General features: G+C 25.6%; 49 protein-coding genes and 1 CRISPR repeat array (1 of these 50 running past the window's edge). Of the genes, 23 read left to right on the top strand and 26 right to left on the bottom strand.

Features of this window, described 5'->3' with window-relative positions; translation table 11 throughout:
- Positions 1–252 precede the first annotated feature (252 nt).
- From cas2 (T364_RS10730) to cas1, 3 genes are read right to left on the bottom strand one after another with little or no spacing between them, the layout of a single operon-like run.
- Positions 253–537: a CRISPR-associated endonuclease Cas2 gene (cas2, locus tag T364_RS10730; protein ID WP_035945567.1), complete on the bottom strand. Its 285-nt coding sequence runs from the start codon at positions 535–537 to the stop codon at positions 253–255.
- Between the two features lie 8 nt (positions 538–545).
- A complete protein-coding gene (gene cas2, locus T364_RS10725) occupies positions 546–836 on the bottom strand; it encodes a CRISPR-associated endonuclease Cas2 (RefSeq protein WP_051532694.1) in 291 nt (96 codons plus the stop codon).
- The gene (gene cas1, locus T364_RS0107665; protein ID WP_027129056.1) at positions 814–1,788 is read right to left on the bottom strand and encodes a CRISPR-associated endonuclease Cas1; all 975 of its coding nucleotides are present in this window, start codon (positions 1,786–1,788) and stop codon (positions 814–816) included. The genes cas2 (T364_RS10725) and cas1 overlap by 23 nt, the downstream gene beginning before the upstream one ends.
- 133 nt (positions 1,789–1,921) lie before the next feature.
- On the opposite strand from cas1, the gene T364_RS0107660 reads away from it, so the two are divergent.
- The gene (locus T364_RS0107660) at positions 1,922–2,758 is read left to right on the top strand and encodes a hypothetical protein (RefSeq protein WP_027129055.1); all 837 of its coding nucleotides are present in this window, start codon (positions 1,922–1,924) and stop codon (positions 2,756–2,758) included.
- A gap of 34 nt (positions 2,759–2,792) precedes the next feature.
- Here T364_RS0107660 and csx20 read toward each other — a convergent pair whose 3' ends face one another.
- Both csx20 and csx2 read right to left on the bottom strand, forming a co-directional pair.
- Positions 2,793–3,155, bottom strand: coding sequence for a CRISPR-associated protein Csx20 (gene csx20, locus T364_RS0107655; RefSeq protein WP_027129054.1), 363 nt, complete (start codon positions 3,153–3,155; stop codon positions 2,793–2,795).
- Between the two features lie 165 nt (positions 3,156–3,320).
- Positions 3,321–4,898: direct repeats of the CRISPR family, unit length 37 nt; unit sequence GTTTCAATCCTTGTTTTTACTGGAATATAAATTTTAC.
- 328 nt (positions 4,899–5,226) lie between these two features.
- A complete protein-coding gene (gene csx2 / locus T364_RS0107650) occupies positions 5,227–6,603 on the bottom strand; it encodes a TIGR02221 family CRISPR-associated protein (RefSeq protein ID WP_027129053.1) in 1,377 nt (458 codons plus the stop codon).
- Between the two features lie 266 nt (positions 6,604–6,869).
- Here csx2 and T364_RS0107645 point away from each other — a divergent pair, with 266 nt between their 5' ends.
- Positions 6,870–7,508: a CRISPR-associated endonuclease Cas6 gene (locus tag T364_RS0107645; RefSeq protein ID WP_027129052.1), complete on the top strand. Its 639-nt coding sequence runs from the start codon at positions 6,870–6,872 to the stop codon at positions 7,506–7,508.
- Between the two features lie 159 nt (positions 7,509–7,667).
- Here T364_RS0107645 and T364_RS0107640 read toward each other — a convergent pair whose 3' ends face one another.
- The 3 genes from T364_RS0107640 to T364_RS0107630 are packed head-to-tail and all read right to left on the bottom strand — an operon-like array spanning position 7,668 to position 11,229.
- Complete coding sequence (locus T364_RS0107640; protein ID WP_027129051.1) at positions 7,668–8,528, bottom strand: ROK family protein; 861 nt, start codon at positions 8,526–8,528, stop codon at positions 7,668–7,670.
- Between the two features lie 11 nt (positions 8,529–8,539).
- Positions 8,540–9,886: a glycoside hydrolase family 32 protein gene (locus tag T364_RS10720; RefSeq protein WP_051532693.1), complete on the bottom strand. Its 1,347-nt coding sequence runs from the start codon at positions 9,884–9,886 to the stop codon at positions 8,540–8,542.
- Between the two features lie 2 nt (positions 9,887–9,888).
- Positions 9,889–11,229: a PTS transporter subunit EIIC gene (locus tag T364_RS0107630; protein ID WP_027129050.1), complete on the bottom strand. Its 1,341-nt coding sequence runs from the start codon at positions 11,227–11,229 to the stop codon at positions 9,889–9,891.
- 231 nt (positions 11,230–11,460) lie between these two features.
- Here T364_RS0107630 and T364_RS0107625 point away from each other — a divergent pair, with 231 nt between their 5' ends.
- The 7 genes from T364_RS0107625 (at position 11,461) to T364_RS0107595 (ending at position 18,003) form a co-directional block, all read left to right on the top strand.
- Complete coding sequence (locus T364_RS0107625) at positions 11,461–12,447, top strand: LacI family DNA-binding transcriptional regulator (protein WP_027129049.1); 987 nt, start codon at positions 11,461–11,463, stop codon at positions 12,445–12,447.
- A 12-nt stretch (positions 12,448–12,459) separates the two neighbouring features.
- Positions 12,460–13,542, top strand: coding sequence for a chorismate synthase (gene aroC / locus T364_RS0107620; protein ID WP_027129048.1), 1,083 nt, complete (start codon positions 12,460–12,462; stop codon positions 13,540–13,542).
- Between the two features lie 12 nt (positions 13,543–13,554).
- The gene (aroE, locus tag T364_RS0107615; RefSeq protein WP_027129047.1) at positions 13,555–14,376 is read left to right on the top strand and encodes a shikimate dehydrogenase; all 822 of its coding nucleotides are present in this window, start codon (positions 13,555–13,557) and stop codon (positions 14,374–14,376) included.
- Between the two features lie 9 nt (positions 14,377–14,385).
- The gene (gene aroQ / locus T364_RS0107610) at positions 14,386–14,814 is read left to right on the top strand and encodes a type II 3-dehydroquinate dehydratase (protein ID WP_027129046.1); all 429 of its coding nucleotides are present in this window, start codon (positions 14,386–14,388) and stop codon (positions 14,812–14,814) included.
- Between the two features lie 318 nt (positions 14,815–15,132).
- Complete coding sequence (locus T364_RS0107605; protein ID WP_245596661.1) at positions 15,133–16,074, top strand: ABC transporter substrate-binding protein; 942 nt, start codon at positions 15,133–15,135, stop codon at positions 16,072–16,074.
- Positions 16,075–16,364: 290 nt separating this feature from the next.
- Positions 16,365–17,219 (top strand): ABC transporter permease, encoded by an 855-nt coding sequence (locus T364_RS0107600; RefSeq protein ID WP_027129044.1) that lies wholly within the window; start codon positions 16,365–16,367, stop codon positions 17,217–17,219.
- Positions 17,212–18,003 (top strand): ABC transporter ATP-binding protein, encoded by a 792-nt coding sequence (locus tag T364_RS0107595; RefSeq protein WP_027129043.1) that lies wholly within the window; start codon positions 17,212–17,214, stop codon positions 18,001–18,003. The genes T364_RS0107600 and T364_RS0107595 overlap by 8 nt, the downstream gene beginning before the upstream one ends.
- A gap of 290 nt (positions 18,004–18,293) precedes the next feature.
- Here T364_RS0107595 and T364_RS0107590 read toward each other — a convergent pair whose 3' ends face one another.
- Positions 18,294–19,637 carry a TldD/PmbA family protein gene (locus T364_RS0107590; protein ID WP_027129042.1) on the bottom strand — a complete coding sequence of 448 codons (1,344 nt, stop codon included), beginning with the start codon at positions 19,635–19,637 and terminating at the stop codon, positions 18,294–18,296.
- Between the two features lie 310 nt (positions 19,638–19,947).
- Between T364_RS0107590 and T364_RS0107585 the strand changes: the two genes are divergently transcribed.
- Positions 19,948–21,891 carry a [FeFe] hydrogenase, group A gene (locus T364_RS0107585; RefSeq protein ID WP_035945563.1) on the top strand — a complete coding sequence of 648 codons (1,944 nt, stop codon included), beginning with the start codon at positions 19,948–19,950 and terminating at the stop codon, positions 21,889–21,891.
- Between the two features lie 60 nt (positions 21,892–21,951).
- Here T364_RS0107585 and T364_RS10715 read toward each other — a convergent pair whose 3' ends face one another.
- The 7 genes from T364_RS10715 to T364_RS0107550 all read right to left on the bottom strand — a co-directional run bounded on the left by T364_RS10715 (position 21,952) and on the right by T364_RS0107550 (position 28,314).
- Complete coding sequence (locus tag T364_RS10715) at positions 21,952–22,509, bottom strand: peptidylprolyl isomerase (RefSeq protein WP_035945655.1); 558 nt, start codon at positions 22,507–22,509, stop codon at positions 21,952–21,954.
- 120 nt (positions 22,510–22,629) lie between these two features.
- Entirely contained in the window at positions 22,630–23,271 is a 642-nt protein-coding gene (locus tag T364_RS0107575) for a hypothetical protein (RefSeq protein ID WP_027129040.1), read from the bottom strand.
- Between the two features lie 8 nt (positions 23,272–23,279).
- Positions 23,280–24,425 carry a THUMP domain-containing class I SAM-dependent RNA methyltransferase gene (locus tag T364_RS0107570; protein ID WP_027129039.1) on the bottom strand — a complete coding sequence of 382 codons (1,146 nt, stop codon included), beginning with the start codon at positions 24,423–24,425 and terminating at the stop codon, positions 23,280–23,282.
- A complete protein-coding gene (locus tag T364_RS10710) occupies positions 24,425–25,573 on the bottom strand; it encodes an AI-2E family transporter (RefSeq protein ID WP_051532692.1) in 1,149 nt (382 codons plus the stop codon). Before T364_RS10710 ends, T364_RS0107570 begins: the two co-directional genes overlap by 1 nt.
- Before the next feature lie 14 nt (positions 25,574–25,587).
- Positions 25,588–25,980: a NusG domain II-containing protein gene (locus T364_RS0107560; RefSeq protein ID WP_027129038.1), complete on the bottom strand. Its 393-nt coding sequence runs from the start codon at positions 25,978–25,980 to the stop codon at positions 25,588–25,590.
- Positions 25,977–26,897, bottom strand: coding sequence for a phosphatidylserine decarboxylase (locus T364_RS0107555; protein WP_027129037.1), 921 nt, complete (start codon positions 26,895–26,897; stop codon positions 25,977–25,979). The genes T364_RS0107560 and T364_RS0107555 overlap by 4 nt, the downstream gene beginning before the upstream one ends.
- A gap of 91 nt (positions 26,898–26,988) precedes the next feature.
- Complete coding sequence (locus T364_RS0107550) at positions 26,989–28,314, bottom strand: Na+/H+ antiporter NhaC family protein (protein WP_027129036.1); 1,326 nt, start codon at positions 28,312–28,314, stop codon at positions 26,989–26,991.
- A gap of 186 nt (positions 28,315–28,500) precedes the next feature.
- Here T364_RS0107550 and ald point away from each other — a divergent pair, with 186 nt between their 5' ends.
- Positions 28,501–29,607, top strand: coding sequence for an alanine dehydrogenase (ald, locus tag T364_RS0107545; RefSeq protein WP_027129035.1), 1,107 nt, complete (start codon positions 28,501–28,503; stop codon positions 29,605–29,607).
- Complete coding sequence (locus T364_RS0107540; protein ID WP_027129034.1) at positions 29,608–29,886, top strand: HU family DNA-binding protein; 279 nt, start codon at positions 29,608–29,610, stop codon at positions 29,884–29,886. It begins immediately after the preceding gene.
- 40 nt (positions 29,887–29,926) lie between these two features.
- Here the strand turns inward: T364_RS0107540 and T364_RS0107535 are convergent, their stop codons facing one another.
- Together T364_RS0107535 and T364_RS0107530 are read right to left on the bottom strand one after the other, a co-directional pair.
- Positions 29,927–30,721: a peptidylprolyl isomerase gene (locus tag T364_RS0107535; RefSeq protein WP_027129033.1), complete on the bottom strand. Its 795-nt coding sequence runs from the start codon at positions 30,719–30,721 to the stop codon at positions 29,927–29,929.
- Positions 30,722–30,864: 143 nt separating this feature from the next.
- Complete coding sequence (locus tag T364_RS0107530; protein WP_027129032.1) at positions 30,865–31,368, bottom strand: GNAT family N-acetyltransferase; 504 nt, start codon at positions 31,366–31,368, stop codon at positions 30,865–30,867.
- A gap of 252 nt (positions 31,369–31,620) precedes the next feature.
- On the opposite strand from T364_RS0107530, the gene pnp reads away from it, so the two are divergent.
- From pnp to rlmD, 7 genes are all read left to right on the top strand, one after another.
- A complete protein-coding gene (gene pnp, locus T364_RS0107525; RefSeq protein WP_027129031.1) occupies positions 31,621–33,744 on the top strand; it encodes a polyribonucleotide nucleotidyltransferase in 2,124 nt (707 codons plus the stop codon).
- Positions 33,745–33,760: 16 nt separating this feature from the next.
- Positions 33,761–35,095 (top strand): 30S ribosomal protein S12 methylthiotransferase RimO, encoded by a 1,335-nt coding sequence (gene rimO, locus T364_RS0107520; protein ID WP_027129030.1) that lies wholly within the window; start codon positions 33,761–33,763, stop codon positions 35,093–35,095.
- Positions 35,096–35,104: 9 nt separating this feature from the next.
- Positions 35,105–35,653 carry a CDP-diacylglycerol--glycerol-3-phosphate 3-phosphatidyltransferase gene (gene pgsA / locus T364_RS0107515; RefSeq protein ID WP_027129029.1) on the top strand — a complete coding sequence of 183 codons (549 nt, stop codon included), beginning with the start codon at positions 35,105–35,107 and terminating at the stop codon, positions 35,651–35,653.
- A 20-nt stretch (positions 35,654–35,673) separates the two neighbouring features.
- Complete coding sequence (locus T364_RS0107510) at positions 35,674–35,934, top strand: YggT family protein (protein ID WP_027129028.1); 261 nt, start codon at positions 35,674–35,676, stop codon at positions 35,932–35,934.
- A gap of 97 nt (positions 35,935–36,031) precedes the next feature.
- On the top strand, positions 36,032–36,979 hold the full coding sequence (gene rsmH / locus T364_RS0107505) for a 16S rRNA (cytosine(1402)-N(4))-methyltransferase RsmH (RefSeq protein ID WP_027129027.1): 948 nt from the start codon (positions 36,032–36,034) through the stop codon (positions 36,977–36,979).
- A gap of 14 nt (positions 36,980–36,993) precedes the next feature.
- The gene (locus T364_RS0107500; RefSeq protein ID WP_027129026.1) at positions 36,994–37,257 is read left to right on the top strand and encodes a hypothetical protein; all 264 of its coding nucleotides are present in this window, start codon (positions 36,994–36,996) and stop codon (positions 37,255–37,257) included.
- Complete coding sequence (gene rlmD / locus T364_RS0107495; RefSeq protein ID WP_027129025.1) at positions 37,257–38,627, top strand: 23S rRNA (uracil(1939)-C(5))-methyltransferase RlmD; 1,371 nt, start codon at positions 37,257–37,259, stop codon at positions 38,625–38,627. Before T364_RS0107500 ends, rlmD begins: the two co-directional genes overlap by 1 nt.
- Before the next feature lie 67 nt (positions 38,628–38,694).
- On the opposite strand, the gene T364_RS0107490 is transcribed toward rlmD, so the two are convergent.
- The 8 genes from T364_RS0107490 to T364_RS0107455 all read right to left on the bottom strand — a co-directional run bounded on the left by T364_RS0107490 (position 38,695) and on the right by T364_RS0107455 (position 49,431).
- The gene (locus T364_RS0107490; protein WP_027129024.1) at positions 38,695–39,444 is read right to left on the bottom strand and encodes a phosphate ABC transporter ATP-binding protein; all 750 of its coding nucleotides are present in this window, start codon (positions 39,442–39,444) and stop codon (positions 38,695–38,697) included.
- Positions 39,445–39,447: 3 nt separating this feature from the next.
- Positions 39,448–40,269, bottom strand: coding sequence for a PstA family ABC transporter permease (locus T364_RS0107485; protein ID WP_027129023.1), 822 nt, complete (start codon positions 40,267–40,269; stop codon positions 39,448–39,450).
- A complete protein-coding gene (pstC, locus tag T364_RS0107480) occupies positions 40,266–41,129 on the bottom strand; it encodes a phosphate ABC transporter permease subunit PstC (protein WP_027129022.1) in 864 nt (287 codons plus the stop codon). Before pstC ends, T364_RS0107485 begins: the two co-directional genes overlap by 4 nt.
- A gap of 49 nt (positions 41,130–41,178) precedes the next feature.
- On the bottom strand, positions 41,179–42,057 hold the full coding sequence (locus tag T364_RS0107475) for a phosphate ABC transporter substrate-binding protein (RefSeq protein ID WP_027129021.1): 879 nt from the start codon (positions 42,055–42,057) through the stop codon (positions 41,179–41,181).
- A 209-nt stretch (positions 42,058–42,266) separates the two neighbouring features.
- Positions 42,267–43,508 (bottom strand): Fic family protein, encoded by a 1,242-nt coding sequence (locus T364_RS0107470; protein WP_027129020.1) that lies wholly within the window; start codon positions 43,506–43,508, stop codon positions 42,267–42,269.
- Between the two features lie 100 nt (positions 43,509–43,608).
- Positions 43,609–45,972 carry an HsdM family class I SAM-dependent methyltransferase gene (locus T364_RS0107465; RefSeq protein ID WP_027129019.1) on the bottom strand — a complete coding sequence of 788 codons (2,364 nt, stop codon included), beginning with the start codon at positions 45,970–45,972 and terminating at the stop codon, positions 43,609–43,611.
- 561 nt (positions 45,973–46,533) lie between these two features.
- Entirely contained in the window at positions 46,534–46,677 is a 144-nt protein-coding gene (locus tag T364_RS11150) for a hypothetical protein (RefSeq protein ID WP_158413630.1), read from the bottom strand.
- A gap of 399 nt (positions 46,678–47,076) precedes the next feature.
- On the bottom strand, positions 47,077–49,431 hold the full coding sequence (locus T364_RS0107455; protein ID WP_035945560.1) for a toprim domain-containing protein: 2,355 nt from the start codon (positions 49,429–49,431) through the stop codon (positions 47,077–47,079).
- Positions 49,432–49,734: 303 nt separating this feature from the next.
- Here T364_RS0107455 and plsY point away from each other — a divergent pair, with 303 nt between their 5' ends.
- The 4 genes in view from plsY to dnaN are tightly spaced (at most 36 nt apart) and all read left to right on the top strand, a layout consistent with a single transcriptional unit that may run on beyond the window.
- The gene (plsY, locus tag T364_RS0107450; protein WP_027129017.1) at positions 49,735–50,340 is read left to right on the top strand and encodes a glycerol-3-phosphate 1-O-acyltransferase PlsY; all 606 of its coding nucleotides are present in this window, start codon (positions 49,735–49,737) and stop codon (positions 50,338–50,340) included.
- Between the two features lie 36 nt (positions 50,341–50,376).
- A complete protein-coding gene (locus T364_RS0107445; RefSeq protein ID WP_027129016.1) occupies positions 50,377–51,375 on the top strand; it encodes an NAD(P)H-dependent glycerol-3-phosphate dehydrogenase in 999 nt (332 codons plus the stop codon).
- 15 nt (positions 51,376–51,390) lie between these two features.
- Entirely contained in the window at positions 51,391–52,215 is an 825-nt protein-coding gene (locus T364_RS0107440; protein ID WP_027129015.1) for a sigma-70 family RNA polymerase sigma factor, read from the top strand.
- 15 nt (positions 52,216–52,230) lie between these two features.
- Positions 52,231–52,527: the 5' portion of a DNA polymerase III subunit beta gene (dnaN, locus tag T364_RS0107435; RefSeq protein ID WP_027129014.1), read on the top strand. It continues 822 nt past the right edge of the window; only the first 297 of its 1,119 coding nucleotides appear in the window; the start codon lies at positions 52,231–52,233; its stop codon lies off the right edge, out of view.

Here is a 52,527-nt window from a genome sequence, read left to right as displayed (position 1 = left end):
ATTTTTTATTTTATTTTTTTATAATTAGCCGTTTTATAAATAAAAATTTGTCGTAAAACTTATCTATAAAACGGCATTTTTTCCTCTTTCTTTCCTTTGTTTCTCTTATTTTTTATTTAATTTCCAAGGTTCTCCGTAAATTTTTCTTTTGTATTTTAAGATAGTTACATCAATTTTTTAGAAAAAATCAATTTTCCGTAAATTATCTTTTAATCAATTATACCACATCTTTTTACATTTTCAATCTTTCATTTAAAAATATAATATATCACAATCTATATATTTTTTATTAATAGCTTTTCCTAAAAATATTCCTCTTTTAAAATCTTCCTCACATAATGAGAAAAAATACAAAGAATCTTCTTTTTTATTTATTATTTTTTCTGATGAATTTACCAATTTTCTAAATTTTTTACTATTTATTTCCCCTAAAAATATAGAATATTGCAACCTTTCAAAACCAAAATTAAATAATTCATCTATCAATCTATTTCTAATTTTTGTGTCTATTATGTCATAGGTTACCAATATTTTCATAATCCACCTCAATAAAAAATAAAATTTTTAAATTTGTCTAAATCTTCCATATCAAAAGTGATACCTATAAAAAATGATTTTTCTAAATCTTCTATGCAAATAGGACAAATAAAAATAGAATCTTTTTTATCTTCTACAAATTCATTACAATTTTTCATTATTCTATCTACTTCATTTGAAGAAATATTACCTAAAAAAACTGATTTTTGTATTCTTATAAATCTTTCACTTAATAAATAATCACTTAATTCTTTTCTATATTTACTTTTAGAAATATCATAAGCTATTATATATTTCATTTTCTAAAAGTTCCTCTCTCAACTTATAGACTTTCTTTTTTATTAACTCATTATAAGAATACTTTTCTCCGTTCCTCTCTTCAATTTTATTTAACTTTTTAAACATCTCTTCAAGAATAACTCTTCTTCCATCTATTGTTAGTATTCTAGTTTCTTCATCTAAATAATTTTTATTAAAAATCTTTTTCGTAAATATACTAAAAACAACTTCCCAACAAATAAATCTAAACTGTTCTATAAAATCATATAATAAAGAATCTTTCCCTGTAATATCAGTATGGAAAATTCCTATTTTGGTATCAAGTCCAGCAACTGTCAACAAATGATTTACCCTTGTATATAAAATTCCAAACGAATAATTTAAAACTACATTATATATGTCACTTGCCCCCTGATTTATTCTTTTGGTAAATCCTACATTTTCTGGTAACATTTTAGCAATTAATGAATAATACAAATGACTTCCATTTCCCTCATGACCCATTATTATATTTGAAAAATTTTCCTTTTCTATATCTAATTGTTTTACGGAGTTTATAATATTATCAAATAAAATAACTTCATTTGTATAATCTTTATTTCTTCTTTTATAAATTTTCATTATATGTTTCTTTTGGCTTTCTAATTTTAATATTATCCATTCTTTTCCTATACTATTTCCATATTTTGAATTAAATACTTTAAGTTGTTTTAATCTCACTAAGCTATTTTTTCCAAAATGTTGTTTCCATAATTTTCCATATATATTCCCTATTCCGTCAGATAAAAAAATAGGAATATCATTATCTATTGCAAGTTTTATGGCATTTGTACTTATAATAGAATTATCCTCTATTATAATATTTGTAATTTTTTCTGGTGAAATATGATTTGTTTTTCCTTTACTTTCAATTATAAAATGTTCTTTTTCTCTTCTTAAACTACTTCCCTTTTCTTGAATATATACTTCCATAAAATCACCTTCCTTTGAAAAACATTCTACTATTTGTAAATTACATTTTTTTATAGAAAATTACTTTTTTGGTAATTCAATCTTTTTTTTGGTAATTTTTATGTGATAAACTCAATTTAAGTAGGTGATAATTATGACAGAAACTTTAAAAGAATTGAGAAAACTTTATATAATTTATGAAAATTTATATTCTTTGGAAAATAAAATAAATTTAATTTTTAAAATAGATGAATTAGAAAATAAGATTTTTAATTTTCCAAATCATAATTTTATAGCTGATGACATTTTATATTCTTTAGATAAGAAATATATTTTTAACTTTTCACAACAAATTTATATTTTATCTAAATTAGAATTAAATAACTTTTTACAATCAAAAGTGGAAAAATTATTTTTAAATCTAATTATAGAAAACCTTTCAACAAAAAGAAAAATCCCTTATATTAGCCATTGCTTAAAGGGATTCAAATTATTATCTGAAAGTAATTCTGCTTTTTTTAGAAGTTTATTCGAGAATAAAGATTTTCTTTCTCTATATTCACGAGAAATTATAATTGCCTATTCTAAAGTTTCTTCAAAGGAAGAAGATTTTATATTTCTATTTTCACTTTTAAAAAAATTTCCTTTCTTAAAAGAGGAAATTTATTGGGGAATTGGTTCTCTTGCCTCTCCAATAAAAAATATACATCTAAAAAGAATTATAATTGATGAATATATAAAATATACTCTAAAATATCTAAAAAAATATCCTTGTGATAATATGATTTTAGAAAATATTTTTTATTCGTTACTAGAAATTTCTCTTATTCAATCAAGAATAAGTGGTAATATTTTTAATCAAACAATTTCAACTTTAATTAAGTACAAGACTACTAATATATTTCAAGTTATGTTACTTAAAAGTTTAAATAATACTCCCTTATCTCAAGAAGAAATTTTTATTCTTAATAAAAAAAGAAATATATATTAAAAATCCGAGATTTTACTCTCGGATTTTTTATAGTTTAATATTTTTCAAATTTTATATGCTCAAAATAGGAAATCTTTTTTATTTTTTCTCCATCTTTTTCTTCAATAGCCTCTCTTTTAGTTTTTGCATAAATAGGATTTACTCCTATCTCTTTTGCAAAATTTATCATTTTATATGTTAAACCCCACTCTCCTTGAATTAAAGCATAGTCATCATTTTGAGATTTTTCTTTTAGGAAATTACTTATCTTATCAAAAGAATCATCTTCGACATTACTCCATTTATATTGTAAATCTTTTGGTAAATATATTATCTCATCACATTTCAAATCATTTCTTATCTCTTGAGTTTGTTTTTCTGTTAATTGATGAGAAAAAAATATAAAACATCTTTTCATTTTTCCTCCTAGTAAAATTTTTCTTTTATTTTACCTTTTTATAATTACAAAATTATTTTATTAATTACTTTTTTAAATATAGTATTATAAATTTTTGTTCCTTGTTTTTAGTGGAATCTATTTTTTATCGCCGATTATATTCCTGATTGGGTATTAGACTTATTTGTTTCAATCCTTGTTTTTACTGGAATATAAATTTTATATGAATTTTACTATAACCATAGAAAAATAATCACTATTGTTTCAATCCTTATTTTTACTGGAATATAAATTTTACAAATACCACAACAACAATTTATTTTTTCTATTACATGTTTCAATCCTTGTTTTTACTGGAATATAAATTTTACAAATGTGACGTTGATGAGATGTCAAGATTAATGATGTGTTTCAATCCTTGTTTTTACTGGAATATAAATTTTACCTTAACAATAGTCTTTATATAGGTATAGTATCAAAAGAGTTTCAATCCTTGTTTTTACTGGAATATAAATTTTACATTAAATTTATTAATAAAAGGAAGTGAATAATAAGTTTCAATCCTTGTTTTTACTGGAATATAAATTTTACAAAGGTTGAAGAAGTAAAAGAAGAAGTAAAAGAAGAAGTTTCAATCCTTGTTTTTACTGGAATATAAATTTTACTTTGAAAAAATGAAAAATGAAGAACTAGCTTTTAAAAGTTTCAATCCTTGTTTTTACTGGAATATAAATTTTACAAAAGGAGTTTTACAAAGTAGTATCTTTTTATGATAGTTTCAATCCTTGTTTTTACTGGAATATAAATTTTACAGTTTATGACGACGGAACATACTTTCAAGAATATAGTTTCAATCCTTGTTTTTACTGGAATATAAATTTTACCTTGCTTAAGAGGTAGAGACCATAACAGCCTTTACAGGTTTCAATCCTTGTTTTTACTGGAATATAAATTTTACTAAATCAAATAGAAAATAATAGACAAGTTTTAGGACATGTTTCAATCCTTGTTTTTACTGGAATATAAATTTTACTGCACTTGCAAAGAGTGGGACAACGTAGAAAAAGCCATTGGTTTCAATCCTTGTTTTTACTGGAATATAAATTTTACAACTTTGAAAGATAAAAAAGAAAAGACTAAAATAGGTTTCAATCCTTGTTTTTACTGGAATATAAATTTTACAAAATTTATTATAATAAAAATGGAGATGCTTATTTTAAAGTTTCAATCCTTGTTTTTACTGGAATATAAATTTTACTATGTTGGTTTTAACAAATAATCTTGAATTAATAGGTTTCAATCCTTGTTTTTACTGGAATATAAATTTTACACCATAACAGCCTTTACAGTGCCTTAGATAATGAGTTTCAATCCTTGTTTTTACTGGAATATAAATTTTACAAAAGCATAGGAGGACAATATATGGAATTAAAAAAGTTTCAATCCTTGTTTTTACTGGAATATAAATTTTACGATTATGATAGGTGTATTTGTAATATACTATTCGGTGTTTCAATCCTTGTTTTTACTGGAATATAAATTTTACAAATTACAATTCAGGAGAATATGAAAAATCTTCAAAGTTTCAATCCTTGTTTTTACTGGAATATAAATTTTACGGAAAAACTACTTTTAAAAAATTAGAAGAAGATTATAGTTTCAATCCTTGTTTTTACTGGAATATAAATTTTACTAAAACAATAGATGAGATAATAAATTCAAAAATAGTTTCAATCCTTGTTTTTACTGGAATATAAATTTTACAACATTTTTTATTTTAATTTTTTATAATTAGCCGTTTTATAAATAAAATTTTGTCGTAAAACTTATCTATAAAACGGCATTTTTTCCTCTTTTTTTCTTTTACTTTTCTCTTTTTTTATTTAATTTCCAAGGTTCTTCGTAAATTTTTCTTTTGTAATTTCATATAGTTATATTAATTTTTTTACAAAAATCATTTTTCCGTAAATTATCTTTTAATCAATTATACCACATCTTTTTATATTTTTAATCTCTTATTTTTTATAAATTTCTTAATAAAAAATTATACTATTTTAAAATTACAATTTAAAAGAAAAAATTACTTTTTATTTTAATTTTCATTTTGTTCATAATTAATCATATAATAACTACAAAATTCTTGTAGCAACTTATTTTGTTTAAATATTTTTTCACAAATTAAAATATGGTCCTTTAATCCTCTTATATCATTAGCTACACTTTCTGTTTTTTCTTTCATTATTATATTTTTCTTTACATTTCCAGAATGAGCTATATTATTTCTTGATTGTTTGCATCTTTTATAAGTTTTAAAAAAGGCATTTAATTCATTAAATTTCTTTTGAGTATTATTTCTTAATTTTGCTTCTATTTTTTTTACTGCATAGCTAATTTTTTTATCCAATACAAAGTATTCCTCTTCTTCATCTGAATATATATCTAAAGTTTTTATTATGTAAGATTTTATAGCTTCTATTAAATTTGTATAAACCATTGCATATCTCTCTTCTTTATAATGCCATTTAGCAAGTCTTAATAAAATATCATATTCTTCTTCCGTACCGTTAAAATGTTCTAAAAATTCTCTAACTATTTTAGGAATTATTAATTTCCCTGGACCATCTATTTTATCAATTATTTCTAGGTTTCTTTTAAAATAATTTATATTTTCTTTTATAGAAGATACATAATTTATATTAATTGAATTAGAAAAGTTTTCTAATTTATTTTTTATTTTTTCATTTCCAGATTCATCTAATAACTCTCTTATTAAAGTACTATTTCCAAAGTTTTTAAATGAATATGCACCTTTTATCCATTTTGTTAAATCTAAAAATAATTTTAAATTTACTACTGGTACTACTTCTATTCCCTTTTCATTTTTTTCTTTTGCTTCAAACATTCCATAAGAAATATATTTTATATTAATATTTTTATCAGCTACATCATTTATATAATTCATAACTAAAAATATCCAAAAAGCATTTGACCTAAAAGAATGAGTTATATCTAAATATATCTCATCACTATCTTGTAATTCATCTATAATTTTTAATATTTGATTAAAATTTTCAAAGTTTTCTTTATCATCTAATCCATATCTTGTTAATATCGGATTTATTTTTCCTTTTGATATATCTTTTATTCTATCCAAATTCATAAAATCAAAACTTACATTCTTTTTATTTTCATTGGTCATATCTAAAAAGTCTAACATTTTTAATTCTAATTCACTTTTATAATTTTCATCTATATTTACAGAATTTCCTTTACAGTAATCTATATAAATATTTTCCCACATTGAACCCAAAGTTCCTATATAAAAAATTTTATCCATTTTAAATTCTTTATCTAATGCAGCAGCAATATATTTTTCAGTGTAAATTCTTCCATTGATATTATAATTTCCAATTTTATATTCTCTTTTTTTATCTCCTGCTCCAAGAGAAGCTATTAATATTTTTCTCATTTTTTCCCCTTTTTTTACTTTTTTTATTATTATACTTTAATTTTTTTATTTTTCAAAATTTAATTTCTCTTTTTAGTCAAAAAAAATTAATTTTTTGTTATTTCACCTATTAAAAAATACTGGAAAATATGTACATTTTTATTTTTTTGTGTTTTTTATTAATATTTTTTATTTTTTTTACAAACAAAAAACTATTGACAAAAACTGTTTTTTGTTATATATTTATCTAAATGAATAATTATAAGTAGCAAGGAGAAACAAAATAAATGAAAATAGTAGAAATTTTTTTTAAATCTAACAGAAAATTTAAAGGTAGAGATGCTGAAAAATTAAGGGGATTTATGGGTCATCATTTTAATAATATAATTGAGTTTCATAATCATAAAGATGAACTTTCTTTTAATTACAAATCATCTATCATTCAATATAGAGTTATAAAAGGTGAATTATCTGTTTTAGGAATAGAAAAAGGTGCTGATTTATTATTAGAACATTGTCAAAATCTTACTGAATTAGAAATTAATGGGGAAAAAATTTCTGTAATTCCAGAAACAAAAGTATCTTTTAATAATTTAGAAATATCTGATAAACCAATACACAGATACAAATTTGATTCTTTATGGTTTGCACTTAATAGTGAAAATTATATGAAATTTTTAAATGGAGAATTATCTTTAGAAAAACAACTTACAAATAATATAATTGAGTTTTTCAAAATGTGTGGTGTTTGGGCGGATAAAAAAATAATTGTAGAAGGAGAATTTAATTCTGAACCTCTTATTCAAAAGGATACTCAAATAAATTGTTTTTATGGAGAATTTGTAACAAATGTAAATCTTCCAGATAGTATATCTTTAGGAAAAAGAAAAAGTATAGGACTTGGAAGAATTAAAAAAATAGCATAATTTAGATAACACAAAATATTTTAAAATAAACTACACCCTCAAATAAGAAGGTGTAGTTTTTATTTTCTCATATATTTTCATAGAAAATCATAAATTAAATTTTATATAAATCTAAAATAAAAATAAAAGGATATTGAAATTTCAATATCCTTATTATTTTTATAATGTTAAAGCCATAGCACCTAAAAGTCCTGCATTATCACCAAGTTCTGGGTAAACAATGTATTCATCAATATTTTCTAATATCTCCTTTGTTTGAACATAACCTTTTAACATCTCTACAACTTTTTCTCTAATTTTTGGGAATAGTTGTTGTTGCTTCATAACTCCACCACCTAAAATTATTTTTTCTGGTGATAATATTAATATAAAATTTACAACACCTTGAGCTATATAAAAGGCTTCCATATCCCAAGCTTCATGGTCACTAGGTAATTCATAACCTTTTTTACCCCATCTTTCTTCAATAGCTGGTCCAGCAGCCATTCCCTCTAAACAATCTTTGTGGAAAGGACATTTTCCTTCATATTTATCTTCTGGATGTCTTCTAACCATTATATGTCCCATCTCTGGGTGTAACATTCCATGAACTAATTTTCCAGAAACTAAAGCACCTCCACCAATTCCTGTTCCAATAGTCATATATAGACAATTTTCCAAACCTTTAGCAGCTCCCCAAGTAGCTTCCCCTAAAGCAGCACCATTTACATCTGTATCAAAGTAAATAGGAATATCAAAATATTTTTTTAAATAACCTACCACATCACAATCTGTCCAAGCTAATTTTGGAGTTTTAGTTATATATCCATAAGTTTTAGAATTTGGATTAACATCTATTGGTCCAAAAGAACCAATTCCTAATTTTTCAATATTTTTATTTTTAAAAAATTCTACTACCTTTGCTAAAGTAACTTCAGGTGTTTCAGTAGGAAAACTTACTCTTTCAAGAATCTCTCCATTTTCATTTCCAATTCCACAAACAAATTTTGTTCCACCAGCTTCAATTGCTCCTAATATCATTTTTTCCTCCACTAAATATTATAAAATTCAAGATTAGAAATATCTATATTTAATCCATCTAAAATAATATTATCATCATTTTCTTCAGGATAAATATTTCCTGTAAATACCTCTTCACCACCATTTAAGTATATTTCTAAGCAGGAAGAATCACTAAAAATATGAATTTTTTCTAATTTTTCAAGTTTACATTTTCTAGTCCCTTTGTATCCTCTACCACTATTTTCTCTATCAAATAAGAAAATTTTATTTTCATAATCATATTTTAGTAAAGTATTATTTTTTTCTCCACTTCTAACCTTCAATGCAAAATCAGATTTTACATCTTTTAGACTGATTATTAATTCAAAAGTTTTTCCAGAAATTTCAAAATCTTTTAAATTTAGGCTTCCTTGTACTTTTAAATCAGATAGTATTTTTTCATCTTTTCTTAATCCCATTAGATTTTTATGAGGATTTTGGAAAAGTTTATTATCTTTTACTGTTATAACTCTTGGTAGTGTTAGACAATGTATCCAACCTTCTTCAACTGAAGGGTGTTCTAATTCTTCAGGCATTCCAACCCAACCAAACATAATTCTTTCATTATCTTTTCCTTCAAAAGATTGAGGAGCATAAAATTCAAATCCTCTGTCAAATTCAATGAAAGTATTTTTTTCTATTTCCTCTTTATCTCTTAAAATATATCCAGATTGATACCTGTTATTGTATAATATTCCTTGAGCTTCTAAACCTTGAGGAGAAAAAGCAAGGACTCCTTGATTATCTACTGAATAATAATCAGGACATTCACACATATAACCAAAATCATTTTTTATTAACTCTTTTTCAAAAGTCCAATTAAATAAATCTTCAGATGAATATAATAATATTGTTCCTGTTAAATTTTCTCTTTGTGCTCCAAGAACTAAATAAAATTTTCCATCTTTTCTAAAAACTTTTGGGTCTCTAAAATGTCTAGTATACCCTTTTGGTATATTTTTATCGTGGATAACAGGACCTAGTTTTTCAAAATTTACTCCATCTTCTGATACTGCCAAACATTGATAACTTTCTCTTATTCCATTATTTTTTACATTTCCTGTATAAATAAGATATAGTTTTCCATCTTTTTCAATAGCACTTCCTGAATAACAACCATCTTTATCAAACCAATCAGTAGGAGCTAAAGCAATTGGTAACTCTTCCCAATTAACTAAATCTTTACTTTTTATATGTGCCCAATGTTTAAAAGTATGTTCACAACTTTTTGGATTTAATTGAAAGAACACGTGATATTCATTATTCCAAAATATTAGACCATTAGGGTCATTCACAAGTCCTTTCTTAGCTTGTATATGAAATTTATTTCTATACATTATTATTCACCTTTTCTTACTAAAATTTTTGTTATAACCATTCCAACAACCATTCCAACAGCTATCATAGCAACATAACCTAATAAATTATTTCCTAAATAAGCTGGTATTGCTGGGATAAAAGTTACTCCCATAACAGATGGAGCAACTTTAAATAACATAGCGAAAGCTCCAGCTACAGCTCCTCCAATCATTCCAGATATAAATACTTTTGAGTTTGATAAAGTAACACCAAATAAAAGTGGTTCAGTTATTCCAAAGAAACAAGGAACTATTGAAGAAAATTTCAAAGCTCTTTCATTTTTATCTTTTAAAGTCATTGTATAAGCTATAGCAGCTCCAGCTTGTCCAGCCATAGAAGCTGTAATTAAAGCATTTAATGGATTTATTCCTTCACTAGCTAAATAACTTGTTTCAACTATCATTAATGAGTGGTGTAATCCTGTTACAGTAAGAGCTTGTTGAATTCCTCCAAATATTGCTCCACCAATTCCAAATGGTAATCCTACAATTCCTTGTACCCCGTTCATTACAAGATGTTCAACTATTGTAAATATAGGTCCTATAACTAAAAAGGCTGCTAAAATTCCAATGATTATTGTTAAAAATGGAGTAAATACTAAATCAACAACACTTGGCATCCAAGATTTTACCCATTTTTCTACTTTTGAACCAAAAATTCCAACAATTAAAGCTGGTAATATTGTTCCTTGGAAACCAACTATTTTAAAAATTCCTAATTGTAATGGAGAAGAATTTCCACTAGCCACGTCCCAAGCATTAGGAATCATTGGAGCCACTAACATTAATCCTAAAACCATTCCTATTACTGGAGTTCCACCTAATCTTTTGAAAGCAGACCACACAACTAAAGCTGGTAAAAATATAAATACTGTATCAGTTACTACTTGTGTCATTGTTAAAAATTCAGGAGAAAATTTCATTCCTAATTGTAAAGCAAATCCTCTAAGTCCCATACATAATCCAGTAGCAACAAGAACAGGTATAAGTGGGATAAATACATCAGCTAAAACTCTTAAAACTTTTTGGAAAGGATTTAAGTTAGTGTAAGCCTCTTGTTTTGCCCCTGTGTTTTTGATATCGCCCGTATTTAATATATCAAAAACTTTATTTACTTTTCCTGTTCCTATGATAATTTGATGTTGTCCAGATTGGTAAAAATATCCTCCAATTCCAGGAATTTTTTTCAATCCATCTTTATTTACTTTTTCATTATCCTTTGCAACAATTCTTAATCTAGTAGCACAATGTTCCATGACAGAGATATTCTCTTTTCCACCAATATTTTCTAAAACTTCTTCAGCAACCTTGTTAAAATCCATATATTTTGCATGACAAATTTATTTTGCCATACTCCCTCCTTTTTTAATCTTGTGGTATCGTTCCCATATGTTATAAGAATAATATATTTTTTTAAATTTGTCAATATATTTTTTGATTTTTTTGTTTTATATTTTATTTGATTTAAAACAGTACATATTAAAAAAATGATTTTATTTTTTTTAGATATAATGTATAATAATGTTATAGTATTATGTTAAGGAGAAAAATTAATGAAAAAAAGACTTACAATATTAGATATTGCTAATCTTTCAGGAGTTGGAAAAAGTACAGTATCTAGATTTTTTAACAATGGATATGTGAGTCCTGAAGCTAGAGAAAAAATTCAAAAAGTTATTGACGAAAATAGTTATGCGCCAAATCTTTTTGCTAGAGGAATAAAAGCAAGAAATAATAAATTCATTGGAATTATAGTTCCTTGTTTAGATTCAAATATAACTTCAGATATTCTTATGGTGCTAGATAGTAATTTAAGGGAAGCTGGATATATTCCATTGATTATAAATACAAATCATAATATAGAACTTGAAAAGGCAAACCTTGAAAATCTTTGGAGATTAAATGTAGAGGGAATTGTTGTAATTTCTACAGAAGTTACAGAAGAACACAAGGATTTTATAAAAAGGACCAAAGTACCTACTCTTTTTGTAGGACAAATTTGTAGTAATGGATATTCTATACTTAATCATGAAGAAGCAGCTGGTAAAAAAATCGGAGAATATATTGGAAAATCTGGTAGAAAAAATATTTTATATATTGGTGTTGATGAAAGTGATATAACTGTAGGAGTAAAAAGAAGAGATGCGGTTTTTAAAGCTCTTTCAAAATTTGATGTGAAAATTCAAGAGATAAAAAGTGATTTCTCTTTTGAAACTACTGAAAAACTTATTCTTGAATATTTAAAAGATAAAAGACCTGATTGTATTATCTCTGCAACTGATAATATGGCTTTTGGAGCTATAAAAGCTATAAAACACTATGGATTAACTGTACCTAAAGATATATCAATAGCTTCTTTCGGAGGTTATAAAGTATCTGAAGTTATTAGCCCTAAGTTAACAACAATTAGATTTTATAATGACGAAACAGGAAAAAATGCTGCTAAAACTATTATGCAACTTATAAATGGAGAAAAAATTCCTAAAATCCAAAAGATAGAATTTGATTTTGTAGAAGGTGAAAGTGTCTCAAAAATATAACTAGGAGGAAAGATGAGTAATACTTTTGGAGAAAAAATAAAAGTTACAATTTATGGAGAATCTCATGGAAAATCTATAGGTTGTATTATAGAGGGACTTCCTGCTGGAATTTCTTTAGATTTTGATTTTATAAAAAAAGAGATGGATAGGAGAGCCCCTGGGAAAAATCAATTTTCTACTCAAAGAAAAGAAAAAGATAGCTTTATAATAGAAAGTGGTTATTTTAATCATAGAACTACAGGGACACCTCTTTGTGTAAGAATAGAAAATAATGATACTAAATCAAAAGATTATGAAATTTTAAAAAATCTTATGCGGCCATCACATGGAGATTATCCGGGAAATATAAAATATAGAGGATTTAATGATTATAGAGGTGGTGGGAGTTTTTCTGGAAGAATTACAGCACCATTAGTTTTTGTAGGAGCAGTTTCAAAACTTATATTAAAAAATTATGGAATATATATTGGAGCTCATATTTTAAGTATAAAAGATATTGAGGACAAAAAGTTTAATCCTTTAGGAGAAAGTGAAGTTTTTTTAGAAAATTTATTAAAAAAAGATTTTCCTGTTATAGATGACAGTAAGATTTCATCTATGCAAGATGAAATTTTAAAAGCTAGGGAGGAAAAAAATTCTGTTGGTGGAGTTGTAGAATGTATAGTAAATAATCTTCCTGTTGGTCTTGGTTTACCTTTTTTTGATTCGGTAGAAAGTAGAATTTCTCATGGAATTTTTTCCATTCCAAGTATAAAAGCCATTGAGTTTGGAGAGGGATTTAATATTTCAAAACTTTATGGAAATTGTGCAAATGATGAGTTTTATTATGATGAAAATAAAAAAGTAAAAACTAAAACAAATAATAATGGGGGAATATTAGGAGGACTTACTAACGGAATGCCAATAATTTTTAGGGTAGCAGTAAAACCTACTCCATCTATATCTTTACCACAAAATACTATAGATATTTTGACTAAAGAAAATGAGGTTTTAGAAATTCATGGAAGGCATGACCCTTGTATAGTTCCGAGAGTTCTTCCTGTAATAGAGGGAGTTACAGCTTGGATAATTTTAGATATGATTCTTTCTAACTGATAAAGGAGTTTTATGAAAAAAAAATTAGGATTGATTGGGGAAAAACTACCTCATAGTCTTTCGCCAAAACTTCATAAGGAAATTTTTAAAAATTTAGATATTCAAGGAGATTACTCTCTAATAGAGTTAAAAGAAAATCAATTAGAAAAATTTCTTACAAAAGATATTTACAGCTATTTAGGTGTAAATATAACCATTCCATATAAAATAAAATCTATGGATTTTGTAGAAGTATCTAAAGAGGCTCAAGAGATAGGAGCTATAAATACAATATTGGTAAAAGATGGTAAATTATTTGGCTATAATACAGACTATTTTGGATTTAAAAGAATGTTAGAAGAAAATAATATATTTGTAGATGGAAAAGATACTTTTATTTTAGGGGCTGGTGGAGGAGCTAGAGCTGTTATAAAATATTTTTTAGATAGAGATGTTAAATCTATAACAATAGTTGTAAGAAATATTCAAAAAGCTAAGATTCAATTAGATTCCCTTATAAAAAATAAAGAAAATATAGAGATTATAGATTTTAAAACTTTAGAATATGGGAATTATAATGGATATATTGTTGTAAATTGTACTCCTGTTGGTATGTATCCTAATGTAGAAAATTCTCCTATTACAAAAGAAGTTTCTAAAAACTTTGAAAATTCTGTAGATTTAATTTATAATCCATTAGAAACAAAATTTTTAAAATTTGCTAGGGAAAATAATAAAAATTCTTTAAATGGTATGTATATGTTAATAGCTCAAGGGGTAGCCTCTGAAGAAATATGGAATAATATTAATATATCTAAAGAGGTAATAGAGAAAATAATTAAAAGTTTTGAATAAGGGGGATATATGAAAATTCTTGTAATAAATGGCCCTAATATAAATATGTTGGGGATAAGAGAAAAAAATATATATGGTGATAAAACTTATGAAGACCTTATAAAAAAAATTCAAGAAGAAGCCTCTCTTCTTAATTGCCAAGTTGATTTTAAACAAAGTAATTATGAAGGAGAGATAGTGGAATTTATACAAAAGGCCTATGGAATTTATGATGGGATTATAATAAATCCAGCAGCTTATACCCATTACAGTATAGCCATTCTTGATGCTCTAAAAAGTGTAAATATACCTACTGTAGAGGTTCATATAAGCAATATTTATACAAGAGATGAATTTAGAAAAAAATCTGTAACTTCTGAAGGTTGTATAGGACAAATATCTGGTTTTGGATTTAATAGCTATACTTTAGCCCTTAGAGCTTTAGTAGAAAATAAATAAAATTAATTTAATTACAATAGAGTTGTTGTTAATTTTTTGTAACAAAAAAGTTTCAACAGCTCTTTTTTTATTTTTGTGGATTATTTAAAAATTTGTTTAAAAAATAATGTTTAAATAGAAAAAATATTTAATTTTTACAAAAATATAATTTTTGAATGATAAATACGAACAAAAAAATAAAATAAAAATTTTTTAAAATAAATAAAATATTTAAAATATATTTATATATATAGAACTCTTATTAAAATAAATTGTTCACTTTATTTTTTTTAACATTAGTGATACTATAAGTTATAAAATAAATATTAAGGGGAGGAAATGAAAATGTGTTTAAAAAAAATAGTTAGAAATTTATTTATAGGAAGTTTAATATTGTTGAGTTTTGGTTGTGGAAAAAAAGAAGAGAAAATAGAAATTGGTGTTACTCAAATAATAGAACATGCAGCTCTTGATTCAGCTGTAGAAGGATTTGTAGAAGCTTTAAAAGACAATGGTTTTGATGAAACAAAAGTAAATTTTGAATTTCAAAATGCTCAAGGAGATTTTGGAACTGCCCAAACAATAGCTCAATCATTTACTCAAAGTAAAAAAGATTTGGTTTTAGCTGTATCTACTCCATCATCTCAAGCTATGTATAATTCATCAAAAGATATACCTATATTAATAACAGCAGTTACTGATCCAAAAGCTGTTGGACTTACAGGAAAAAATATATCAGGAACTAATGATATGCCACCACTAGATAAACAAGTTCAATTAATAAAAACATTATTACCAAATGCAAAAAGAATAGGGTTCTTATACAATACTAGTGAAGAAAATTCAAGAGTTTTCTTAGAAAAATTTAGAGCAATAACTGATGTTAATGGATTAGAAATCGTAGAAAAAGGTGTTACTAATGTAAATGAAGTTGGACAAGCTTTAGATATTTTATTAGAGAATGTAGATTTATTATATACTCCTAGTGATAATACTATTACTTCTTCAATTAGCTTAATTTCTGAAAAAGCAAAAAATAAAAATATACCAATGATAACTTCTGATGATGTACAATTTAATGCTGGTGGTCTTGCTACAGAATCTATTGATTTTAAATCATTAGGATATCAAACAGGTCTTATGGCAGTTAGAATTCTAAATGGTGAAAAAATAGAAAATATGCCTATCGAAAGGCCTAAAGATACTAAATTAATGATTAACCAAGAGATTGCTAAAAACTTAAATGTAGAAATACCACAAGAATTATTAGATAGATTATAATTAATTATGTAAGGTTGTTACATTTTTTATAAAATAAAACAAAAATATTTAATGAAATTTGTAACAACCTATTTTTTTAAAAGCTATTCATAAATTAGAAGATTAAAACGAACAAATTATAAAAGTGAATAATTGCTCTTAATCTAGATAAAAATTAAAATTATATAATCTCATCCTTTCTAAAAAGGAACAAATAATAAATTTAATTGTTATCTAGAAAATTAAAAAAAATAATGATATTATTAGTACATAGAATAAAACTAGATTTAAAGAACGGAGAGGATTGAAATATGCTTATGGGAACTATTGAACAAAGTCTGATATTCGCCATTATGGTAATGGGAGTTTACATAACATTTAGGATACTAGATTTTCCAGATATGACTGTTGATGGAAGTTTTCCTATGGGGGCTGCTATTGTAGCTAGTTGTTTAGTAAAAGGTGTTGACCCTGTAATTGCTTTACTTTTAGCAACATTAGGTGGTTGTATAGCTGGGTTTATTACAGGATTTATAAGTGTAAAATTTAAAATTGCTGGACTTTTGGCTGGAATAATAGTTATGACAGGACTTTATAGCATAAATATAAAAATAATGGGAAGGTCAAACTTATCACTATTTAGTGTTAAACATCTTTTCTCAGGTGAAATGAACAGTTTAATAATAATCGTTATAGCAGTTGGAATTTGTAAAATATTTTTAGATTTCTTATTAAAAACAAAATTTGGATTTGTATTAAGAGCTCTAGGAGATAACGAAAATTTAGTAGTTACTTTAGGAGTTGATAAAAATAAATTAAAAATTTATGGACTTATCTTATCAAATGCAATTGTATCTTTATCTGGTGGGTTATATGCTCAATACCAAGGATTTGCAGATGTAGGAATGGGAACAGGAACAATCGTTACAGGACTTGCTTCTATAATAATTGGAGAAAGTATTATAAGAAATAAAAGAGCTTTCTCAATGACAACAGTAGTAATTGTAGGAACAATATTATACAGAATGATTATAACAGTAGCTTTAAAAATAGGATTTAATGCAAGTGATTTGAAACTTATTACAGCAATAATAGTTGTAGGAATATTAGCAATAAAAAATAATGGATTATTGAAAGATAGAAAAGGAGTGAAGAAGCATGCTTAGTTTAAGGTCAATAGAAAAAACATTTTTAACAGAATTAGGAACAGAGAAAAAAGTATTCAGAGGATTAAATCTTGATATAAACAAAGGAGAATTTATAACAGTTATAGGAAGTAACGGAGCTGGAAAATCTACTCTTTTAAATTTAATAATGGGAAGTATAGAACCTGATGCTGGTACTGTTTGTCTTGATGATAAAGATATAACAAGAGATGAATTACATGTTAAAAATACATATATTTCTAAAGTTTACCAAGACCCTTCAATGGGAACAGCTCCTTCAATGACAGTATTTGAAAATCTTTCAATGGCAGATAATAAAGGTAAGAAATTCAATTTCTCATTTGGATTAAATCAAAAAAGAAAAGCTTACTATGAAGAGCTTTTAAGTGAATTAGGTTTAGGAATAGAAAAACAAATGGATACAGAAGTTGGAATGTTATCAGGAGGACAAAGACAATGTCTAGCATTACTTATGGTAACTCTAAACAAACCAAAATTACTTTTATTAGATGAGCATACAGCAGCTCTTGACCCAAAAACTTCAAAAATAATATTAGATAAAACTAACGAAATAGTTAGAAAAAATCAAATAACAACTTTAATGATAACTCATAACTTAGAAGATGCTATAACTTATGGAGATAGAATAATAATGCTTCACGAGGGAGAAATTATACTAAACGTAAGTGGAGAAGAAAAACAAAAACTTACTCCAAAAGCTCTTTTAGAAAAATTCCAAACTGTAAAAGGAAAAATTAACGACAGTGCTATTTTTAATTCATAATTTATAATTAATAATAAGTAAAAAAGATGTTACAGATTATAATTGGTTTGTAACATCTTTTTTTGTTAGAAAAATTTATTGTTGTTATAAAAATAAAATTTCTCTCCATAAAAATATTTTCTATTTATTTTATTCGCTTCACTAAAAATGACAAACTCACTTCGTTCAAACAGTGTCATTTTTTAGCGTTCAGCTCATTTCATAAATCACAAAAATATTTTTAATTTCCGAAAATTTTATTTTTTATTAACATTATAAAGAGTATTTTTATAACTAATTCTATTATATTTTTAGTCTATAGCAATTTTTAATCCTTTTACTATTATTGATGGAGAGCCAATATCTGATAATGAAAATCTTAAATCATTTCCAACTTCCTCTATATCATTTAATAATTGGAAGAAATTTCCAGCAACAGTTATTTGATTAAGAGCATTTTGAATTTTTCCATTTTTAATTAAAAATCCCTCACCAGCTAAAGAAAAATCTCCAGATATACTATTAAGTCCAGAATGAAGTCCAGCAAAATCTGTTATTAAAATCCCCTCTCCAATCTCTTTTACTAATTCATCAAAAGTTTTTTCACCACTTTTTACATATAAATTATATGTAGAAATTCCAATAGTTCCCTTATATCCTCCTTTACTAGCATGTCCTGTAGATTTTACCTTATCTTTATTAGCGGTCTTTAAATTGTAAAGATAAGTGCTTAAGATTCCACCTTTTATAATCTCTGTATATTCAGTTGGAACTCCCTCTGAATCAAAGGAAGCTGAACCAAAACCATTTTCTAAATGAGGGTCATCAATTAAAGTAAATTTAGAAGAAGCAACTTTTTGATTTAATTTATCTTTTAATAAAGATATTCCCTTTTGTACAGCATCAGCTGAAAATATATTGGACATAGCTCCTAATAATGAAGAAAAAGCTAAATTTTCTATAATAACTTTTTCTGGTAAAATATTACTCTTTTGTACATTTAATTTTGCAATAGCCTTTCTAACAGCTCCTTCTGCTATTTTTTGGTAATCAAATTTAGAAAAATCTCTTGATACTATAAATTCTGAATCAGTTTTTATTATATCATTTTCTTTAGCAACAACAGAGATAAAAGTATAAGCAACATTCCCTTGATTACTTAAGTTTAATCCCTTAGAATTTTTTATTATTACTTCTCCACTACCAAGTCCAAAATAACAATAAGAAACTTTTTCTATTCTAGAATCTAAACTTTTAGCATATTTTTCCATTGAGATTAAAAACTCTTCAATATCTTTTGTTTCTAAATTATCTAAAGCTTTTGAATAAGTATTTAATTTTTTATATTGATGTTTTTCTCCATATATAAATTGTTCATCATCACTTTCTATACAATTCCCATTAGAAACTGCTTCATCAATTAGAAAATCAATATCTTCTTCATTTAATGATTCTGAATAAGAATATCCCATTTTTCCATTGACTTTACATCTAAATGAGACACCTTGATTTTGATTATTTGTTAAATTTTCTATTTTTTCTTCATAAACTTTTACCCCTAAACTAAGGTTAGAAAGAAAAAATACTTCATATTCTTCTATCCCTTTAATTTTTGCTCTTTCACATAATTTATCAATAAAAATTTCTTTTTTCATTTGAATCTCCTTGTTTAAAGTATATTTATATTTTACAATTTTATAGTAAAAATAACAAGTAATCTATTTTAATATTTTTTTTAAAATGCTCAAAAATGAATAGTATTTATAAAAAAAATTAAGTTATCCTTTACAAAATTATTTTTTCTTGTTGCAAAAATATATTTTTTTATGTATAATATTAAAACGGTAATAAAAAATTATCCACAGGATAAATTTTTTTTATAAAAAAATATCTATTGAAATAATAGGTATATATATAATAAATAATAGTTAAATATTGTGATTTTTTAGATTTTTAGGAGGAAAAATGGTTGAACAAATTTATGGGAAAGAAATAATTAATTTCTCATCAATCGGGTCAATATTCTCTAATATAGCTGGACCTGAACTAAAAAAAGCTTTAAGCCAAGGAAGAAATGTTGTGGCTATTTCTGGAATGGTAGTAAAACCAGGGGTATATGATATTTTAGAAACAACAACACTTTCTGAATTAATAGAAATGGCAGGAGGAATAACTGGGCACAAAAAATTTAAGGCTGCTCAATTTGGACTTCCATTTAGAAATTTAGTTCAAGAAGATTATTTAGATAAGCCTATTGATTTAGAACTATTTGAAGATGGTTCTACAAGAAATATTATAATTTTATCAGAAGAAGATTGTATGGTTTCTTTTTCTAAATTCTATTTAGAATATCTTTTAGCTAACAAGCAAAGAAGAGGATACTTAGAATATTCAAAAGTTGAAAATGAAATGGAACGTTCTTGGAGAACTTTAGATAGAATTTCTAAAGGAAAAGGAAATATAAGAGATTTATTTTTATTGAGACAACTTTGTGGAGCAATAAAAGACACTTTAGGTAGAAAAAGAAATCTTGTACTTGAATCTTTAGATAAATTTTATCATGAATTTGAAGAACATGTTGAAAATAAAACTTGTCCAGCTGGTCAATGTATTCAATTATTACAATTTAAAATCACTGATAAATGTATAGGATGTACAGCTTGTGCTAGAGCATGTCCTGTTGGATGTATCTCTGGAAGTATTAAGCAAAAACATACTATAGATAATGATAAATGTACTCACTGTGGTCAATGTGTTATAGCATGTCCTGTTGGAGCTATATTTGAAGGTGACCACACAACTCAATTATTAAGAGATATTGCTACTCCTAACAAAATTGTTGTAGCTCAAATAGCTCCTGCTGTAAGAGTGGCTATTGGAGAGGCTTTTGGATATGAAGCTGGAGAAAACGTTGAGAAAAAATTAGTAGCTGCTTTAAAAGCTATTGGAATAGACTATGTATTTGATACAAGCTGGGCTGCTGACTTAACAATAATGGAAGAGGCTAAAGAATTCCAAGAAAGATTAGAAAAATATTATGAGGGAGACCCTAATGTAAAACTTCCAATACTAACTTCTTGTTGTCCAGCATGGATTAAATTCTTTGAACAAAACTATCCAGATATGTTAGATGTTCCTTCAACAGTAAAATCTCCAATGGAAATATTCTCTACTGTTGCAAAAGACATTTGGGCCAAAAACATGGGTGTTACTAGAGAACATGTTTCTGTTGTTGCTATTATGCCTTGTCTTGCTAAAAAATATGAAGCATCAAGAGAGGAATTTTCAAGAGGAAATAACTACGATACAGATTTAGTTATCACTACTAGAGAACTTATAAAATTATTTAAACAATTAAATATAGATTTAAAAAATCTTGAAGATGAAGATTTTGATAATCCATTAGGAGAATATTCTGGAGCTGGAATAATTTTCGGAAGAACAGGTGGAGTTATTGAAGCTGCCACAAGAACAACTTTAGAGTCTATTACTGGTGAAAGATTAGATGAAATCGAATTCCATGAGTTAAGAGGTTGGGAGGGATTCAGAATTGCTGAAATAAAAGTAGGACATATTGAACTTAGAATCGGAATTTCTCATGGACTTGAAGAAACTGGAAAAATGCTTGATAAAATAAGAGCTGGAGAAGAATTTTTCCATGCTATTGAGATAATGGCATGTAAAGGTGGATGCGTTGGTGGTGGAGGACAACCAAAAGCATTGAAAAAATTAGAAGTATTAAAGAAAAGAGCAGAAGGATTAAATAATATTGATAAATCCCTTCCTATCAGAAGATCACATGAAAATGAATCTGTTAAAAAATTATATGAAGATTATTTAGATTATCCATTAAGCCGTAAAGCTCATGAGTTATTACATACTAGATACTTCTCTAAAAAATTTAAATAGAAATAATAAAGGCTGAATAAAATTTATTCAGCCTTTTTCTTTAAAAGAATTATTAAAAAATTATAATTCTATTTCATATTTTAAGTTTTTGAATTTAGATTGAGACATTAAGATTTCGTTGATTTGAGCAACAGTTTCTTTTGCTTCATCACTTTCATAAAGAGCTTTTACATCTCCTGTGATTTCTATAGTTTTTATTACATCATCTTGAGCGATTCTGTTAACTATATCTTGGTCATTAGGTGATACAACTTCTCCAAAGATTGTATGTTTATAGTTTAACCATGGAGTTTCAACATGAGTGATAAAGAATTGAGAACCATTTGTACTTGGTCCAGCATTTGCCATTGCAAGTAATCCTGGTCTATCAAATACCACTTCTTTTTTAAATTCATCATGAAATTGGTATCCAGGTCCACCTGTTCCATTTCCTTCTGGGTCTCCACCTTGAATCATAAATTCTTCAATTACTCTGTGGAATTTTAAGTTGTTATAATATCCTATTCTTGATAAATGAGCAAAGTTAAGTACTGTAAAAGGAGCAACCTCTGGCATTAATTTAATATTGATACTTCCTTTGTTTGTAATAATTTTTGCTCTTAAGTTTTTAACTTCCATTAATTTAACCTCCGTATTTTTTAATTTTTTCATTTTCATATTTCCTACTAATCTAGTAGCTAATAACGCTAATGTAAGTACTCCCAATAGAATAAAAAATTTATTTAACATATTTTCCTCCTAATTTTTATAATCTACATATTTTTCAAGTTCTTTTTGAGTAACAGTTCCATATATTTTATATTTCCATTCTTTTTGAATGTCATCTTCTATTTCAAATATTTTTTCATTTAGAACTTCTAATTTTCCAACAAGTTCTCTTTTTTTCTCTCTTAAATCAACTATCTCTGCTGATATTCTCATTTCCTCATCATATTGAATAGCTTCTTTTAAGTCAGCTTCTAATTGTTCTTCTTTTTTCAAAATAGGATTTAGTTTTTCATAAATTTTATCTTTAGATTTTTTTAAATTTTTAATAGAATATTCAAATAATCTTTTTACTACTTCAGCTCCAGAATTTTCTTTATATTCTTCTCTCTTTCTTTGACATTCATCTATAAATTCTTTTGAAAAATTATTTTTTTCTAAAATATCTTCTACTATTTTTAATATATTTTCTAATTCTTCTGGGGTTCTTTTAGAAATTTCTTCATCTCTAAAAGCTAAGTATAATTTTTCATATTTAGGAATAACTTCATTTTTTAAAAATTCTATTTTTTCTTCATTTTTTTTACTTTGAGCATCTTGTAACTCTAAAGTTAATTTTTTTAAAACTTGCAATATAATTTCTAAAGAATAATCAACAAATTTTTTCTTATCCATATGAACTCCTATTTTTCACCATAATATTGATAGTAATGACATTCAATGCCACCGTTAAATAATTTTCTATTCTTAGTAGATTTTTTACCAAATGCCTTTTCAAAATCTTTATAAGAAGTGATAATATAATAAGACCATTTAGGGAATCTTTTTAATAAAACATCTCCTAATAATCTATATAATCTTTCAACTTTTTCATCATCTAAAAGTCTTTCTCCATAAGGAGGATTTGATACTAAATACCCTTTTTCTGCTGGTGTTTCTAACTCTAAAAAGTTTTTATTTTCAAATAATATATCATCTTCTACTCCTGCTTTAGTAGCATTTTCAAGAGCCACTTTTATAGCTTCTCCATCTATATCTGAACCATAAACTCTCACTTCTTTATCATAATCTTCTTGAGAAAAAGCTTCATCTCTAACATCTATCCATAAATCTTTTGGAAATATTTTCCAATCTTCTGAAACAAAATTTCTATTAACACCTGGAGCTATATTACGGGCTATCATAGCTGCTTCAATAGGAATAGTCCCTGTTCCACACATTGGGTCAATAAAAGGTTTTTCTCCACCATTCCATCTTGTTAATTTTACAAGAGCTGCTGCCAAAGTTTCTTTTAATGGAGCTTCATTTATTAAATTTCTATAACCTCTTTTATGAAGTCCAACTCCACTTGTATCTAACATAATACTAAATATATCTTTATTTCCTTGAATTTTAACAGCAAACTTTGCTCCAGTTTTAGAAAATCTTTCAATTTTATAGATTTTTTTTAAATTTTCAATTATTGCTTTTTCTGATATACTTTGAATATCAGATTTTGAGAAAAGTTTACATTTAACAGCACTTACCCAACTTATAATAAAGTTGCCATCTTTTTCTACAAACTCACTCCAATTAAGTTTTTTGATATTTTGGAAAAGTTCTTCAAAAGAAAATGCTTTAAATTCTCCCATTTTTATAAATACTCTATCAGCACATCTTAGATGAATGTTAGCAACAGCTATATCTCTAAGAGTACCAGAAAATTCAACTTTTCCATTAAAAGCTTGTACATTTTCAAATCCAAGCTCAACACATTCATCTCTTACAATACTTTCTAATCCCATAGTAGTAGAAGCTACTATAGTATATTTTTTTTCTAATTTATCCATTAAAACTCCTCAAAATTATTATTTTCTTTTTCTTCAATAGCTTTTAACTCAATATCTTTTTCTTTTCTTTCTAACAATCTAGTATAGATTAATTTTAAAACAGCAAATATAGGAACTCCTAAAAACATTCCTGTAGTTCCCATAATATTTCCCATAATGATAACAGAAGCAATTACCCAAAATGAACCAAGTCCCACACTTTTACTTAAAATAAGAGGACCTACAACATATCCATCTACAGTTTGAGCAATTCCCATAGCCAAGAATATATATAAAACTTTAAATGGTTCTATTAAAACTACAAGTAAAAATGCAATAATTCCAGCTACAATAGAACCAAAATAAGGAATCATATTTCCTACCCCAATCATCACAGCAATAATAAGAGCATAAGGAACTTTTCCAAAAATCATAACAATATAAGCTACTATTCCTACAATAGTAGATATAAGAATTCTTCCTAACATATAATTTAAAAATATATCCTTTGCTTCAATTAAAAATTTTAAAGCACTTTCAGATTTTTCTTTATCATAAAATAAAAATACCATATTCTTAAAAAATCTCATAAAATAATTTTTATATAAGATAAAATAAATTGCTAAAAATAATCCTAAGAAAAATATAAAAATTTCTACCACCCAATAAACTACATTTATACTTATAGAGAATAAAATATTTTTTATATTTTGGATATTAGATACAATAAAATCTTCTATAGCTTTTTGTATATCTGTTCCATCCATTACAAGTAAATCTTTTTCCCTCAAGAATTCAAAAATCTCTCTTAAATAGTACATAAATTTTTCTTGAAAGGTTGGAAACATTTGTACCATATCTTCAAAACTATGAATTAAACTAGGTATAAACCAAAGCATAATCCCTGTAAAAATTAAAAGAAATATAAAAAATGCCGCCCATAATGAAACCATTCTTGAAAATTTTAATTTTTTTTCTATTATTTCTACAGCAGGATTAAAAAGCATAGCTATAAAAATTCCATAAATAAATGGTTTTAGATATACATTAAAAGCATTTAAGATATTTAAAAATTCGTCATTCCTTTGTAAAACAGTTTGAATAATTAAAAGTATTAATCCAACTATAAAAATATTTAAAAAAAGTTTTTTTTCTTTTTGATTAGTCATATTTTCTCCTTACATTACCTAGCTGTAGCATCAACATCATCTTCTGTAGTAATTCCTACTATCTTTATAAGTAATCTATCAGGAATTCCTACAATAGTATCTCCAACATTTGAAATCCAACCTTGTTTCACACAAATTTTAAGAGGCGAATTAGAAGTAGTAACTCTAATTTTCATCTTTTCAATTAAAACATTAACTCCACCTAAGTTAGTATCAACAAAAAACTCTTTTTTTTCTTCTTGTAAATTAAATACATATTTTAATTGATTATCTACATATATTTCAGCCTTATTCCCTTTTATAGTTTTAAGGTTTTGTACATGCAAAAATAGTATTAAAAATATAGAAAAAATGACTATATATATTAATATATCCCATTTTCTAAAGTAACAGGGTTTTCTTTTCAATCTTCTTCCTCCCTAAATCTCCAAGAAACTCCTAATCTCTCTCCCATAAATACCTTTGTTTCAATTCCATTTCTACTATTTTCTAATATATCTTTATCTATTCTAAAAGATTGTTTTTCTAAAAGTAAAATTACAGTTGAGCCTCCAAAATAGAAATAACCTTTTTCATCTCCTTTTTTTACATGAGTATAAGGAATATATGTTTGTTTTATCCCTCCTACCATAGTAGCACCTATTTCCAATATACAAATATCTTTAAATGAATCTGTAAAAAGTGTAGAAAGAGTTCTTTTATTTTCACAAAAAATTCTAAAATTCTTTCTAATTGCATGAGTAGAAACAGAATAATAAGCTCCTTTTATAAGTTTTGTCTTAGATATCATTCCAGAAGCTGGAAAATGAAATCTATGATAATCTACAGGAGCTAATCTTATAATAAACATAATTCCATTTTTATATTTTTTAGCTAAAGATTTATTTTTTAAGAAATCCTCTAAATAAAATTTTTCACCTTTTACAAAAAATTCTGTATCTTTTGATACATTTTCAATTACAAATACTTTTCCATCAGCTGGGCTTGTAAGTACCCCTCTTCTTCTATCTATTTTTCTTGAATTTGGTTTTAGTTCTCTATAGAAAAAATCATTAAAAGATGTAAATTCATCAACAGATTTTATAGATTCTTCCATATTTATAGAATGCTCTTTTACAAAATTAGGTATCATTTTTTTAGAACTCATGTTATCCATTTTTTTTCCATATAAAACAGATAGAAATTTTCTTTTTACTAATAATTCTAAAGGTAAAACTCCAAAAGGATTATAATACAAAAATTTTAAAAAACTTTCTCCTGGAACTTTTTCTACTAAAGTTTTTCCAGTTTTTCTATCTATATATTCAATCTTTTTAAATTCCATATATTCTCCTACATAATTTTTTATTACCCTATATAGTATAACATATTTTTCAAATTATTGAAATAAATATCATTTGAAAGGCAAAAATTATTTAACTTAATTTTTTAGACCAAAATTTATAAGAAATAAATGTCCAAAGTGGTATAAAATATAAGAAAAAAGCCAGTGGTACAGCCTTATAAAAAACAACCTCTAAAATAGCACAAGGAACAAAACAAGAACTATTCCAAGGAATAAAATTATTTAAAAGAACTGATGAATTTTCTAAATCTAAAGTTAATTCCTCTCTTGATAGATTTCTTGAATCATAAATTTCTTCCATAACTTGTTCTGTCATAATTACAGATACTGTTTGGTTGCAACCAATCATCCCAGCTAAAATACTTATTCCTATCATATTTAAGAAAAGTCCACTTCTCGTGCTTATATTTCTAATTTTCGATTTTAAAAATGATAAAATTTCCATTTTTTCTAAAATTCCAATTAATAAACAAGAGATAACAATTACTAAAGTAGCATTAGCCATTGAAATAACTCCCCCACCTTTTATAATTTTTTCTAAAGGATGTCCATTAAATTTATAAAATCCACTAAAAGCATATTGCAATAAATTAATAAATTTTTCTCCTTGTAAAAATATTCCTATAATTCCAGCAATAATAATACTTATCCCCATAGAAATTTTTACATTTATTTTTAAGAAAGAAAGTAAAATTATAGAGATAAGTGGTAAAAATATAAATCTAATATCTAAATTATAATTTTCCATTATAATTTTTGGTAAAGTTGTTTCACTTGTATCTAAAGTAAAAATTTGTGATAAAACTATATATATAAGTGATGTTAAAATAAAAGGAATAATAGTTGATTTTATCATATTTTTTAAGTTGGTATAAATATCTACTCCTGTTAAAGAAGAAACTAAATTTGCACTAACTGAAATTGGTGACCATCTATCTCCAAAGTAAACTCCAGATATTATAGCTCCTCCTACAAGACTTAAATTAATATCTCCAGTTTTTGCAATAGCCATAAGAGCCATTCCAATTATCCCTGTTGAAGCAAAAGCACTTCCTAAAATAATCGAAATAATACAACTAATAAAAAATACAAAAAATAAAAATATTTTTGGATTTATAAATTTTAGTCCATAATAAACAAGGGCAGGAATTGTACCTGAAGCCATCCACATAGCTGAAAGACTTCCAATAAATATAAAAAGAATTATTACAAGACTGGATTTTTTTCCATATAATATAGATATATCTATAATTTCATCTAAAGTTACATCTTTTTTGATAGAAATTAATGATAAAATTATATATATTCCTAAAATAATTCCTCCTATAGTAAATTTTGTTTTTAATACAAATAGAATTAGCAATAAAAGACTTAAAAAATATATACCCTTTTTCATAAATTTTTTCACCACCTAGTTAATCTTTTATTATATTATAGTATACCCTATAATAAAAATAAAATAAAGGTTTAATATTGTAACATTATCTATTATTTATAAAATATATAAGTCCATTATAATTTGCTATTTTAAAAAAAATGATATATAATTATTGTGTAATATAAAGAAAGGGGATAAATTGGCATGAAAATAGGAATACCTAAAGAACAAAAGGACAACGAAAGTAGAGTAGGCTTAACCCCTGCTGGTGTAGGTCAGTTGGTTTTAGATGGAAATGAAGTATTTGTACAAAAAGGGGCTGGTATAAATACAGGAATAACTGATGAAGAATACATTAAAAGTGGGGCTACTATAGTTGAAACAAATGAAGAATTATATGAAAATACAAAATTAATAATAAAAGTTGAAAGACCTCTTCTTTCTGAAATAAAACTTTTAAAACCTCATCATATCCTGTATTCTTATCTACATCTTGCTGCTCAAAAAGAGGCTACTCTTGAATTATTAAAAAGTGGAGCTACTTGTATAGGATATGAAACAATAATTTTAAAAGATGGTAGTATTCCAATCCTTTCTCCAATGTCAGAAGTAGCTGGAAAAATGGCTGTTCAAGTTGGAAGTTATTATTTACAAAAAAATAATGGAGGAATGGGAAAATTATTAGGTGGAGTTCCTGGTGTAGAAAGAGGTAAAGTTGTAGTTTTGGGAGCTGGTGTAGCTGGACAAAGTGCTATTAAAGCTGCCTTTGGTTTAGGAGCTGAAGTTACTGCCATAGATATAGATGTAAATAAGTTAAGATATCTTGATGATAGTTATAAAAGTCAAATAACTACTCTCTATTCAACTCCTAAAAATATAGAAAAATCTGTAGCTAGTGCAGATTTATTAATAGGAACTGTTTTAATTCCTGGAGGAAAAACTCCTTGTTTAGTTACAAAAGAATTTATAAGTTCTATGCAAAAGGGAAGTGTTATTGTTGATGTTGCCATTGACCAAGGAGGATGTTTTGAAACTTCTAAAATTACCTCTTTAGAAAATCCTACATATTCAGTAGATGGTGTAGTTCATTATTGTGTAGGAAATATGGCAAGTGCTTATCCATTAACATCTACTCTTTCTTGTGAAAATTCTATATTAAAATATGCTAGAGCTATAGCTTGTCGTGGACTTAAAGGAGCTTGTGAAATCTATCCTGAACTTTTAGGGGGAATAAATATAAAAGATGAAAGGGTTACTTGTAGAAAAGTTGCTGATAGTTTAAACTTAGATTATGTAGGAGTTGGATTTTAGATGATAAAAAAAGAGTTTGTAGAATTATACTGTACTAGACATAATATTGAAGAAAAACAAGGACAAAAAGATATTGAAAATTTTCTTGATACATTAAAATATGCTTTAACTATTGATAAAAACCTTATTTTTAGAAATTTTGGTTCTTTTGAAGTTAGAAAGACAAAAGAAAGAGTTGTTGTAGACCCCAAAAATATCAGTAAAAAAATAGATGTAAAATCTAGAAAATATGTAAAATTTAAAATTAGTAGAACTTTTGAAAATAAATTAGCTGATTAAAAAAATTAGGCTATTGTATAAAATTACAATAGCCTTTTTATTATTCTGTATCATCACTTTTTAATTTTTTTTCAATAGCTCTTATCATTTTAGGAATAAAAAATTCTCTCTCTTTTTTCTCTACTTTTTCTTGTGGAGTATAGATTTCTTTTAATTCAGTTTGATATCTAGCAACTTCATCTTCAAATTCGCTTATATCTTTAATTGGATATTTTTTTAAGTTAGGATATTTTTCATCAAGAATTTTATTCCATTCATCCACTTGAGTTTTATTTAAAGCAAGTAATAAATCATAATGTCCTGATATTTTAACTTCTTTTATAACATCACCTTTTTCTAACTTTCTACTAGTTTCACCATCTATTTGAGATACAATCTCTCCAAATACTGTGTGTTTATTATTTAAGAAATCAGCTGGATATAATGTTATAAAGAATTGTGAACCACCAGTATTAGGTCCCATATTTGCCATTGCTAACATTCCTGATTGATAGAAATCAAGCCAGTTTACAAATTCATCTTTAATAGCATATCCTGGTGTTCCTTGTCCTGTACCTGTAGGGTCTCCCCCTTGAACTATAAAGTTTTCAACTGCTCTATGAAATACTGTGTTATCATAATATCCTCTTAAAGCTAAGTTTACAAAGTTAGCAACTGTAATAGGTGCTGCTTCTGGATAAAGATAAAAATTAATTTCTCCTTGAGTTGTAACAAATGTTGCTCTTATATCATTATATTTTGTAAGGTCTGCATTTCCTCTTTTAGAAAGGCTACCACAAGCTCCTAAAACTAATAATAACATAGATACAACTAATAATTTAATAAATTTTTTCATAAAAATTTCCTCCAAAGTCTAATATTCTTACTTTTGACTATATAAATAATAATTTTGTCTAAAAAATATTTTAAAGATTAAATTTACAAGTTTTATATAAAATAAAATCATTCATTTTATTAGTTTTTTATATCCCCATACTTTTATAAAATTTTTTCATAAGCAACTCTTTCTGTTTTATCTTCCACTAAAATAATACCACAATATTCAAAACCATTTTTTTCAATAAATTTTCTCATAGATTTATTTTCTTTATGAGTATCTATTCTAAAATTTTTTATTCCTTTTTTTAAAGCTTCTTTTTCTGAAAAATCTAAAATTATTTTGGCTAACCCTCTTCCTTTATAAGAATTATCTATGGCAACTCTATGTAAAACTCCATAAGGATTATTTGTTTTCCAATTTCCCTCATAAATATTTTTATAGTTAATTTCACCATCAAAAGATAAAACAAAAGTTCCTACAATTTTTTCATCATCAATTAAAACATAACTTTCTTGTAATTTAATATCTTTAGAGATAGTTTCATTGTTAGGATAATTATCATTCCATTGGTTAAAATTATTATTTTTCATATATACTTTAGCTTGATTTATTATTTTGATAATATTTTTTAAATCATTTTCTAAAGCTAGTCTTATCTCCATTTAATCACTCCACATTTTTTCTGTAAATAATAGCATAAAATCTAAAAAAAATCAAATTGGAATAAGAAAATCTTAATTGATTTTTTTATTTAAAAATGATATACTTATATGATAGAATTGCCTTTTAGAAGAAATAAAAGTGTAAGTAGTAAGAGAGGGAAAATAAATATTTTATTTTCATTCCCTTATTATTTACCTAAAATACTAGTTTCTTCTAAAAAGGAATAAATTTTAAAAATTAGGAGGAATTTAATGTTTAACGAAACAAAATTAGAATTAGAAATTGGTGGAAGAACCCTATCTCTTTCAACAGGAAAATTTGCTAGACAATCAAATGGTGCTGTAATGATTCAATATGGTGATACAGTTATGTTATGTACTGTAAATAGAAGTAAAGAAGGAAGAGCTGGTTCTGACTTTTTTCCATTAACAGTAGACTATATTGAAAAATTCTATGCTGCTGGAAAATTTCCTGGAGGATTTAATAAAAGAGAAGCTAAACCATCAGTAGATGCTACTCTTATTTCAAGATTAACAGATAGACCAATAAGACCAATGTTCCCAGATGGATTTAATTATGAAGTACAAATAGTTGATACTATATTCTCTTATGATGGAGAAAATACTCCTGACTATCTTTGTGCTATAGGTTCATCAGCTGCTCTTATGATATCTGATATTCCTTTTTTAGGACCTGTATCATCTGTAATAGTTGGTAGAGATAAAAATGGAGAGTTTATATTAAATCCTACACCAACTCAACTTGCTGAAAGTGATTTAAACTTAAAAGTTGCTGGAACAAAAGAAGCTGTAAACATGGTTGAAGCTGGAGCTGCTGAAATGGATGAAGAAACTATGTTAAAAGCTATAATGTTTGGACATGAAAATATTAAAAAACTTTGTGAATTCCAAGAAGAATTTACAAAATTAGTTGGAAAAGAAAAAATAGAGTTTGTTAAAGAAGAGCCAAATCCATTAGTTAAAAACTTTATAGATACAAATGGAGAGGAAAAATTAAAGGCTGCTGTACTTACTACAGGAAAACAAGCTAGACAAGACGCTGTAGATGCTTTACATGATGAATTAAAAGAAATGTTCATCAATGAAAACTATCCAGAAGTTCCAGAAGAAGAGTTACCAGAAGATGTAATGACAGAATTTGACACTTACTATGATGGACTTATGAAAAAATTAGTAAGAGAAGTTATTCTTTATCACAAACATAGAGTTGATGGAAGAAAAACTGACGAAATAAGACCTTTATATGCTGAAGTTGGAACTTTACCAATGCCTCATGGTTCAGCAATGTTTACAAGAGGAGAAACTCAAGCTCTTGTTACTGTAACTTTAGGTTCAAAAGTAAATGAACAACTAATAGATACATTAGATGAAGAATTCTACAAAAGATTCTATCTTCACTATAACTTCCCAGCTTATTCAGTAGGAGAAATTGGAAGAAATGGAGCTCCTGGAAGAAGAGAGTTAGGACATGGTTCATTAGCTGAAAGAGCTTTATCATATGTAATTCCATCTGAGGAAGAATTCCCATATACAGTAAGAGTTGTATCTGACATTACAGAATCAAATGGTTCATCTTCTCAAGCTTCAATTTGTGGAGGGTCATTAGCTTTAATGGACGCTGGAGTACCTATTAAAGAACATGTAGCTGGAATTGCTATGGGACTTGTAAAAGAAGGAGATGAATTTACAGTTCTTACAGATATAATGGGACTTGAAGACCACTTAGGAGATATGGACTTTAAAGTAGCTGGAACAAAATCAGGAATTACTGCTTTACAAATGGATATAAAAATTACAGGAATCACTGAAGAAATTATGAGAATTGCTTTAAATCAAGCTCATAAAGCCAGAATAGAAATATTAGGAGTTATGAATGCTGCAATTCCTACTCCAAGAGAAGAGTTAGCACCTAATGCTCCAAGAATCCATAGAATGCAAATAGATGTAGAAAAAATTGGAGCTTTAATCGGACCAAGTGGAAAAAATATTAAAAAGATTATAGATGAAACTGGAGCTTTAATTGACATAGAAGATGACGGAAAAGTTTCAATATTCTGTGCTGATTTAGAAGCTTTAGAAGAAACTATAAAACGTGTAAACTACTATGTAAAAGATGTAGAAGTTGGAGAAGTTTATAAAGGAAAAGTTGTAAAAGTAGCTAAATTTGGAGCTTTTATGGAAATATTACCAGGTAAAGAAGGACTTTTACATGTATCTGAAATTTCAACTGAAAGAGTTGCAAATGTAGAAGATGTACTAAAAGAAGGAGATACCTTTGATGTAAAAGTAATTTCTAACGAAGGTGGAAAAATTAGTTTAAGTAGAAAAAGAGTATTATTAGATTTAGCTAAATAGTTAAGGAGAACAATTAATGAAATTAGGATTAATAAGCCTTGGTTGTAGTAAAAATACAGTTGACAGCGAAAATATGTTAGGAATATTAGTTAAAGAAAAAAATTTAGAACTAGTAGAAAATATAGAAGAGGCTGATATAATAATTGTAAATACTTGTGCATTTATAAATGATGCTAAAGAAGAATCTATACAAACTATTTTAGAGATGTCTGATTATAAGAAAGATGGCTCTCTAAAAAAACTAATAGTTTCTGGTTGTCTATCTGAAAGATACAAAGAAGAATTATTAAAAGAAATTCCAGAAATTGATGCTGTTGTTGGAACAGGTGATGTAGATAAAATTGGTGAAGTTGTAGACTCTATAATAGACGGAAAAAAAGAATTAAGAGTAGGAAGTTTAGACTTCCTACCTACTTCAAAAACTCCAAGAATGCTTACAAATTATCCTCATAGTGCTTATTTAAAAATTTCTGAAGGTTGTGATAAACATTGTACTTATTGTATAATTCCATCACTTAGAGGAGATTTAAGAAGTAGAACTATTGAAGATGTAGTGGCTGAAGCTGAAAATCTAGCAAAAGATGGAGTTGTTGAATTAAATCTTTTAGCCCAAGAAATTACAGAATATGGAAAAGATATATATGGAAAAAGAATGTTACCTGAACTTTTAAAAGAACTTGTAAAAGTAGAGGGAATAAAATGGATAAGACTTTATTATATGTATCCAAATTCTATATCTGATGAACTTATAGAAGTTATAAAAAATGAACCAAAAATTTGTAATTATTTTGATGTACCTATTCAACATATATCAGATAATATTTTACAACAAATGGGTAGGGCAAAATCAGGAGAGGTTATAAGAAATATTCTTGGAAGAATAAGAAACGCCATTCCTGAAGCAACAATTAGAACTACTGTAATAGTTGGATTCCCTGGAGAAACAGAGGAAAATTTCCAAGAACTTAAAGAATTTATAGAAGAATTTAAGTTTGACTATGTGGGAGTTTTCAAATATTCAAGAGAAGAAGATACAGTAGCTTATGATTTACCAAATCAAATACCAGAAGAGATAAAAGAAGAGAGATGGGCTGAACTTCTAAATATTCAGGGTGAAATCATTGAAAGAAAAAATGAGAAATTTATAGGTGAAACTGTAGATGTAATCATTGATGGAATTTCAACAGAAAGTGAATATATGTTAGAAGGAAGAATGAGAACTCAAGCTTTAGATATAGATGGAAAAGTTTTAACATCTGATGGCACAGCCAAAATAGGAGATATAGTCAAAGTAAAAATAGAACAAAATTTCCAATATGATTTTATAGGTCCTATATTAGATGAGGAGTAAGGGGGAGAAATGAATTTACCTAATAAGCTTACAATAGCAAGATTAGTATTAGCAGTACCATTTATTTATTTTTTAGAAAACTCTGTTGATGGAGGTTGGTTATATAGAATTATAGCTTTAGCTCTATTTGCTGTAGCTTCAATAACAGATTTCTTTGATGGATATCTAGCAAGGAAATATAATTTAATAACAGACTTTGGAAAAGTAATGGACCCTTTAGCTGATAAAGTTTTGGTTATATCTGCTTTAGTTGTTATGGTTTATCTAAGATATATTCCATCTTGGATGTCAATAGTTGTTATATTTAGAGAATTTTTAATAAGTGGAATAAGAATTGTGGTAGCAGCTAAAGGAGAAGTTGTAGCAGCTAACAAGCTTGGAAAATATAAAACAACTTCTCAAATGATAGTTATAATGATATTAATTTTATTTGGAAAAGAATATCCTACATTAATAAATTTAAATACTATCTTAATGATAATCCCTGTGGTATTAACAATATGGTCTGGAATAGAATATATCAATATAACAAAACATTATTTCTTAGAAGGAAATTAATAAAATAATTAGGAGGTTATATGAGATTATTATTAATGAATATAGTTCATTACATTGTATATATTTTACAAATTATAATTTTACTTAGAGTATTAATCTCTTGGTTAGCTCCATATACTAGAAATGATTTTACTGAAATAATCTATTCAATAACAGAACCACTATTACAACCTTTTAGAATGATATTACCTTTAGGGTACAGTAGAATAGATATTTCTCCTATATTAGCTTATATAGCTTTAAACCTTATAAAAAAATTAATATTTTTCTTAATATTTTAGAAAAATTTATAATTTATAAAAAAATAGAGATACTCTTCTCTATTTTTTTTATGTATGATATAATAATAAAGAACTATAAAAATTGAAAGGAAAAATAATGGAAGATATAAAAAATACATTTAGTGAATATCATACCCCTGTATTATATTATGAAACAATAGAAAATCTTGTGGTTAATAAAGATGGTGTTTATTTAGATTGTACTTTAGGTGGTGGAGGTCATTCTGAAGGAATATTAAAAGCTCTTTCTGATAAGGGAATATTAATATCTATAGACCAAGACCAACAAGCTATAGATTTTGCTTCAAAAAGATTGGAACCATATAAAAATAAATGGAAAGTTTACAAAGATAATTTTCAAAATTTAGATACAGTATTATATATGGCTGGTAAATATCAAGTAGATGGAATTCTTATGGATATTGGAGTATCTTCAACTCAACTTGATGATGAAACAAGAGGTTTTTCATATAGATTTGATACAAAACTTGATATGAGAATGGATAAAAGTAGCTCTCTTTCAGCTTATGAAGTTGTAAATGAATATCCAGAAGAAAAACTTTCAAAAATAATTTATGAATATGGAGAGGAAAAATTTGCTAGAAAAATAGCTAGATTTATTTGTGAAACTAGAAATATAAAAAAAATAGAAACTACTGGAGAACTTGTAGAAATTATAAGAAGAGCATATTCTGGAAAATCTCAAAAGCATCCAGCTAAAAAAACTTTCCAAGCTATAAGAATAGAAGTTAATAAAGAGCTTGAAGTTTTAGAAATTGCTATTGAAAAAGCTGTGAAATCTTTGAAAAAAGGTGGTAGACTTGCTATAATTACATTCCACTCACTAGAAGATAGAATTGTAAAAAATAAATTTAAAGAGCTTGAAAAAGGTTGTACTTGTCCACCAGAATTACCTGTATGTATTTGTGGAAAAAAACCTCAAGTAAAAATTTTAACTAAAAAACCAATATGTGCAGGAGTAGAAGAATTAAAATACAATAATAGGTCTCACTCAGCTAAATTAAGAGTAATAGAAAAAATATAGGAGTGATGTAGAAAGTGAAAAATTTTGTATTATTGTTAACAATAATAGTAGGTGTTTTTTTTGTACATAATAATCTTTTAATAAAAATTTCTAGACTTGAAAGAGAAATATATGTGGAAAAAAGATATGTCGAAGAAGCTGAAAAAAAATTGGCTATGATAAAATTGGAATACGATAAAAAAGCAGATTTAAAATCTTTTGAAACTGAAATGCATGAAAAATATAAAATGGAAATAACAAATAATATAAATTATTTTTCTACAGAAATGGAGGACTAATGCCTGTATCAATAGGAGAAAAAATTCAATTAAATATAGATAAAATTGTCTATGGTGGAGAGGGACTTGGATATTATAATGATTTTGCAATATTTGTACCAATGTCTGTCCCTGGAGACAAAGTAGAAATAGAGATTATCTCTAAAAAGAAAAATTATGCTAGAGGAATAATCACAAAATTATTAGAGGCTGGAGCTGAAAGAATAGACAATGAAAGAATATCTTTTGAAGATTTTCATGGTTGCGATTTTGGAATGTTAAATTATGAAGCTCAATTAAAATATAAACAAGAGTTAGTAAGAGATGTAATGGAAAAAATAGGTGGAGTTAAAGATGTAGAAATTTTACCGATTGTTGGGTCTGATGAAATATACAATTATAGGAATAAAGTTATTGAACCTTTTGCCTATGGAAAAAATCATGAAATTATTACAGGAATGTTTCAAAAGAGAAGTCATGATGTATTTCAAGTTAAAGAAAATATGCTTAGCTCAAAATTAAGTAATAAGGTTATTAACAAAGCAAAAGAGATATTAAATAATGAAAAGAGAATATCTGTATATAATGAAATAGAGCATAGGGGAATTTTAAGACATATAATGACTAGAACAAACTCTTACAATGAAGCTATGGTTGTTCTTGTGGTAAACTTAAAAAAAGTTACAAAAGATGTAGAGGAGTTCCTTTCTAAATTATATAATCAAGTAGAAGAAATAAAATCTGTTTATGTTTCATTAAATACAGAAAAAACAAATTTTGCTTTAGGAAAAACTATGGTTCATTTATTTGGAGAAAAAACTATTAAAGAGGAAATTTCTGGAATACATTTTAATATTTCCCCAAGTTCATTTTTTCAAATTAATTTAGGACAAACTAAAAAATTATATAATATTGGAATTAGTTATTTTGATAATATTAAAGATAAATATATAATAGATGCCTTTTCTGGTACAGGAACTATTGGAATGATGTTATCTAAAGAGGCTCATAAAGTATATTCTATTGAAATTGTAAAATCTGCAGTAGAGGACGGAATGAAAACTGCAAAGGAAAATAATATCGAAAATATGGAATTTATTATTGGAGATGTTAATAAAGAGATTGAAAAACTTATGAGTAGTGGAAAAAAAGTAGATTCTATAATTTTTGACCCTCCTAGAAAGGGAATTGAAGAAAAAACTTTAAGAGATTTAACTAATCATAAAATAGATGAGATTGTATATATCTCTTGTAATCCATCAACTTTTGCTAGAGATAGCAAAATTCTGATAGAAGAGGGATATAAATTGGAAAAAATCCAACCTGTAGATATGTTCCCACAAACTGTCCAAATAGAAGTTGTAGGAAAGTTTTCTTTGATAAAATCTTAAGTTATAAAGATGAAACTACCTAAAAATTAAAAAACCTCAGAAAATTTAATTTCTGGGGTTTATTTTTTTATCCATAAATTCCTTTAATATATTCCTCTGTTCTTTTATCTTTAGGAGATGAAAAAATTTTATCAGTTTCTCCCATTTCTATTAATTGACCATCTAAGAAAAAAGCAATATAGTCAGAAATTCTTTTAGCTTGAAATAAATTATGAGTTACAATAACTATAGTATATTTATTAGAAAGTTTTTTTAATAGATTTTCAATTTTATTTGTATTTTGAATGTCTAAAGCTGAACAAGGTTCATCAAGAAGTAATATTTCAGGGTCAGAAGTTAAAGCTCTAGCTATACAAAGTCTTTGTTGTTGTCCTCCACTAAGTTTAAGAGCAGATTTTTTTAAATCATCAGCAACTTCTTCATAAAGTCCAGCATCTTCTAATTTTTCTTTTACAATTTTATCTAATACTTTTTTATCTCTTTCACCATAATAAATAGGAGCATAAGTCATATTTTTATAAATAGAAAAAGGAAAAGGAGTAGGAGTTTGAGAAACTAAACCAATGTGTTTTCTCAAAATTTCTCCCTCAATATTTTTTATATTTTTTTCTCCTAAAAATATATCTCCATTTATTTTTACATTATTTTCCTCTTGGATTAAGTGATTTAAAGATTTTAAAAAAGTAGTTTTTCCACAACCTGATGGACCAATAATTGCAGTTATTTTATTTTTTTTAATATCTAAATTTATTTTTTTTAAAATTTTTCTATTGTCAATCTCAACTTCTAAATCTTTTATTTTCAATATATTTTCCAAAGTTTACCTCCTATTTTTTCCTATAAAAGTGCTAAATATAATTATCAGAATAATAATAAATAGTAATACAAAGGCTGTTCCATAAGCCATTTCTTCTGATATTCCTTGAGTCATTAAAATATATAAATGATAGGATAAACTCATAGTAGGTTTTGTAATATTTAAAGTTATAGGAGAATTTACAACTGCCATACAAAACATTATAGGTGCTGTAGCTCCAATAGAATATCCATATCCTAAAGAAAAACTAGATAAAATACTTTCTTTGCACATAGGAATAATTATTTTCCAGATAGTATAACTTTTTGATACTCCCAATGAATAGGAAGCTAAAATTAAATTTTTATCAAATTCTTTGAAAGCTCTGTCAATTCTCATTTCAATAGCTGGAAATATCATAATAGCAAGAGTTAAACTTCCTGAAATAATAGAACGACCAAAACCAAAATATAAAGTAAAAACTGTATATCCAAAAAGTCCCAATACAATAGAGGGAATTCCTCCAATAGTTTTTATAACAAAATTTATAATTTCTTTTCTTTTTTTACTTTTTTCATAAAAATTAAGATGAATAGCTGTAATTGTTCCTAATAAACTAGATATAATTGTAGCAATTCCAGAAGAAATAAAACTCCCTACAATAGCTGGAGCTATTCCACCCTCTTGTCCTAATCTTAATCCTCTAGGTACATCAAATAAAAATTCAAAATTTATAACTTTATAACCTTTGAAAAAAATATACCCAATTAAAAAAATTATAATGGAAAAAATAATAATCCCACTTATTATAGCCCAAATACTAATTAACATATCTTTTATTCTCATAGATTATCACCTATAAATTTGTAAGAAAAATAATTTATTCCTACATTGATGAAAAATATCATAAGTATTAAGACTACTGCAGAAGCAAAAAGTCCATTATAATGCAAGCTACCAATTTCTACCATTCCCATTTCTAAGGCTATCAGAGAGGAAATTGTTTGAGCTTTTCCTAAAATTCTTGGAAAAATAGGAGCATTTCCTATAACCATCATAACAGCCATAGTTTCACCAAAGGCACGTCCTAAAGATAATACAAGAGATACAAATATACTTTTTATAGATGATGGTAAAATAAGTTCGCTTATCATATAATATTTTGAAACTCCTAAATTAATTGAAGCTCCTTCATATTTTTTTCTAAGTTTTGACATAGTTTCCTCTGAAATACCAATCATAAAAGGTAAAACCATAACAGAAAGAACTATTCCACCAGCTAAAACACTTTCTCCTGAAGCCATTTCTAAATTTTCAAAAAATTTTACAACTATGACAAGTCCAATAAATCCATATATAACAGACGGAATTGCAGCCAAAAGATTTATAATTGGTTTTAGATTATCTCTTAATTTTTTGGGAATTATGCAAGATAAAAAAATACTTGTACCAATTCCTATTGGAAAAGCTAAAAGAACTCCTACAAATCCAACATATATAGTTCCCATTATAATATTGAAAATTCCCATTGATGGTCTTGCAGATACAGGACGCCATCTATCACCTAATAAAAAATCTTTGATATTCATCTGAGAAAATAAAGGATATGCCTCTTTTAAAATAAATAGTATTATAGAAAAAAGAATGACAAAGGAGATTAGAGTAATTAATTTTACACATAATTCAAAAATTTTATTTTTTAACATTTTTTATTCTCCTTAAATAAAAAGGGCTGATTGTTCAGCCCTCTATAAACTATTTTACAGGAATATATCCACCATCTTCTACTGCTTTTACTCCCTCTTCTGAGAAAATATAATCAACAAAAGATTTTTGTGCTGGTGTTAATTCTCCATCTTTTATGAAAAGTAATGGTCTTTGGATTTTATATGCTCCAGATAAAATATTTTCCTCTGTTGGAGCTACTCCATCAACTGTGAAAGCTGTTATTTTATCTTTATTTAGATTATAAACACCAAAAGAGGCATATCCAATAGCATATTTATTTTCTACAATTTTAGTAGCTAAAGCTCCCATTGATGGTGCTTGTATTGCGTCCATTTTTACATCAGTATCTCCCATTATAGAAGTTTGGAATACTTCGTGAGCTCCTCCACCTAAATCTCTAGTAATTACAACTATTTCTTTTTTTTCAAGTCTATTGTCTACATCACTCCAATATTTATATTCTCCTGAGAATATTTTTTTTAAAGTTTCACTAGATATATCTTTTTGATATTTTAAAATAGGGTTTTCATTATTTACAGAGATTGTAAGAGCATCAGAAGCCACAACAAATTCTTTGTAATTTTTAAATTTGGCTTTTTCACTATCTTTTACTTGTCTAGCTACCATACCAAAATCACTTACACCTTCTATAACACTTTTAACTCCTGCTCCAGAACCAGCAGAAGAAACAAATATTTCTATTTTTTCATTTGGGAAATCTTTATTAACTTTATCCCAAGTTCCATTTTTTTCTACGAAATTTGTAGATATTTTTGAAATAACAGGAGCTAATGATGAAGAACCGTTAAAAGAAATCTGGCCCTTGAATTCCTCGGCTGTATAAGCAAAAGCAGAAACTCCTAAAAATAACACAGAACCACAAAAGATTTTAACTAATTTTTTCATAATCGCCTCCTAAATTAAAAAATATTTGTCCTTAGACACAAAAATTAGTATATCATATTTTATAAAATAATTCTAGTACGATTATGAAATTTATTATTTATATAAAATTATATTTAGCCATTTTTCATTTTCTCTTTCTTTTCTAACATCATTAGTTTGTAATATAGATTTACATTTTAATCTTGTATTAGAAAGAAGATTTAAAAATTTTATAGAAAATCAAATACTTTTTTTACTCCACTTGATATAACTCTAACATGTGGATAATTTTCTAATGTATGATTAGAAAGTTTAGTAATATATCCTTTTCTTGTCAAATTTAATAAATATATTTTTAATGGTTTAGGGTTTATCGAAGTATAAAAACTTATTCTATCATCAGCTAAAGGAGTATTTCTTGCAAAAATAAAATTTTGAACATAAAGAAATAAAATATCTTTTTCAGTTTTTCCAATATCATTTAAAGCATAAATATAATTACTAGCTCGTTGCACTTTTTGAAACTTCTTTCTAAACATTTTAATAAGACTTTCTTGTCCTTTTATAATAAAATTAAGCATTCCTATTATAAAAAAAGTCAGTTCTCCATAATTTTTTTCATTTGCTACTTCTAAAAATGCTTTAATATAATTATTCTTTTCATTAGATATAGCATAAGAAAGAGATAGCCCTGTATAAATATCTAATTTTTTTGCTAAATACATGGAAAAAAGAAGCCTTCCAAATCTTCCATTTCCATCATAAAAAGGATGTATATATTCAAAATAATAATGTGTTATACATGCTTTTACTAATGGTGGAACATCATGTTCATTCATAAATTCAATTAAAGTATTAAGATGTAATAATATTCTTTCTTCCGTTACATCACCTTTATGGACAGTTTTTTCTTTATAATCTTTAATATATACTTCACTTATTCTAAATAATTTTCCATCTAATTTGTTTTCAGAATTTTTTAAAATATCTTCTGAAAAGATTTTATCATAAAGTTCTCTTATTTCTTCAGGAGAAGTTATAGTTTTTATATTATTATTAATAATCTCTTGATATTGTTTTACTATTCCTGAATAACGAGTTATTTTCTTTGAATTAATAACATTGTAAATTTCTTCTTTAGTTGAAAAAACTCCCTCTATCCTATTTGTTCTAATAATTTCATTTACCATAATATCATTAAGACAAGCTCTTTTAATTAAATTTGGAAGATGGAAAGTTATGTGTGAAATTTCACGACTATTCATTTCTATTTTCTCTTGTAATGCCTGTATTTCAGGAAGTAAAAGATAAAAAAGTAAAAATCTTTTTTTAACATTTCTTTCTCCATTTTTTATAGGAAATATTTCTAATTTACTCTTATAGCATAAACTATCATTTATTCTTTTTAAATATTCTTGTTCTATATTAATTTTTTTATAATAAAGTTTTTCTAAAGGCTTATAATTTTCCATTGAAAATCACCTCTTTATTTTTATGTTAAATATATTATAAATTATAAAAGATACTCTTATAATTTATAAAAGTATCTTTTATAATTAAGTTATTTTTTATTTAATATAATTTATTATTAATTTCAATATCAAAATCATTTATAGACTTCTGTAACTTTTCAATACTATTTTTTATTCTTTTTGTTATTTGTTTTATTTGTTCTATACTTAATTTTGGCATCCAATTATTCAAATATTCTTCTTCATATATACTTGGCATAATTGTATTTGATGATTTCCATCTAATTTGTTGTGTATTAAAATCACTTCTTAATAAATAATATAAACATTCTGTTGTCATTGGTGGAATAGGAATTAAATGAATAAATCCATTAGTTGCTAATGAATTTTGATATTGTTCAGAAACAATAGCAACATTTTTTTCACAATCTGTCATACGAGCAGCAATAATTTCATTCGATTGCAACAATCTTTTTGCTCTTGATGGCCTTTCTTTTTCATTTTCTATAATACTATAACTACATATATTTCCAATAGCAGGTACAATATTTTTTATTTCTATATATTTTATGGGTTCTTTTATTGTTAATAAATTTCTTTCTACCTCTTTAGCATAAATAGATAATCTTACACAATTTGTGGATATATGTTTATGAAAAATATATTCTGAATAGTAATATGATGCATCTAATCTTTTTGAAGTTACTAAATCTCGCCTTATTAAAAATGTAATAGGTTTCTCACTTAAAATTATATATTCTTTGTCATTAGTTTCATAAATTTTTTTATTAATGCAATAATTATTATATTCCTTTAAAATAGGAAAAAAATCATTTTGTTTAATCTCTGAAGCATACTGTGTTACTCTTTCATAACCAATTTCTTCAGGAAGTGCCATAAAAATATATTTATCATGATTTAAGATCTTATTTCCAAATAAAATACTAGTACATGCATTAGCTTTAGCAAATTTAAATGATTTGTTAGGTAATGAAATTAATGCATCAATAGAAATATTTTTTAAAATATTTTCTCTACTTTTTTTATCATTTGAGTTATTTAATATTCCATTAGGAAGAACTATTCCTATTTTTCCTGTTTCATTTAAAAGATTTAAGCAATGTTCCATAAATAAATAAGTACTATCTGCACTTTTTTTAACTTGTCCTTTTTCTGTTTTTGAATAACTAAATTTCTTTAAAATTTTTTCTTCACTAATTTGTACACCAAAAGGAGGATTAGTTAAAATTATATCAAATTTTTTTCCTTCAATTCCCTTTTGTTCTTCAAGTCCATTTCCTGTATAAATACTTCCATGCCCATCACCATGCAATGATAAATTCATTTTAGTTACTTTAGCTGCTCTAGGGTTTAAATCTATTCCATATATACTTTTTTCTCTAATTTGTTTAATTTTTTCTGAATCAAATTTTAATTGTTTTGCTTTTTCTAAATATAACTCTAAACATCGAACTAAAAAACCTCCCGTTCCACAAGATGGATCTATAATAGTAGGTATATATGAATCATTCATCATAGCAACTGGATTTAACATTTCTAACATAAAATTAACCACTGTTCTTGGAGTAAAATGTTGTCCTAAAGATCCTATAAATGTTTTTCCTAAAAGGATTTCATATGCATTTCCTTTAATATCAACATTTGTATGTTTAAGATCATATTTTTCTAATTTTTCTACAATTTTAGAAACAGTTTCTTGTTTTAAAGCAATTGATTCATCTTTTTCAAAAAGTAAAGAATATTCTTTTTTAACGTTGTCAAATTGATTTTTTGTCCAATTAATTCCGTCCTTATTATTTTCTAAAATTTTTTTTGTGGAAAAAACAAAGTTTTTATCACAATTTTCTAAATAGATCTTTATAAAAAGAATTTTACTCAATTCATCAAAAGCATCTGAACCAGTTAATCCATCATTATTTCTTATAATATCTTGGCATTCTATAAGGATTTTATTAAAATCTTTTACACTTTCTATTGTATTAACTATTTTTTGAGCTTCTGATATTTGAATAGAGGAAAAACAAACCAAATTTTCTCTTTTAAAATAATTTTCTTTTTTAAAAGTTTCGATAAAAACTTTATTTAAATTTGAAACTTTCCCAGACATTATTTCTTTTTTATTGTTATTACTTATAACAATATATTCATTTGTATTTATTAGAATAGAATATCTCGCTTTTACTAATCTTCCATAAGAAACAGCTTGATCAATATAATTAGATAATATTTCTGTATCTTTCTTTGATTCAATAATCAAATTAATCGCATTTTCTGTATCTTCTCTATTAGATGAAACTAAAAAATCTGCAGCTACTGTTGTTCTTCCCGAAGAAAGAGGATAATCTGCTTCCCAATCATCATCTTTATAACCTAATTTTTTTAAAAGAGTAGGCACAATTTTAGTATCTACATTACGTTCTCTTGAAACTTTAACTTTTGACATATTTATAACTCCTTTTAACTTATCAATGATTAATTATAACATAATTGATAAAAAAATCAATATTATTTAGTTAAACATTTAAAGAGCTTTAAATTCTCAAATTAAAAATTTTATGATCTACCAATTTTTAGTTTTATTATTAAAAGAAAAATATTTATAAAAATAAATTATGCTAATAATTTAAATTAAAATAAATTTTTATGTATTAATTTTATGAAAAATTCATCCTCTAATTTAAATCTTATCTCTGAAAATGATATAGAGAAATTTTTAAACTCACTAAAAAAGCATTTTTTACAATTAAAGAAAATAATAAAAAATACTAAAATATCTATTAATTCTCTTTAGTTTTTTATACAAATTACAAGCAACTTAAATAATTTCAGATATAAGCTCTCAAATTATTAAGAGTTTCTATTCTATCCTAAAATATCCTAATCTTTCACACTCCCTTTATTCCCACTCTTAGTGTTCCCTAGCCCTAACAATATTCAATATAGATTTAGTTAGTACAACAACTCTAGTTCCTATTTTAAAAGTTAAAAATATATTCCCAAAAAATCACCCATTTCCTTTATATAAGTTATATCCCCCTAATTTTCTCAAAACACTATCAAGCAAAACCTTTTCAGAATATTTAAGAGGCTTTGCTTTATCTAAAATTTCTTTTTCACTTAAAAATTCAAAATTTTCATAACTATCCATAAAATCTCCTAACAACTTTCAAAGTTTTTAATTTTTCAATGAAAATTTTAACTTTTGGTAACAAAAATTCTCTCAAAAATATTTTTGGCAACAATTTTATCATTGATATTTGTTAAAATTAGAATAAAATTTATATATTTGTGCCAAAAATTTCTTTTCCCTATACAACTATTTTTTATAAAAACTGATTCAGAAATTTTTTTATATACAGATGAAATATTTTTTATTTTGGCAACAAATAGTTTTTAACTTATTTATTTTTAATAATTTATAACTATATTTTTTTAAATATTTTTTGGCACACTTTTATACACATTCTTTATAATTCATTATTTTATATCCAATTAAAAATTTTAAGTTCTGGCACACTTTTGGCAACAAGTGGCACATATTTATAATTTAATCTTTTTCTAAAAAACCTTTTATAAAAATATTATTTTTTTGAATTTCACAAGCTCTAGTTAAAGTTAATTCTTTAGATATTTCACTTTTAGGAAATCTCATTGCTATTCTGTCATTTATTATAAATTTTTCTTCTATTAATTGTTTTTTCAAAGTTCTCATATCTAATAATTCTAATGTACTATTTGTAAGATAATGTTCTTCTGATATTGCCTTATACAAAAGGTTAAATCTTATAAAATGTCTTTCATTTTTAATTTGATAAAAGTGATTAGTCGCTTTTCCTGATTCTTTTACAAGTTCTAAAAGTTCTAAAAAATTCTTAATAACATTATAATAATCTGAAAGCAATCTATCTAAATATTTTATAAAATTATTTTCTATCTCATCATTAATATTTACTATATCTTTTAAGGCTTTAAGCCCTGTTAATATACACATTCCATTATATAATTGTCTTTCGTCATTTACACTGATAAGTTTTTTTCTTACTTCATCTTGTGGAATAATTATTTTACCATTATTTAATCTATTATTAAGTGCATATTTTCCTAATTTTTCTAAAATTTCACTATTTTTTAATTTAAAAAATATCTCATCTTCACTTTTATTTTCTTTCTTTAAATAAACAGATATCATTCTATTTTTTATAGATACATCTGATAATTCGCTTTCTCCTGAAATTATAAGAGGAGTACAAAGTTTAAACTCTGTTAATTTATTTGTAAGGTTTCCTTGATTTATAGTTTTATTATCATATATAGAACGAATTGTAGAATATAAATCTGTAGCTTTATCTTTTAGACTTTTTCCACTTATCTTTACCTCATCTATTGCCCAAGGTGTTATATTTGAGCAACTAGAAATAGCTCTAATTTGATGATTTGTAAGTGTTGAAAAAGATTTTATATTCTCTCTTGTTCCAAACATCATACGAATTAAAAATTCTATATATTCTGTTTTACCAATACTTGTTGTCCCTGATACTTCTAATAATGGATAAGTACTATCAATATGAAATCTTCCTAATCCCCAACATAACCCTAAAAGACTTTGATTTGTATCCTTTCTCATATAAATAATATTCTTATTAAGCCATTCTTTTTCTTCTTTAGTGAAATTTTCTATTTCTTCTATTTTTCTTATATCTAAATCTTTTTTATCACAAATAATTTTAGAAGATGAATCATAAAATTTATTATCAATTATTCCATAATATTTAATCTCTTCTATATATTTTTCTATATTCTCGTCAATAATCCAACTCCAAAAATTTGAAATTGACGAAGTAGTTCCTAAATAATAACCTAAATTTTTTACTATCCCCTCTTTTGAAAGTAATTCTACTTTACTACAAAAAAATTCTTTTTCTCTTCCATTATTTTTTACTATTCCTGATATATAATTATCTGAATAACCTATAATTTCTAAGAGAAAATCAGTAATTTTTACTTCAAATCCATTTTTCAAAAGATAATATCCATCCTCTCCCTTACAAAATGGTGAAAGAGAAATATCTATCTTTTCAGCTTTCTCTATAACTTTTTTTAGCTTTTCTTTTCCTTCATTTTCTAATATTTCATTAAAATCTTTATATTTACCACAATCAACTTTATATAATTTACTTCTTATATTTTTTAAAAGTTCTATAATTTTATCTTTTCCCTGTTTTCCTTGTTTATCGTTATCTGTTGCAATTATAATTTTTTTAAAATTACTTATCCATTCTTTTTGATTTTCAATAGCTTTAAGATTTTTTATTCCAAAAGGAATACTTACAACATTTTCATATCCTACTTCTATTACACTTAATAAATCAATCTCTCCTTCAACTATTATAAGATATGAATTATCAAATATATGATTCCAATTTAAAAGATAGTCTGATGAACTTCCCTTTTCTGAAAAAATTTTTTTATCCATAGTCCTATACTTTATTCCAACTACCTCTTTTCCATTAGTTATAGGTATCATCATAGAATTATTTTTACCAAGTCTCACAAATTTTTCTAAATATTTGTTACTTATTCCTCGCCCTTTTAAATATTTAATCCAATCATCCCCTAAAAATTTATTTTTTCTTTCTAATATTAAATTATTAAAATCAACATTTAGTTTTAAACTTTTATTGTTTCTTTTAGTTAATTTATATTCCTTATATTTTCTTACATCAAAATCAAAACCTAATTTTTTTAAATCTTCTACTTTTCCCCCTTTTCCCTGTGAATAACAATAATAAGTATTATTTTCAAGATTTATATCAAAGCATGGATTTGTTAATTTTATTTTTTGACAAATAGGGCAGTATTCAAATCTTAAATGTTTTCCATAGATTTTAAAATTATATCTCATTCTTATTCTCCTTTTATATATTTTTTACTTATTATTTTAATAAATTTTTTCAAAAAAATTAAATCGCCAGTTTACACCCATTTACACCAAATTTTATTTTTTATTGAAATATCAATAAAAATCAATTAAATTCTTTTAATTATTTAAAAAAAAATTCAAATATGATATAATGCAGATATATTTAAACTAAAAATGATAGTATTTTTGTTCTAAAAAATGTTAATAAATAGATTTTATGAAAAAAATATGATATAATAATTGATGTAATATAAAAAAGTTTAAGTTAGAAGGAGAAACATTATGATAAAATATATTTTTTTAATTTTACTTGCTTATTTTTCAGGTTCTATAGCTAGTGGAGTTTGGATAGGGAAAACTTTTAAAGGGATAGATATAAGAACTGTTGGAAGTAAAAATTCAGGAGCAACTAATGCCTATAGAAATTTAGGGGCAGTTTATGGAATAATGACATTAGTAATTGATGCTTTAAAAGGATATTTACCACTTGTTGTAGCTCAAAAAATGGAAGTGTCTGATAAATTTATAGTTGTTGTAGGTTTAGTAGCAATTTTAGGACATACTTTTTCTTGTTTCCTAAATTTTAAAGGTGGAAAAGGTGTTGCTACAAGTTTAGGAGTATTTTTATTTTTAGCACCAAAACCTGTAGGAATAGCTGTTCTAGGATTTTTAATTGTTGTATTTACTACTAGATATGTTTCACTATCTTCTATAGTGGCATCTGTTATATTACCTATAATGGTATTAATATTACCAGTAAAAGAAGGAGTAGATAAACTAACACTTTCTATATTAAGTATTTTTATAGGAGCGTTTGTTATTTATAAACATAAAACAAATATTTCCAGATTATTAAATGGAACAGAGTCAAAAATAGTATTTAAAAAATAAGAGGGAGGAGATAACTTTTTAGTTATCGCATTGCTTATGGAAAAAATAGTAGTTGTTGGAGCAGGAAGTTGGGGTAATGCACTGGCATTGACACTGGCTAAAAAAAATTCTTATGAAGTTTATATGTGGGAATATAATAAAGAAAGGGCAGAGGAATTAGAAAAAAATAGAGAAAATGAACTTTTGCCAGGTGTAAAATTTCCAGATAATTTACATGTGACAAATGAGAAAAATGATTTACTTAAAGATGCAAAAGTTGTAGTATTTTCAATACCATCACAAGCGTTAAGAGGTGTTGTAGCTCAATTCTCAGACCAAATGAGAAGTGATTTACTAATAGTAAATACAGGAAAAGGGCTTGAAATATCTACAGGAATGAGATTATCAGAAGTTATAAAAGATGAAATTTTAGGAAAATATCACAATAATATAGTTGTATTATCAGGACCTACCCATGCTGAAGAGGTAGCTCTAAATTTACCAACAACAATTGTTGCAGCTGGTAAATATGAAAATGCTAAAAAAATTCAAGAAATTTTTAATACAAATACATTTAGAGTATATGTAAATGAAGATATGCTTGGAGTAGAATTAGGTGGAGCTGTTAAAAACTGTCTTGCTCTAGGGGCTGGTATAGCTGATGGAATGGGATTTGGTGATAATACAAAAGCTGCTCTTATAACTAGAGGAATAAAAGAGATGATAAGATTTGGAGAAAGATGTGGAGCTAATCCTGAAACTTTCAATGGTCTTGCAGGAATAGGAGATTTAATAGTTACTTGTGCTAGTAAACATAGTAGAAATAGATATGTAGGAGAAAAATTAGGAAAAGGAGAAAAATTATCTGATATTTTAAAAGGAATGAAGATGGTTGCTGAAGGAGTACCAACAGTTAAAGCTGTTTACGAAAAAGCAAAAGAGTTACAAGTTTCAATGCCTATAACAGAAGCTATTTATAAAGTAATATATGAAGATAAAAAAGCTACTGAAATGGTAGAAGAGTTGATGACTCGTGAATTAAAAGAAGAGTTTTAATTAGAGGTGATACTAATGGAAGAAAAAGATTTAGTGGCTATTTATCTAAATGATATAAAAAAATATAAGATTTTATCTAAAGAAGAAGAAGAAGAATTACTTTTAAAAATAAAAAAGGGAGATTTAGAAGCTAAAAATCAATTAATAGTTTCTAATTTACGTCTTGTAGTCAGTATTGCCAAAAATTATATGAATAAAAAAATGTCTTTTATAGATTTAATCAGTGAGGGAAACTTTGGACTTATCCATGCTGTTGAAAAATTTGATATGAATAAAGGTTATCGTTTTTCTACTTATGCTGTATGGTGGATAAAACAATCTATCACAAAAGCTCTCATTAATAAAGGGCGAGAAATCAGAATCCCTTCATATAAATATGATATTTATAATAAGATAAATAAATTTGTTTTAGAAGAAGTTTCAAAAACAGGTGAATACCCTACAAATGAAGAAATTGCCCAAAAATTAGATTTAAAATTAAAAACTGTAGAAGAAGCTAATATTGATTTTCAAGAAATAATGTCACTAAATGAAGAAATAGGAGACAATATCTATTTAGAAGATACTTTAGCTATCCAAGATGATATAGATATAGAAAAAGAATTTATAAATAAAATGGGTAGAGAAAAAGTTAAAAAAATGGTAAATGATTTAAATATTCGAGAAAGAGAAATATTAAAAAGAAGATATGGTCTTGATGGTTATGACATCCATACTCTTGAAGAAATAGGAGAAACTTTTAGTATCACTAGAGAAAGAGTAAGACAATTAGAGAAAAAAACTTTAGCAAAACTTAGAAAAAAATATAATAAAGAAACATATAAAAATCTTTTTATTTAAAAAGTAGGAGGAATAATGTTTGTAAAGATAGATAGACTTCAATTCTTAAAAAAATTAAGAATTGTAGAAAAAGCTATATCTGAAAATAAAGTAAAACCTATAATAGGTTGTGTATTTATAAAGGCTCAAGATAATAAAATGACTTTCTATGGAACAAATCTAGAAATTACTATGATTTCTAGCATAGAAGCAAATGTTATAGAAAATGGTATTGTTGCCTTTCATCCTGAATTAATTGAAGAATATATAAAAGAGTTATCTGATACAGAACTTTCTTTAAAAGTTCAAAATGGGAATCTTATAATAGAAACT

The sequence above is a fragment of the Fusobacterium perfoetens ATCC 29250 genome (assembly GCF_000622245.1).
Lineage (GTDB): Bacteria > Fusobacteriota > Fusobacteriia > Fusobacteriales > Fusobacteriaceae > Fusobacterium_B > Fusobacterium_B perfoetens.
The sequence above is the reverse complement of the archived record's forward strand: the minus strand, read 5'-3'. Positions and strand labels throughout refer to the sequence as shown.

What these genes read in the sequence shown, in the direction of transcription:
- T364_RS0107550 (WP_027129036.1), bottom strand. Translation starts at nt 28,314, where the DNA reads ATGAAAAAGGGTATATATTTTTTAAGTCTTTTATTGCTAATTCTATTT.
- T364_RS11150 (WP_158413630.1), bottom strand. Translation starts at nt 46,677, where the DNA reads ATGGATAGTTATGAAAATTTTGAATTTTTAAGTGAAAAAGAAATTTTA.
- T364_RS0107645 (WP_027129052.1), top strand. Translation starts at nt 6,870, where the DNA reads ATGAAAATAGTAGAAATTTTTTTTAAATCTAACAGAAAATTTAAAGGT.
- T364_RS0107600 (WP_027129044.1), top strand. Translation starts at nt 16,365, where the DNA reads ATGCTTATGGGAACTATTGAACAAAGTCTGATATTCGCCATTATGGTA.
- T364_RS0107465 (WP_027129019.1), bottom strand. Translation starts at nt 45,972, where the DNA reads ATGTCAAAAGTTAAAGTTTCAAGAGAACGTAATGTAGATACTAAAATT.
- T364_RS0107445 (WP_027129016.1), top strand. Translation starts at nt 50,377, where the DNA reads ATGGAAAAAATAGTAGTTGTTGGAGCAGGAAGTTGGGGTAATGCACTG.
- T364_RS0107630 (WP_027129050.1), bottom strand. Translation starts at nt 11,229, where the DNA reads ATGGATTTTAACAAGGTTGCTGAAGAAGTTTTAGAAAATATTGGTGGA.
- rsmH (WP_027129027.1), top strand. Translation starts at nt 36,032, where the DNA reads ATGGAAGATATAAAAAATACATTTAGTGAATATCATACCCCTGTATTA.
- T364_RS0107510 (WP_027129028.1), top strand. Translation starts at nt 35,674, where the DNA reads ATGAGATTATTATTAATGAATATAGTTCATTACATTGTATATATTTTA.
- csx2 (WP_027129053.1), bottom strand. Translation starts at nt 6,603, where the DNA reads ATGAGAAAAATATTAATAGCTTCTCTTGGAGCAGGAGATAAAAAAAGA.
- csx20 (WP_027129054.1), bottom strand. Translation starts at nt 3,155, where the DNA reads ATGAAAAGATGTTTTATATTTTTTTCTCATCAATTAACAGAAAAACAA.
- aroC (WP_027129048.1), top strand. Translation starts at nt 12,460, where the DNA reads ATGAGTAATACTTTTGGAGAAAAAATAAAAGTTACAATTTATGGAGAA.
- T364_RS0107585 (WP_035945563.1), top strand. Translation starts at nt 19,948, where the DNA reads ATGGTTGAACAAATTTATGGGAAAGAAATAATTAATTTCTCATCAATC.
- T364_RS0107640 (WP_027129051.1), bottom strand. Translation starts at nt 8,528, where the DNA reads ATGATATTAGGAGCAATTGAAGCTGGTGGAACAAAATTTGTTTGTGGA.
- T364_RS0107530 (WP_027129032.1), bottom strand. Translation starts at nt 31,368, where the DNA reads ATGGAGATAAGACTAGCTTTAGAAAATGATTTAAAAAATATTATCAAA.
- cas2 (WP_051532694.1), bottom strand. Translation starts at nt 836, where the DNA reads ATGAAATATATAATAGCTTATGATATTTCTAAAAGTAAATATAGAAAA.
- T364_RS0107555 (WP_027129037.1), bottom strand. Translation starts at nt 26,897, where the DNA reads ATGGAATTTAAAAAGATTGAATATATAGATAGAAAAACTGGAAAAACT.
- pnp (WP_027129031.1), top strand. Translation starts at nt 31,621, where the DNA reads ATGTTTAACGAAACAAAATTAGAATTAGAAATTGGTGGAAGAACCCTA.
- aroE (WP_027129047.1), top strand. Translation starts at nt 13,555, where the DNA reads ATGAAAAAAAAATTAGGATTGATTGGGGAAAAACTACCTCATAGTCTT.
- T364_RS0107660 (WP_027129055.1), top strand. Translation starts at nt 1,922, where the DNA reads ATGACAGAAACTTTAAAAGAATTGAGAAAACTTTATATAATTTATGAA.
- T364_RS0107575 (WP_027129040.1), bottom strand. Translation starts at nt 23,271, where the DNA reads ATGGATAAGAAAAAATTTGTTGATTATTCTTTAGAAATTATATTGCAA.
- T364_RS0107625 (WP_027129049.1), top strand. Translation starts at nt 11,461, where the DNA reads ATGAAAAAAAGACTTACAATATTAGATATTGCTAATCTTTCAGGAGTT.
- T364_RS0107470 (WP_027129020.1), bottom strand. Translation starts at nt 43,508, where the DNA reads ATGGAAAATTATAAGCCTTTAGAAAAACTTTATTATAAAAAAATTAAT.
- T364_RS0107475 (WP_027129021.1), bottom strand. Translation starts at nt 42,057, where the DNA reads ATGAAAAAATTAGTTAAAATCTTTTGTGGTTCTGTGTTATTTTTAGGA.
- rimO (WP_027129030.1), top strand. Translation starts at nt 33,761, where the DNA reads ATGAAATTAGGATTAATAAGCCTTGGTTGTAGTAAAAATACAGTTGAC.
- rlmD (WP_027129025.1), top strand. Translation starts at nt 37,257, where the DNA reads ATGCCTGTATCAATAGGAGAAAAAATTCAATTAAATATAGATAAAATT.
- T364_RS0107440 (WP_027129015.1), top strand. Translation starts at nt 51,391, where the DNA reads ATGGAAGAAAAAGATTTAGTGGCTATTTATCTAAATGATATAAAAAAA.
- T364_RS0107570 (WP_027129039.1), bottom strand. Translation starts at nt 24,425, where the DNA reads ATGGATAAATTAGAAAAAAAATATACTATAGTAGCTTCTACTACTATG.
- T364_RS0107535 (WP_027129033.1), bottom strand. Translation starts at nt 30,721, where the DNA reads ATGAAAAAATTTATTAAATTATTAGTTGTATCTATGTTATTATTAGTT.
- aroQ (WP_027129046.1), top strand. Translation starts at nt 14,386, where the DNA reads ATGAAAATTCTTGTAATAAATGGCCCTAATATAAATATGTTGGGGATA.
- T364_RS0107590 (WP_027129042.1), bottom strand. Translation starts at nt 19,637, where the DNA reads ATGAAAAAAGAAATTTTTATTGATAAATTATGTGAAAGAGCAAAAATT.
- T364_RS0107455 (WP_035945560.1), bottom strand. Translation starts at nt 49,431, where the DNA reads ATGAGATATAATTTTAAAATCTATGGAAAACATTTAAGATTTGAATAC.
- pgsA (WP_027129029.1), top strand. Translation starts at nt 35,105, where the DNA reads ATGAATTTACCTAATAAGCTTACAATAGCAAGATTAGTATTAGCAGTA.
- T364_RS0107595 (WP_027129043.1), top strand. Translation starts at nt 17,212, where the DNA reads ATGCTTAGTTTAAGGTCAATAGAAAAAACATTTTTAACAGAATTAGGA.
- cas2 (WP_035945567.1), bottom strand. Translation starts at nt 537, where the DNA reads ATGAAAATATTGGTAACCTATGACATAATAGACACAAAAATTAGAAAT.
- T364_RS0107540 (WP_027129034.1), top strand. Translation starts at nt 29,608, where the DNA reads ATGATAAAAAAAGAGTTTGTAGAATTATACTGTACTAGACATAATATT.
- pstC (WP_027129022.1), bottom strand. Translation starts at nt 41,129, where the DNA reads ATGTTAAAAAATAAAATTTTTGAATTATGTGTAAAATTAATTACTCTA.
- cas1 (WP_027129056.1), bottom strand. Translation starts at nt 1,788, where the DNA reads ATGGAAGTATATATTCAAGAAAAGGGAAGTAGTTTAAGAAGAGAAAAA.
- T364_RS0107485 (WP_027129023.1), bottom strand. Translation starts at nt 40,269, where the DNA reads ATGAGAATAAAAGATATGTTAATTAGTATTTGGGCTATAATAAGTGGG.
- T364_RS10715 (WP_035945655.1), bottom strand. Translation starts at nt 22,509, where the DNA reads ATGGAAGTTAAAAACTTAAGAGCAAAAATTATTACAAACAAAGGAAGT.
- T364_RS0107605 (WP_245596661.1), top strand. Translation starts at nt 15,133, where the DNA reads ATGAAAATGTGTTTAAAAAAAATAGTTAGAAATTTATTTATAGGAAGT.
- T364_RS10710 (WP_051532692.1), bottom strand. Translation starts at nt 25,573, where the DNA reads ATGACTAATCAAAAAGAAAAAAAACTTTTTTTAAATATTTTTATAGTT.
- T364_RS10720 (WP_051532693.1), bottom strand. Translation starts at nt 9,886, where the DNA reads ATGTATAGAAATAAATTTCATATACAAGCTAAGAAAGGACTTGTGAAT.
- ald (WP_027129035.1), top strand. Translation starts at nt 28,501, where the DNA reads ATGAAAATAGGAATACCTAAAGAACAAAAGGACAACGAAAGTAGAGTA.